The 57,671-nt window shown below is 68.1% G+C and carries 43 protein-coding genes and 2 pseudogenes (1 of these 45 running past the window's edge); 28 read left to right on the top strand and 17 right to left on the bottom strand.

Annotated elements, in window-relative coordinates; translation table 11 throughout:
- Positions 1-85: 85 nt before the first annotated feature.
- The 4 genes from ACNQS7_RS20710 (at position 86) to rraA (ending at position 1,972) form a co-directional block, all read left to right on the top strand.
- Entirely contained in the window at positions 86-739 is a 654-nt protein-coding gene (locus tag ACNQS7_RS20710) for a DUF6474 family protein (protein WP_418014033.1), read from the top strand.
- Complete coding sequence (locus ACNQS7_RS20705) at positions 736-939, top strand: hypothetical protein (RefSeq protein WP_156452351.1); 204 nt, start codon at positions 736-738, stop codon at positions 937-939. The genes ACNQS7_RS20710 and ACNQS7_RS20705 overlap by 4 nt, the downstream gene beginning before the upstream one ends.
- Before the next feature lie 79 nt (positions 940-1,018).
- On the top strand, positions 1,019-1,483 hold the full coding sequence (locus ACNQS7_RS20700) for a nucleoid-structuring protein H-NS (RefSeq protein WP_418014032.1): 465 nt from the start codon (positions 1,019-1,021) through the stop codon (positions 1,481-1,483).
- A 3-nt stretch (positions 1,484-1,486) separates the two neighbouring features.
- Entirely contained in the window at positions 1,487-1,972 is a 486-nt protein-coding gene (gene rraA, locus ACNQS7_RS20695) for a ribonuclease E activity regulator RraA (RefSeq protein WP_418014031.1), read from the top strand.
- Positions 1,973-1,979: 7 nt separating this feature from the next.
- Here rraA and ACNQS7_RS20690 read toward each other — a convergent pair whose 3' ends face one another.
- Entirely contained in the window at positions 1,980-3,449 is a 1,470-nt protein-coding gene (locus ACNQS7_RS20690; RefSeq protein ID WP_418014030.1) for a flavin-containing monooxygenase, read from the bottom strand.
- 144 nt (positions 3,450-3,593) lie between these two features.
- Here ACNQS7_RS20690 and ACNQS7_RS20685 point away from each other — a divergent pair, with 144 nt between their 5' ends.
- Genes ACNQS7_RS20685 through dinB form a run of 3 tightly spaced genes read left to right on the top strand, consistent with a single transcriptional unit; the run spans position 3,594 to position 8,728 of the window.
- Positions 3,594-6,806: a PE family protein gene (locus ACNQS7_RS20685; protein ID WP_418014029.1), complete on the top strand. Its 3,213-nt coding sequence runs from the start codon at positions 3,594-3,596 to the stop codon at positions 6,804-6,806.
- 49 nt (positions 6,807-6,855) lie between these two features.
- Positions 6,856-7,503 (top strand): TetR/AcrR family transcriptional regulator, encoded by a 648-nt coding sequence (locus ACNQS7_RS20680; RefSeq protein ID WP_418014028.1) that lies wholly within the window; start codon positions 6,856-6,858, stop codon positions 7,501-7,503.
- Between the two features lie 25 nt (positions 7,504-7,528).
- Entirely contained in the window at positions 7,529-8,728 is a 1,200-nt protein-coding gene (dinB, locus tag ACNQS7_RS20675; protein ID WP_418014027.1) for a DNA polymerase IV, read from the top strand.
- Here dinB and ACNQS7_RS20670 read toward each other — a convergent pair.
- A complete protein-coding gene (locus ACNQS7_RS20670; protein WP_418014026.1) occupies positions 8,717-9,721 on the bottom strand; it encodes a PHP domain-containing protein in 1,005 nt (334 codons plus the stop codon). The two genes, dinB and ACNQS7_RS20670, sit on opposite strands and share 12 nt — an antisense overlap.
- On the bottom strand, positions 9,721-10,146 hold the full coding sequence (locus ACNQS7_RS20665; protein WP_418014025.1) for a hypothetical protein: 426 nt from the start codon (positions 10,144-10,146) through the stop codon (positions 9,721-9,723). Before ACNQS7_RS20665 ends, ACNQS7_RS20670 begins: the two co-directional genes overlap by 1 nt.
- 27 nt (positions 10,147-10,173) lie before the next feature.
- On the opposite strand from ACNQS7_RS20665, the gene ACNQS7_RS20660 reads away from it, so the two are divergent.
- A complete protein-coding gene (locus tag ACNQS7_RS20660; protein ID WP_418014024.1) occupies positions 10,174-11,037 on the top strand; it encodes an LLM class F420-dependent oxidoreductase in 864 nt (287 codons plus the stop codon).
- A gap of 60 nt (positions 11,038-11,097) precedes the next feature.
- Positions 11,098-13,773: an ATP-binding protein gene (locus ACNQS7_RS20655; RefSeq protein WP_418014023.1), complete on the top strand. Its 2,676-nt coding sequence runs from the start codon at positions 11,098-11,100 to the stop codon at positions 13,771-13,773.
- 354 nt (positions 13,774-14,127) lie between these two features.
- Here the strand turns inward: ACNQS7_RS20655 and ACNQS7_RS20650 are convergent, their stop codons facing one another.
- Both ACNQS7_RS20650 and gltB read right to left on the bottom strand, forming a co-directional pair.
- Positions 14,128-15,594: a glutamate synthase subunit beta gene (locus ACNQS7_RS20650; RefSeq protein WP_418014022.1), complete on the bottom strand. Its 1,467-nt coding sequence runs from the start codon at positions 15,592-15,594 to the stop codon at positions 14,128-14,130.
- Entirely contained in the window at positions 15,587-20,170 is a 4,584-nt protein-coding gene (gltB, locus tag ACNQS7_RS20645) for a glutamate synthase large subunit (protein ID WP_418014021.1), read from the bottom strand. Before gltB ends, ACNQS7_RS20650 begins: the two co-directional genes overlap by 8 nt.
- Before the next feature lie 817 nt (positions 20,171-20,987).
- Here gltB and ACNQS7_RS20640 point away from each other — a divergent pair.
- On the top strand, positions 20,988-22,118 hold the full coding sequence (locus ACNQS7_RS20640; protein WP_418016075.1) for a MinD/ParA family ATP-binding protein: 1,131 nt from the start codon (positions 20,988-20,990) through the stop codon (positions 22,116-22,118).
- On the opposite strand, the gene sigI is transcribed toward ACNQS7_RS20640, so the two are convergent.
- A complete protein-coding gene (gene sigI, locus ACNQS7_RS20635) occupies positions 22,072-22,941 on the bottom strand; it encodes an RNA polymerase sigma factor SigI (protein WP_418014020.1) in 870 nt (289 codons plus the stop codon). The genes ACNQS7_RS20640 and sigI overlap by 47 nt on opposite strands.
- 119 nt (positions 22,942-23,060) lie before the next feature.
- Here sigI and ACNQS7_RS20630 point away from each other — a divergent pair, with 119 nt between their 5' ends.
- Together ACNQS7_RS20630 and ACNQS7_RS20625 are read left to right on the top strand one after the other, a co-directional pair.
- Positions 23,061-23,912, top strand: coding sequence for an NAD(P)H-binding protein (locus ACNQS7_RS20630; protein WP_418014019.1), 852 nt, complete (start codon positions 23,061-23,063; stop codon positions 23,910-23,912).
- The gene (locus tag ACNQS7_RS20625; protein ID WP_418014018.1) at positions 23,905-24,345 is read left to right on the top strand and encodes a nitroreductase family deazaflavin-dependent oxidoreductase; all 441 of its coding nucleotides are present in this window, start codon (positions 23,905-23,907) and stop codon (positions 24,343-24,345) included. The genes ACNQS7_RS20630 and ACNQS7_RS20625 overlap by 8 nt, the downstream gene beginning before the upstream one ends.
- A 59-nt stretch (positions 24,346-24,404) precedes the next feature.
- Here ACNQS7_RS20625 and ACNQS7_RS20620 read toward each other — a convergent pair whose 3' ends face one another.
- The gene (locus ACNQS7_RS20620; RefSeq protein ID WP_055581181.1) at positions 24,405-24,695 is read right to left on the bottom strand and encodes a WhiB family transcriptional regulator; all 291 of its coding nucleotides are present in this window, start codon (positions 24,693-24,695) and stop codon (positions 24,405-24,407) included.
- A gap of 447 nt (positions 24,696-25,142) precedes the next feature.
- On the opposite strand from ACNQS7_RS20620, the gene ACNQS7_RS20615 reads away from it, so the two are divergent.
- From ACNQS7_RS20615 to eccD (ACNQS7_RS20550), 14 genes and pseudogenes are all read left to right on the top strand, one after another.
- Complete coding sequence (locus tag ACNQS7_RS20615) at positions 25,143-26,240, top strand: helix-turn-helix domain-containing protein (RefSeq protein WP_418014017.1); 1,098 nt, start codon at positions 25,143-25,145, stop codon at positions 26,238-26,240.
- A 238-nt stretch (positions 26,241-26,478) separates the two neighbouring features.
- Positions 26,479-27,729, top strand: coding sequence for an EspA/EspE family type VII secretion system effector (locus tag ACNQS7_RS20610; RefSeq protein WP_418014016.1), 1,251 nt, complete (start codon positions 26,479-26,481; stop codon positions 27,727-27,729).
- Between the two features lie 88 nt (positions 27,730-27,817).
- Complete coding sequence (locus ACNQS7_RS20605; protein ID WP_055581183.1) at positions 27,818-28,129, top strand: ESX-1 secretion-associated protein; 312 nt, start codon at positions 27,818-27,820, stop codon at positions 28,127-28,129.
- A gap of 2 nt (positions 28,130-28,131) precedes the next feature.
- A complete protein-coding gene (locus tag ACNQS7_RS20600; RefSeq protein ID WP_418014015.1) occupies positions 28,132-28,986 on the top strand; it encodes an ESX secretion-associated protein EspG in 855 nt (284 codons plus the stop codon).
- Between the two features lie 36 nt (positions 28,987-29,022).
- Entirely contained in the window at positions 29,023-29,577 is a 555-nt protein-coding gene (locus ACNQS7_RS20595) for a DUF2694 domain-containing protein (RefSeq protein ID WP_418014014.1), read from the top strand.
- Positions 29,574-31,295 (top strand): type VII secretion AAA-ATPase EccA, encoded by a 1,722-nt coding sequence (gene eccA, locus ACNQS7_RS20590; protein WP_418014013.1) that lies wholly within the window; start codon positions 29,574-29,576, stop codon positions 31,293-31,295. The genes ACNQS7_RS20595 and eccA (ACNQS7_RS20590) overlap by 4 nt, the downstream gene beginning before the upstream one ends.
- A gap of 3 nt (positions 31,296-31,298) precedes the next feature.
- Positions 31,299-32,630: pseudogene (eccB, locus tag ACNQS7_RS20585) on the top strand (type VII secretion protein EccB); the annotation flags it as partial.
- A gap of 126 nt (positions 32,631-32,756) precedes the next feature.
- Positions 32,757-34,997 (top strand): type VII secretion protein EccCa, encoded by a 2,241-nt coding sequence (gene eccCa, locus ACNQS7_RS20580; RefSeq protein WP_055581193.1) that lies wholly within the window; start codon positions 32,757-32,759, stop codon positions 34,995-34,997.
- Positions 34,994-36,748 carry a type VII secretion protein EccCb gene (gene eccCb / locus ACNQS7_RS20575; protein WP_418014012.1) on the top strand — a complete coding sequence of 585 codons (1,755 nt, stop codon included), beginning with the start codon at positions 34,994-34,996 and terminating at the stop codon, positions 36,746-36,748. Before eccCa ends, eccCb begins: the two co-directional genes overlap by 4 nt.
- A 224-nt stretch (positions 36,749-36,972) precedes the next feature.
- Positions 36,973-38,067, top strand: a complete 1,095-nt coding sequence (locus ACNQS7_RS20570) for a PPE family protein (RefSeq protein ID WP_418014011.1) — start codon at positions 36,973-36,975, stop codon at positions 38,065-38,067.
- 91 nt (positions 38,068-38,158) lie between these two features.
- On the top strand, positions 38,159-38,461 hold the full coding sequence (locus tag ACNQS7_RS20565) for a WXG100 family type VII secretion target (protein ID WP_055581190.1): 303 nt from the start codon (positions 38,159-38,161) through the stop codon (positions 38,459-38,461).
- Between the two features lie 41 nt (positions 38,462-38,502).
- Positions 38,503-38,790 (top strand): WXG100 family type VII secretion target, encoded by a 288-nt coding sequence (locus ACNQS7_RS20560; RefSeq protein ID WP_055581191.1) that lies wholly within the window; start codon positions 38,503-38,505, stop codon positions 38,788-38,790.
- Between the two features lie 116 nt (positions 38,791-38,906).
- Complete coding sequence (locus ACNQS7_RS20555) at positions 38,907-41,033, top strand: MinD/ParA family ATP-binding protein (RefSeq protein WP_418014010.1); 2,127 nt, start codon at positions 38,907-38,909, stop codon at positions 41,031-41,033.
- Positions 41,030-42,577: a type VII secretion integral membrane protein EccD gene (gene eccD, locus ACNQS7_RS20550; protein ID WP_418014009.1), complete on the top strand. Its 1,548-nt coding sequence runs from the start codon at positions 41,030-41,032 to the stop codon at positions 42,575-42,577. Before ACNQS7_RS20555 ends, eccD (ACNQS7_RS20550) begins: the two co-directional genes overlap by 4 nt.
- Here eccD (ACNQS7_RS20550) and ACNQS7_RS20545 read toward each other — a convergent pair.
- From ACNQS7_RS20545 to mycP (ACNQS7_RS20520), 6 genes and pseudogenes are all read right to left on the bottom strand, one after another.
- Positions 42,574-43,377, bottom strand: coding sequence for a hypothetical protein (locus tag ACNQS7_RS20545; protein ID WP_418014008.1), 804 nt, complete (start codon positions 43,375-43,377; stop codon positions 42,574-42,576). The two genes, eccD (ACNQS7_RS20550) and ACNQS7_RS20545, sit on opposite strands and share 4 nt — an antisense overlap.
- Positions 43,378-43,485: 108 nt before the next feature.
- A complete protein-coding gene (locus ACNQS7_RS20540; RefSeq protein WP_418014006.1) occupies positions 43,486-45,786 on the bottom strand; it encodes a secretion protein EspK in 2,301 nt (766 codons plus the stop codon).
- A gap of 219 nt (positions 45,787-46,005) precedes the next feature.
- The gene (locus ACNQS7_RS20535) at positions 46,006-46,344 is read right to left on the bottom strand and encodes a YbaB/EbfC family nucleoid-associated protein (protein WP_055576821.1); all 339 of its coding nucleotides are present in this window, start codon (positions 46,342-46,344) and stop codon (positions 46,006-46,008) included.
- 5 nt (positions 46,345-46,349) lie between these two features.
- Positions 46,350-47,741 (bottom strand): PPE domain-containing protein, encoded by a 1,392-nt coding sequence (locus ACNQS7_RS20530; protein ID WP_418014005.1) that lies wholly within the window; start codon positions 47,739-47,741, stop codon positions 46,350-46,352.
- A gap of 79 nt (positions 47,742-47,820) precedes the next feature.
- Positions 47,821-49,218 carry a type VII secretion protein EccE gene (gene eccE, locus ACNQS7_RS20525; protein WP_418014004.1) on the bottom strand — a complete coding sequence of 466 codons (1,398 nt, stop codon included), beginning with the start codon at positions 49,216-49,218 and terminating at the stop codon, positions 47,821-47,823.
- Positions 49,215-50,557: pseudogene (gene mycP / locus ACNQS7_RS20520) on the bottom strand (type VII secretion-associated serine protease mycosin). The gene eccE (ACNQS7_RS20525) and the pseudogene mycP (ACNQS7_RS20520) overlap by 4 nt, the downstream one beginning before the upstream one ends.
- Before the next feature lie 281 nt (positions 50,558-50,838).
- On the opposite strand from mycP (ACNQS7_RS20520), the gene ACNQS7_RS20515 reads away from it, so the two are divergent.
- Together ACNQS7_RS20515 and ACNQS7_RS20510 are read left to right on the top strand one after the other, a co-directional pair.
- Positions 50,839-51,264: a hypothetical protein gene (locus ACNQS7_RS20515; RefSeq protein ID WP_418014003.1), complete on the top strand. Its 426-nt coding sequence runs from the start codon at positions 50,839-50,841 to the stop codon at positions 51,262-51,264.
- 106 nt (positions 51,265-51,370) lie between these two features.
- Positions 51,371-52,546 carry a thiolase family protein gene (locus ACNQS7_RS20510; RefSeq protein ID WP_418014002.1) on the top strand — a complete coding sequence of 392 codons (1,176 nt, stop codon included), beginning with the start codon at positions 51,371-51,373 and terminating at the stop codon, positions 52,544-52,546.
- Positions 52,547-52,548: 2 nt separating this feature from the next.
- On the opposite strand, the gene eccA (ACNQS7_RS20505) is transcribed toward ACNQS7_RS20510, so the two are convergent.
- The 4 genes in view from eccA (ACNQS7_RS20505) to eccD (ACNQS7_RS20490) are tightly spaced (each overlapping or abutting the next) and all read right to left on the bottom strand, a layout consistent with a single transcriptional unit that may run on beyond the window.
- Positions 52,549-54,390: a type VII secretion AAA-ATPase EccA gene (gene eccA, locus ACNQS7_RS20505; protein WP_418014001.1), complete on the bottom strand. Its 1,842-nt coding sequence runs from the start codon at positions 54,388-54,390 to the stop codon at positions 52,549-52,551.
- Positions 54,387-55,925 (bottom strand): type VII secretion protein EccE, encoded by a 1,539-nt coding sequence (gene eccE / locus ACNQS7_RS20500; protein ID WP_418014000.1) that lies wholly within the window; start codon positions 55,923-55,925, stop codon positions 54,387-54,389. Before eccE (ACNQS7_RS20500) ends, eccA (ACNQS7_RS20505) begins: the two co-directional genes overlap by 4 nt.
- Positions 55,922-57,565 carry a type VII secretion-associated serine protease mycosin gene (gene mycP, locus ACNQS7_RS20495; RefSeq protein ID WP_418013999.1) on the bottom strand — a complete coding sequence of 548 codons (1,644 nt, stop codon included), beginning with the start codon at positions 57,563-57,565 and terminating at the stop codon, positions 55,922-55,924. The genes eccE (ACNQS7_RS20500) and mycP (ACNQS7_RS20495) overlap by 4 nt, the downstream gene beginning before the upstream one ends.
- Positions 57,562-57,671: the final stretch of a type VII secretion integral membrane protein EccD gene (gene eccD / locus ACNQS7_RS20490; protein ID WP_418013998.1), read on the bottom strand. 1,381 nt of this gene lie beyond the right edge of the window; 110 of the gene's 1,491 nt are visible here — the last part of the coding sequence; the start codon falls outside the window, past its right edge — the gene reads right to left on this strand; its stop codon occupies positions 57,562-57,564. Before eccD (ACNQS7_RS20490) ends, mycP (ACNQS7_RS20495) begins: the two co-directional genes overlap by 4 nt.

The following is a 57,671-nucleotide window of genomic DNA, read 5'->3' as shown; positions in this document are numbered from 1 at the left end:
GCACTCGGCCTGCTCGGATTAGGGTTGGCCCAGCGCTCGCACACGCATCGCGTCAGTTCACGAGATACCGGGAGGGCGGCCGGGAATGGGCCTGTTCCGCAAGCGAAAGAGCCGTGCGACCCGTCGCGCCGAAGCCCGCGCGATCAAGGCCCGCGCGAAGCTGGAGGCCCGCCTGTCGGCGAAGAACGAGCGGCGCCGCATCAAGTCTGCTCAGAAGGCGGCCGACAAGGCGCTCGCCGCCCAGCTCAAGGCGCAGAAGGACAGCGACCGGGTGGCGCTGAAGGTTGCCGAGACCGAGCTCAAAGCGGCCCGCGAAGGCCGGCTGCTTTCGCCGACCCGGATCCGCCGGACCCTGACGGTGTCCCGCCTGCTGGCACCGGTGCTGGCGCCACTGATCTACCGGGCTGCCATCGCCGCCCGCGGGATGCTCGACCAGCGCCGGGCCGATCAACTCGGCATCCCGCTGGCTCAGATCGGCCAGTTCTCCGGGCACGGCGCGCGGTTGTCGGCCCGGGTCGCCGGGGCCGAGCAGTCGCTGCGGGCGGTGCAGGAGAAGAAGCCGAAGGATCCGGAAACCAAGCAGTTCGTCGCGGCTATCAGTGAGCGTCTCGCCGACCTGTCCGCCGCCATCACCGCCGCGGAGAACATGCCGACTCAACGGCGGCGGGCCGCGCACGCCGCCATCTCGACCCAACTCGACGGGATCGAAGGCGACCTGCTGGCCCGCCTCGGCCTGTGACGATGGTGAATCGGATGCTGCCGGTGGCGTCGCTGTGGGCCGGAATGGCGATCATCGCCGTCCTGACAGCAGGCACGGCCTCAGCGGACGCCGGTGCGGGCCGGGATCCGGACGGCGAGCTACCCGCCTGGCCCTTCGCGGTGGGAGCCATCGCCGCGGTCGCGGTCGTCGCGTTCTGGTCCGTACGGCGCAGGCCGTAGCCCCGCCTGTCCTGGCATGATGGGACCCGAGCCTCGAGCGACCTACTAGCAACGAACCAAGCTGCAAAGGAGCGGCCGCATGGCAGACCCGCAGGATCGACCCGAAGGCGAGCCGCAATCCGGCCCGCCGGCCAAGAAGGCACCCGCCAAGAAGGCCGCCGCCGGTAAATCGCCGGCCAAGAAGGCACCGGCGAAGAAGGCCGCCACCGGAGGTGGGCCGGCCAAAGTGCCGGCCAAGAAAGCGCCCGCGAAGAAGGCACCGGCCAAGAAGGTCCCCGCCAAGGAGGCGCAGCCGGCCCCCAACTTGGTGGAGCAGCCCGCCGAGGCGCCGGCCGACCTGCAGCAGCGCGCAGAAACGAACGGACAACTCGCCGCCGCCAAAGATGCCGCCGCACAAGCGAAGTCGACCGTGGAAAAGGCGGAGAATGCGCTGCCGCTGGAGCCCTCCGAGTCGTCGCCGCTGCAATCCCCCGGCCCGTGGTTGGTCGCGATCACACTGAGCCTGCTGGCCATGCTGTTGATCCGGCAACTGCGCCGCCGCTGATCGATGACGGTGACGTTCCGCCCGACGGCTGACCTCGTCGACGACATCGGACCGGACGTCCGCAGCTGCGATGTGCAATTCCGGCAGTTCGGCGCCCGTACCGAGTTCGCCGGGCCGATCAGCACCGTCCGCTGCTTCCAGGACAACGCGCTGCTGAAGTCGATACTTTCGGAGCCCGGTGACGGCGGCGTCCTGGTTATCGACGGCGGCGGCTCACTTCACACCGCACTGGTCGGCGATCTGATCGCCGAACTGGCCCGCTCCAACGGCTGGGCCGGCCTGATCGTCAACGGCGCGGTACGCGACGCCGCCGCGCTGCGCGGCATTGACCTGGGCATCAAGGCGCTGGGCACCAACCCCCGCAAGAGCACCAAGACCGGCGCCGGCGACCGTGACATCGAAATCGCTTTGGGCGGAGTAACTTTCGTGTCAGGCCAGGTGGCCTACAGCGACGACGACGGCATTGTCGTCGTCGCTGCAGGAGATTGAACCGCGCTCAGACCGTCACCGGTGCGGGTTTTCTGGCAAACCGCAGACCTTCGTCGGCGATCTTGCCCCGCCGGATCAGGTGGATGTCACGCAGATAGTTCTGGTTCAGCCGCCATGGCGTACGCGAGCCCTGCTTCGGCAACTCATCCAGCGAGCGCAGCACGTAACCCGGAGTGAACTCCATGAAAGGACGATCCTCGACGTCGGGGGCCGGCTCGTCGACGACCACGGTGTCATAACCCTTGTCGTCCATGTAATTGATGAGGCGGCAGGCGAATTCAGAAACCAGGTCCGCCTTGAGCGTCCACGACGCGTTGGTGTAGCCGACGGTGTAGACCATGTTCGGGATGCCGGAGAGCATCATGCCCTTGTAGGCCATCGTCTTTGTCAGATCCAGCGGCACGCCGTCGATGCTGGTAGTCGCGCCGCCGAATAGTTGCAGGTTCAAACCCGTTGCGGTGACGATGATGTCGGCCTGCAACTCGGTGCCGGAGTTGAGCCGCAGTCCGGTAGCGGTGAACCGCTCGATGGTGTCGGTCACCACGTCGGCCTTGCCATGCCGGATGGCGCGGAACAGGTCACCGTTGGGCACCAGACACAACCGCTGGTCCCACGGGCTGTAGTGCGGCCCGAAATGCTTTCGCACGTCGTAACCTTCGGGCAGTTGGCGCTGGGCGAGGCCCATCAAGGTCTTTCGCATCCGCCGGGGCCACTTCTTGCAGGCACCGTAGACGGCCGCCTGCCGCACCACGTTCTTCCACCGGATCGCGGTGTAGGCCGCCTTCTCGGGCAGGTAGCGGTTCAGCTTGTCGGCGATGCCGTCCGCCTCCGGCTGAGACACGATGTAGGTCGGCGATCGCTGCAGCATAGTGACGTGTTTGGCACCCGAATTGGCAAGTGCCGGAACCAGAGTCACGGCAGTCGCACCACTGCCGATCACCACGATGTTCTTGTCCTGGTAGTCGAGGTCCTCGGGCCAGTGCTGGGGGTGGATGATCGGACCGGTGAAGTCCTCGGCGCCGGTGAATGTGGGCGCGTAGCCCTTTTCGTAGTTGTAGTAGCCGCTGCACAGGAACAGGAACGAGCAGGTGAGTTCGCTTCGTGTGCCGTTGCTGTCGATCTGCAGGGTCCACCGGTTGGCGGCGGTGGACCAGTCAGCGGCGATCACCCGCTGCTGGAAGCGGATGTGCTTGTCGATGCCGTACATCGCGGCGGTGCTCTTGACGTAGTCCAGGATCGGCTTGCCGTCGGCGATGGCCTGGCGTTCGGTCCAGGGCCGGAAGCGGAAACCAAGCGTGTACATGTCCGAGTCGGAGCGGATGCCCGGGTAGCGGAACAAGTCCCAGGTGCCGCCCATGTCCGCCCGTTTTTCCAGGATCGCGTAGCTCTTCGTCGGGCACCGGTCCTGCAGATGCCAGGCCGCGCTGACCCCCGAAATGCCGGCGCCCACGATGACGACGTCAAGGTGCTCAGTCATGTCGGCCACGCTATCAACGCCGTGTCGAGTCGGTCAACGAGATGTCGACCAACTGCATGAAAACCGCAAGAGAGCTGCGAATATGCTTTTCCGAGCAGAGGGGCAGGGTTATGTTCCCAGCGTCATGCCAGGGGGGTCGGTCACGTGTCATTCGTTGTTGCGCTGCCAGAGGTGCTGCAGTCATCCGCCGAACGCCTGGTGCTTCTGGGGTCGAGCCTCGCGGAGGCCAATCTCGCCGCGGCCGGCGGCACGACGCAGCTCACGGCAGCCGCCGAAGACGACGTCTCGGCGGCTATCGCGGCGCTGTTCTCCGCGCACGGCCAGAGCTACCAGGAGCTCAGCAATCATGTATCGGCATTGCACGGCCGGTTCGTGCAGACCCTCAGCAGTGGCGCGGCGGCCTACTCGGCGGCGGAGGCGGTGAACGTGGCGGCAGCCGGCAATCCCATACAACAGCTGCTGACCGCGGTTAATAACCAGGTCCAGACCTTTACCGGGCGACCGTTGACGGGAAACGGCGTCAACGGCGCTCCCGGCAGCGGCGCGAACGGCGCACCGGGCGGTTGGCTCTGGGGGAACGGTGGTGCGGGCGGGTCCGGCGCCTCCGGTGTCAGCGGGCAGACAGGTGGCGCCGGCGGAGCGGCCGGACTGTTCGGCAACGGCGGAGCCGGCGGGGCCGGCGGTGAGTCCACCGGCACCGGGGGCGGTGGGGCAGGCGGTGCCGGTGGAGCCGGCGGATGGCTGTTTGGCACCGGCGGCGCCGGCGGAGTCGGTGGAACTGCGGGAGGTGCGTCGGCGTCGGCCGCAGGTGCCGGCGGTACCGGCGGCGCGGGCGGGTTGTTCGGCAGCGGGGGCAGCGGCGGCAACGGCGGATTCGCGCGCACCGCTGCGGTCAATGGCGGTGCCGGCGGCGCCGGCGGGGCATCCGGGTTGTTGGGCGGCCACGGCGGAACCGGCGGCAACGGAGGGTACGGCGCCAGTGGAGGCACCGGTGGGACCGGCGGGGCCGCCGGCATGTTCGGGATGGCCGGCGAGGGTGGTGTCGGCGGACTCGGAGCGGGTGGAACCGGGGGCGCGGGAGGCGCGGGCGGCGCCGGCGGACTCTTCCATGCGGGCGGCAGTGGTGGTGACGGCGGCACGGGCACCCTCGGCGGTGCCGGCGGCGCCGGCGGGACTGGCGGCCTACTCAGCGCCGGCGGCGTCGGCGGGGCAGGCGGCAGCGGCACCGCGACAGGTGGCACGGGGGGCGCCGGCGGCAACGGCGGCCTGATGACCTGGGGCGGCAGCGGCGGCACCGGCGGCTTCGGTAACGACGCCGGCGGCGCCGGTGGCGACGGCGGGGCCGCTGGGCTCTTCGGCATCACCGGGGGTGCCGGCGGCAACGGCGGCGCTGCCGGGGCGAACGGCAGCGGCGGTGCCGGCGGGAACGGCGGGAGCGGCACCTGGTTCGGCTCCGGCGGCTCCGGAGGCACGGGCGGATCCTCGCAGGCCCCCAACCCCCTCAATCCGCGATCGGGCGCCGGCGGCAACGGTGGCAACGGCGGCATCGTCTTCGGCGCGGGCGGAGCCGGCGGCGCGGGCGGTGCCAATCCCGTCGGCCCCGGCGGTGCCGGCGGCAACGGCGGTAGCGGGGGCCTGTTCGGCGGTGTGGGCGGCGCCGGCGGCATCGGCGGCTTCGGGCAAGGCGGCGGTAGCGGCGGTCACGGCGGCGCCTCCGGGTCCTTCGGCGATGCAGGCAGCGGCGGCGCCGGGGGCCAGGGCATCACGGTCGGCGGCGACGGTGGTGACGGTGGCGCGGCCGGACTGATCGGTGCCGGCGGCCTCGCCGGTAATCCCGGCACCGGCGCCACCAACGGCCTGATCGGCAAAGCCGGTTCCGGCGGTCCGCTGCAGGGCGTGTTCGACGCGGTCAACGGACCGGTCCAGCAGCTGACCGGGCGACCACTGATCGGCAACGGCGTCAGCGGCGCCGCGGGGTCCGGCACCGATGGCACCCCGGGCGGGTGGCTGTCCGGCAACGGCGGTGCCGGCGGTTCCGGTACTAGCGGGCTGGCGGGCGGCGCGGGCGGAGCCGCCGGTCTGTTCGGCACCGGCGGCGCCGGCGGGGCCGGGGGTGAATCGACCACCGGAGCCGCGGGCGCGGGCGGGGCCGGCGGTCGCGGAGGCTTGCTGCTCGGCACCGGGGGCGCCGGCGGTACCGGCGGTACGGGCGGCAACAGCCCCACGGCGACGAGCGGAACCGGCGGAACCGGCGGCGCCGGCGGCCTCTGGGGCGACGGCGGTGCCGGCGGGACCGGCGGGACCGCCCTCGACATGGCGACCGGTGTCGGCGGCGCCGGCGGAGGCGGCGGCGCGGCCGGGAGCCTCGGCTTCCACGGCGGCAGAGGCGGCAACGGCGGCCTCGGCTTAGTGGGCGGGAGTGGTGGAGCGGGCGGCACGGCCGGCGCGGTCGGTGCCGCCGGTGACGGCGGAACCGGTTCCTACGGTTCGAGCCAAGGGGGCCGTGGCGGTACCGGCGGCGCTGGCGGTTTGTTCACTCCTGCCGGCGCCGGCGGCGACGGCGGATTCGGCGTCGACGTCGGTGGTAACGGCGGCACCGGAGGCGCCGGCACACTGTTTGACGAAGGCGGATCCGGTGGCAGCGGCGGCGGTGGTGCCCAAGGCGGCGCGGGCGGGGCGGGCGGAACCGGCCAGTGGCTCGGCGCCGGCGGATCTGGAGGAGCCGGAGGCAACGGCGTCTCAGGAGCCGGGGCGGGAGGCGCGGGCGGAGCCGCCGGACTGTTTGGTCTGACCGGTGGTGCCGGTGGCTCCGCCGGCAGCGCGACCTCCGTCGTGGGCCCGCCGGTCGGCGGTACGGGCGGAGCCGGCGGGTCCGGCGGATTGTTCGGCACCGGCGGAAGTGGCGGAACGGGCGGGCTGTCGCTGTTCGGCGCGGGTGGCGTCGGCGGCAACGGCGGAAGCGGCGGCTCGTTGTCGGGTGCGGGCGGAGCCGGCGGCGCTGGCGGCACCAGTGGTGTCGCCACCGGGGGCGCCGGAGGTAGCGGCGGGAGCGCCGGCATGTCCTTCGGCGACGGCGGCGCGGGCGGGGCCGGCGGCTACGGCCTGGCCGGCGGCGGGGACGGCGGCATCGGCGGCAAGGCCGGACAATTCGGAAGCGGCGGCAACGGCGGCAACGGCGGCCCATCCGACCCGGGGACCGGCACCGGCGGCAACGGAGGAGACGGGGGCGACGCCGTCGTCGTCGGCGACGGCGGCAATGGGGGCAACGCCGGTACCGGCAATGCCCCGGGAACCCCCGGTCCGGGCGGCACGGGCGGCTCAGTGTTGGGCGAGAACGGCCGCAACGGCCTGCCGTGACATGCGTCGACATACTGTCGAGAGTCTCAACGCGGTGTAAGCTGCCTGCGTGACCACGTCCCCGGGGAACAGGACTTCGCTCCCACGGGGACGACGCACCGCACGGCCATCCGGGGATGAGCGCGAGCTGGCGATCCTCGCCACTGCCGAGAGACTGCTCGAAGATCGCCCGCTGGCCGACATCTCGGTGGACGACCTGGCCAAGGGCGCCGGAATCTCCCGGCCCACGTTCTACTTTTACTTCCCGTCCAAGGAAGCGGTGCTGCTAACTCTGCTGGACCGCGTGGTCAACCAGGCCGATTCGGCCCTGCAAGCCCTGGCCGACCGTCTGGAAACCAGGCGCGACGACATGTGGCGCACCGGGATCAACGTGTTCGTGCAGACATTTGGATCCCACCGGGCAGTTATCCGGGGCGGTCAAGGCGTCCGGGCGATCAACGCTGAGGCACGACAGTTGTGGTCCACCTTCATGCAGAAGTGGATCGCCCACACCGCATCGATCATCGAAGCCGAACGCGAGCGGGGAGCCGCACCCGAGACCTTGCCCGCCCTCGATCTGGCAACCGCGCTGAACCTGATGAACGAGCGCGCGCTGTCGGCGTCGTTCCTTGCGGAGGAGCCGTCGGTTCCGGAGGCCAATGTGCTGGACACCCTGGTGCACATCTGGGTCAGCGCCATCTACGGCGAACAACGCTGACCCTGTCAGACCCGCGTGCGAACATATGTTCGTGCGCTGTGAGGCGTCCATTCTGCACGCGGACCTGGATTCGTTCTATGCCTCCGTCGAACAGCGGGACGACCCCGGGTTACGGGGCCGCCCGGTCATCGTCGGTGGTGGCGTCGTGCTGGCCGCCAGCTACGAGGCCAAGGCCTACGGGGTGCGCACCGCGATGGGTGGAGCGCAGGCGCGCCGGCTGTGCCCGCACGCGGTGGTGGTGCCGCCGCGGATGAGCGCCTACTCCAAAGCCAGCGACGCCGTCTTCGAGGTTTTTCGCGACTGCACGCCTCAGGTGGAGCCACTGTCGGTGGACGAGGCGTTTCTCGACGTCGCTGGCTTGCGCCGGGTGTCGGGCACGCCGCTCGACATCGGCGCGCGACTCCGGGAAGACGTCCGCGCCCGAGTCGGTCTGCCGATCACCGTCGGCATCGCCCGGACCAAGTTCCTGGCTAAGGTCGCCAGCCAGGAAGCCAAGCCTGACGGCCTGCTGCTGGTGCCTCCGGAGAAAGAGCTGGAGTTTCTGCATCCGCTGCCGGTACGCCGCCTGTGGGGTGTGGGTGCGGTGACCGCGGACAAGCTGCACGCGCACGGCATCACCACGGTCGCCCAGGTCGCCGAGCTCGGTGAATCGATGCTGGCGTCCATGGTCGGCCCGGCGATGGGCCGTCAGCTCTATGCCCTGTCCCGCAACATCGACCGTCGGCGCGTCACCACCGGGGTGCGCCGTCGTTCGGTGGGCGCCCAGCGGGCGTTGGGCCGGGCAGGGACCACCATGTCAGCCACCGAGGTCGACGCGGTGGTGGTGAACCTGATCGACCGGATCACCGGCCGGATGCGCGCCGCGGGACGCACTGGACGCACCGTCGTGCTGCGACTGCGCTTCGAGGACTTCAGCCGGGCAACCAGGTCACAGACCATGCCCTGGGCGACGTCCTCGACCCAGCCGATCCTCGCCACGGCCCGTCGGCTGGTGGCGTCGGCGGCGCCGCTCATCGCCGAGCGGGGCCTGACGTTGGTCGGGTTCGCGGTGTCGGGCATCGACCGCACCGGCGCCCAGCAGTTGACGCTGCCGTTCGGCGGTGAGTCACCCGCGGTTGACGAGGCGATCGATGAAGTCCACCGCCGCTACGGCAAGTCCGCGCTGACGCGTGCCGTGTTGGTCGGACGCGACCCCGGGCTGGAGATGCCGCACCTACCGGACTGACCAGTCCAGCAGCTTCTCGACGGACCAGGTGTTGATAATGCGGTCGACGGGAACTTCCGCGTCCAGCGCACGCTGCGCGCCGTAGCCGAGGAAGTCCAGCTGGCCCGGCGCGTGCGCGTCGGTGTCGATGCTGAAGACGCAGCCGATGTCTTTCGCGAGGTTGAGCAATCGGGTCGGCGGGTCGCGGCGCTCGGGACGGGAGTTGATCTCGACCGCGGTGCCATGGTCGCGGCAGGCGGTGAACACCTTTTCGGCGTCGAACTTCGATTCGGCGCGGATTCCGCGGTTGCCCGCAACCAGGCGCCCGGTGCAGTGCCCCAGCACGTCTGCGTGGCCGTCGGAAACCGCCCGCACCATCCGCCGGGTCATCGCCGCCGGCTCCATGGCCAGCTTCGAATGCACGCTGGCCACCACGATGTCGAGGCGGTCCAGCAGCTCGGGCTCCTGGTCCAGGGTGCCGTCTTCGAGGATGTCGACCTCGATGCCGGTGAGGATGCGTAACGGGGCGAACTTCTCCCGCAGCTCGTCGATCACGTCGAGTTGCTTGCGCAGCCGATCCGGCGACAGGCCATTGGCGATCGTCAGCCGTGGTGAGTGATCGGTCAGCGCGCAGTACTCGTGGCCGAGCGCGGCCGCGGTGGCCATCATCTCCTCGATCGGCGCCGACCCGTCGGACCAGTTCGAATGCAGGTGCAGGTCCCCGCGCAGCGCCGTGCGAACCTCGGCCCCACCGAGATCCTTTGCGTTGGAACGCAATTCGACCAGTTGGTCGGGTTCCCGGCCGGCCCACGCCTGGGCGATGACCAGTGCGGTCCTGGGGCCGATACCCGGGATCGACTGCCAACTGTTGGCCTGACCGTGTCGCTCCAGCGCGGCTTCGTCGAGACCCTCGAGGATGTCGGCGGCCTTGCGGTACGCCATCACCCGCCGGGATTCCTGGCGGTCGCGGTCCTTGTAGTAGGCGATCTGGCGCAGTGCGAAGACCGGGTCCATCAGAGCAACTGTCCGACGATGAACCCGGCGAATACGACGCCGAAACCGCCCATCTCGCCGATGATGAGCAAGGCCATGAAGAACCCTGTTCCCCGCACCGGCGGGTCGAATTGGTTCTCGGTGTCGCGGCGCGCGCCGTGCACGATGTAACCGACGATCGCGCCGACGAAGAAGAACACCGCCACACCGGTCGCGGTGAGGTTCACCCACGCCGGCCACGCACTGAGTTCGACGAACGGCGCGAACAACAGCGTGGCGAAGGCATACAACAGTGCGGCCCGATGGGCGATATCGACGTAGACGTGCGCGCGGTGATCCTCGGCGACCATGATCTGCCGGTACTTCCAGACCCCGAGAGCCAGCGCCAGAAGAAAGATCAGCCCCGTCGCGAGCAGCGTGAGTTTGGTGTCGAGTCCGAGAGCCATCGTTCGGCCGAGTCTACTGTCGAGATCATGCGCTTTGCATTCAAGACCTCACCGCAGAACACCACGTGGCCCGATATGTTGGCCGTCTGGCAGGCCGCCGACGACATCGACGTCTTCGAATCCGGCTGGACCTTCGACCACTTCTACCCGATCTTCTCCGACTCCACCGGGCCCTGCCTGGAAGGGTGGACGACGCTCACCGCGCTGGCCCAAGCCACCAAACGGCTGCGGCTCGGCACCCTGGTCACCGGCATCCACTACCGCCACCCGGCGGTGCTGGCCAACATGGCGGCCACGCTCGACGTGATCTCCGGCGGCCGACTCGAACTCGGGATCGGCGCCGGTTGGAACGAGGAGGAATCCGGTGCCTACGGCATCGAACTCGGCAGCATCAAGGAACGCTTCGACCGGTTCGAAGAAGCCTGCCAGGTGCTGATCGGCCTCCTGAGCGAGGAGACCACCACCTTCGACGGTAGGTACTACCAGCTCAAAGACGCCCGCAACGAGCCGAAGGGTCCCCAGCGGCCGCACCCGCCGATCGCCATCGGCGGCAGCGGGGAGAAGCGGACGCTGCCCCTGACCGCGCGCTACGCACAGCACTGGAATTTCGCCGGTGGCACACCGGAGGAATTCGCGCGCAAGCGCGATGTGCTGGCTGCGCGCTGCGCCGACATCGGGCGGGACCCGAAAGAAATCACCTTGTCGGCCCACCTGGGCCTGGGGCCTGATCGCAATTACGGGCAGGTCATCGAGAACGCGGCGGCCCTCGGCGCCGAGGGCTTGGACCTCGGCATCGTCTACATCGCCCCGCCGCATGACCCGGCCGTCCTGGAGCCGCTGGCCGAGGCGATCCGGGACTCGGGTCTGTGGGGCGCCGCCGACGCTGGGTAACTGAATCGTCGATTCGCGGATCAAAGGGTGGGGCAAGGCCGCCTGTGAAATCCTGTGTGCGTGTCCACGGCGCCCACCCCCTCCGGGGTCGTGACGTTCCTGTTCACCGACATTGAGGGATCGACCCGCCGGTGGGAGGCTGACGCTGCGGCGATGCGGGCCGCACTGGCCGCGCACGACGAGGTGTTGCGCACGGCGATTGAGGGCCAGGGCGGCTGGTTGTTCAAGCACACCGGCGATGGTGTGTGTGCCGCGTTCGTATCGCCCATTGCTGCGGTCGAGGCCGCTGTCACCGCCCAACGAGCCCTCGACCTGCCGGTACGCATGGGCTTGGCGACCGGCGAAGCCGAGTTTCGCGACGGCGACTACTTCGGTACGGTTCTCAATCGGGCGGCCCGGGTGATGGCCGCAGGGCACGGCGGTCAGATATTGGTGGCCGCATCGACCGCTGGACTGCTGACAGGCATCGACCTCGTCGATCTGGGACCCCGGCGGTTACGGGATCTGCCGACCCCTATCACCGTTTTTCAAGTGGTGGCGCCCGGCCTGCGAGACGAATTCCCGCCGCTGCGGACAATGGTCGCCAATCTGGGAAACCTCCGGCGTCCGGACACCAGCCTGATCGGTCGCGAGGCCGAGACGGCCCGCATCGAAGCGGCGGTGCGAGCGCACCGCATCGTCACACTGACCGGTGTGGGGGGAGTCGGCAAGACCCGCCTCGCATTGGAGGTCGCGCACCGTCTCGTTGGTGAATTCCCGGACGGCATCTGGCTTTTCGAGCTTGGGATGGTGACCGACCCGGCCACGGTCCCCGAGGCGGTGGCCGCCGTCCTCGGCATAGTCCAACAACCAGGGAAGACCGTCACCGAGTCGGTGGCCACCGCCTTGGACGGCAGGGTTCAGCTGTTGGTGTTCGACAACTGCGAGCATCTGCTCGGGGCCGCCGCCGATTTTGTAGAGGCCGTGCTCGCCGAGGCGACGACGGTGCGGATCCTCGCGACCAGCCGCGAGGGCTTGAGTGTCCACGATGAACAGCTTTGGCCCGTTCCCTCACTCGACATGACCGGAGGGTTCGACTCCTCGGCGGCTGCTTTGTTCGTTGAACGCGCCGGCAGCGTGGTGCCCGACATCTCGATTTCACCGTCCGACGCAACGTCGGTCACCGAGATCTGCCGCCGGCTCGACGGCATTCCCCTGGCGATCGAACTCGCGGCCTCCCGCATGGCATCGATGACCGCCGGCGAGCTGCGCGATCGTTTGGATAACCGCTTCCGGCTGCTGGTCGGCTCACGGCGGGGACTGGAACGACACCAGACATTGCGCCACGCGGTGGCGTGGTCGTACGACCTTCTCGGTGCGGCCGAAAGATCTTTGCTGGCAAGATGTTCGGTGTTCACTGGTGGGTTCGACGTCCAAAGTGCCTGCGCGATAGCGGAATTCAATGACGCTCAGGACGTTGACGAGTACGCGATCCTCGATCTACTTGACGCCCTGGTTCGCAAGTCGCTGCTCATTGCCGATCGGTCGACCGGGCGCACCCGGTTCTCCATGTTGGAGACCATCCGTCAGTTCGCTGAGGAGCAGCTGGTTGCTTGTGGTGCAGCCGAAGCCACGCGTCGCGCACATGCCCGCTACTTTGCTGGGCGCGAACCCATGGTCCTCGCCCTGTGGGCCAGTCCCAAGGTCCGGGAGCTCCTCGACTGGTTCACCTCGGAGTTGCCCAACCTGCGTAGCGCTTTTCGCTGGGCTGTCGAGCAACACGACCTCGAAGCCGCCGCAGCCATCGCCATTTGCGCGGCGAACTTAGGGATACAGAGCGAAATCTACGAACCCGTCGCGTGGGCCGGAGATCTGATCGAACCGGCGCGGGCCGCCAACCATCCCCGGCTCGCGACCCTGTATACCCTGGCGGCGGTCTGCTACATGACCGGCTCCGTCGACGAGGCGATCCAGTACGCAGACGCCGGCCGGCTCGCGATCGACAGCGGCAAATTCGACGACGTGCAGAACGGCCAGGAGGGCGTTCTCACCGGTGTCTATTGCCTCATCGGCCAGCCCGAACGTGCCGTCGAGTGGTGCCGCGCCCAACTTGCCCGGAACCGCGACACTCATGGAATCACCGCAGTCAACCTGGTCCTGGCGTTGATCTGGGCCGGCCGCTACGACGAGGCGATGGCGGCCGCGGATGGCCTCGTCGCCGCCGTCGAACCCACGAATAATCTGTGGGCGCTTTCGTTTGCGCTGTTCGCCGAGGGATACGCCTTCACCCGCGCCGATCCCGACCGCGCACTTTCTGCGCTGCGCCGTGGCATGACAATCGCTCAGGACTCGGGCAGCCGATACAACATGACAATCATGGCAGCGGGGTTGTCCCGACTCGAGGCTGCGCACGGCGACCCGTTGGCCGCGTTCGAATACATCGCCACGGCCATTCGCACCTACCACGATTCAGGCAGCGCCCCGGGGATGTGTAACTCTCTTGCCATTCTCGCCGCCCACCTCGACCGAGTAGGGCGCTACGAGGCCGCGGCCACGATTGCCGGCTTCGCCAGCACCCCGCTGACACTGACGGGCCTCCCCGAATTCACTGCCGCCACCGCCCATCTCCGCCTAGCACTCGGCGATCAGGTGTACGAATCACTGTTTGGGATGGGCACGACGATGACCACCGCCGCCGTGGCGGCTTACGCCTTCGAGCAGATTGAGCAGGCGCTGGCCGAGCTGCGCATTGCCTAGCAAATCAGCGAGAGTCAGGAAGCGCGACTACGCCGTTGGGGCCTCGCCATTCAGATCGCGAAGCGCAGCATCTCTTCCGCCGTCACCAAGCGCTCGTTGCGCGCCGGGAACTCGCGGCTCTTCATCGGGTGGCGAACCAGAGACCAGGCGATTCGCCCCATTCGTGACCGGGGAACTGGGTTCATGTGCACGGTGATGACTCCTGCGATCGATCTAACGCAACCGTGGCTCCGGGCGGCCCGAGCGTGCCTCTATGTGATGGAGCCCACAGGAAATTATTAGACACCCGTGTTCTGGCAAACGTACGGCGGCGCGCCGAACTTTTATCAAATGTTTCAGGTGTGACTGTTGTGGTTAAGTCAGCGGCGCCGCGGTCGGCTTGATCGGAGCCGGCAGCGCGCTGGTTCCCATCAGGTGTCGGTCCACCGCCGCCGCAGCGGACCGACCCTCGGCAATCGCCCAGACGATCAGTGACTGACCCCGGCCCATGTCTCCGGCGACGAACACACCGGGGACCGATGTCTCGTAGTCATCGCCGCGTGCGACGTTCCCGCGCTCGGTGAACTTCACCCCGAGCTCGGTGAGCAGGCCCGGCTTCTCCGGACCGACGAACCCCATCGCCAGCAACACCAGATCGGCATCCAGCTCGAAGTCGGAGCCTTCGACCTTGACGAACTTGCCGTCCTGCATCTGCACTTCGTGCACCCGCAGCCCGGTCACATGCCCAGCGTCGCCGAGGAACTCCTCGGTGTTCACCGAGAACACCCGCTCGCCGCCCTCCTCGTGTGCCGAGGCGATGCGGTACATCAGCGGATAGGTCGGCCACGGCGTAGACGCGGCACGGGTCTCCGGCGGACGCGGCATGATCTCGAACTGGTGGATCCGGGCCGCGCCCTGTCGGTGCGCGGTGCCCAGGCAGTCCGCACCGGTGTCACCGCCACCGATGATCACCACCTTCTTGCCCCTGGCGGTGATCGGCGGCTCCCCGTCCGGCCCCAGCACGTCGTCGCCCTCCTGGACGCGGTTACCCCACGGGAGGTACTCCATCGCCTGGTGGATGCCGTCGAGGTCGCGGCCCGGGATCGGCAGGTCCCGCCATGCGGTGGCCCCACCGGCCAGCACGACCGCGTCGAAGTCGGCGAGCAGCTGCTCGGCGGTGATGTCGTGACCGACGTTGACGCCGGCCCGGAACTGGGTGCCCTCGGCGGCCATCTGCGCCAGGCGACGATCAAGTACGCGCTTTTCCATCTTGAACTCGGGGATGCCGTACCGCAGCAGTCCGCCGATCCGGTCCTCGCGCTCGAAGACGGTGACCTTATGCCCGGCGCGGGTGAGTTGTTGCGCCGCCGCCAATCCGGCAGGGCCGGAGCCCACCACGGCGACCGTCTTTCCGGTGTCGCAGTGCGGCAGTACCGGCTCCACCCAGCCCTCGTCGAAGGCCTTGTCGATGATCTCGAGCTCGATCTGCTTGATCGTCACCGGATCCTGGTTGATGCCCAGCACGCACGCCGGCTCACACGGCGCCGGACACAGCCGGCCGGTGAAGTCGGGGAAGTTGTTCGTCGCGTGCAGCCGCTCGATCGCGTCGCGGAAACGGCCGCGGCGCACCAGGTCGTTCCATTCCGGGATCAGGTTGCCCAGCGGGCAGCCGTTGTGGCAGAAGGGAATGCCGCAGTCCATGCAGCGGGTCGCCTGCTCACGCAGGGTCTCGACCTCGAATTCCTCGTAGACCTCTTTCCAGTCCTTCAGCCGCAACGGGACGGGCCGCCGCTGCGGCAACTCCCGGTGGGTGTACTTCAGAAAGCCAGTTGGATCAGCCATGAGCCGCCGCCATAATCGCCTTGTCAATGTCAGTGCCATCGCGTTCGGCATCAGCGATCGCTTGCAGCACCTTCTTGTAGTCTCGCGGCATCACCTTCACGAAGTGCCGCTGCTGGTTACGCCAATCGGCCAGAATGCGTTGGCCGACAGCAGAATCGGTGGCATCGACGTGCGCCGTGATGATGCCGTGCAGGAACTCCGCGTCGTCGGAGTCCAGCGTCTCGGAGTCGACCATCTCGATGTTGAGATTGTCGGGCAGTTTCTCGTCGGGGTCGTAGACGTAGGCCACACCACCGGACATGCCGGCGGCGAAGTTGCGCCCGGTGCTGCCGAGTATCACCACCCGGCCACCGGTCATGTATTCGCAACCGTGGTCACCGACGCCCTCGACCACCGCGTGTGCCCCGGAGTTGCGCACCGCGAACCGCTCGCCGACCACGCCGCGCAGGTACACCTCACCACTGGTGGCGCCGAACAGGATCACGTTCCCGCCGATGATGTTGTCCTCGGCGACATAGCCTTCCGGCGCGTTGTCGGACGGCCGCACTACGATCCGGCCGCCGGACAGTCCCTTGCCCACATAGTCGTTGGCGTCACCGTAGATACGCAGGGTGATCCCCTTGGGCACGAAGGCGCCGAAGCTGTTACCGGCCGACCCCTCGAACGTGATGTCGATCGTTCCGTCCGGCAGCCCTTGTCCGCCATAGGCTTTCGTCACCTCGTGGCCGAGCATGGTGCCGACGGTGCGGTTGACGTTGCTGATCGTGGTCGAGAACCGGACCGGCTTCTGCGAGTCCAGGGCTTCCCGGCTCATCACGATCAACTGCTGGTCGAGCGCCTTGTCCAAGCCGTGGTCCTGCCGTGAACTGCAGTACAGGTCCTGGTTCATGAACGCCGACTCGGGCTCTTGCAGCACCGGCGTCAGGTCCAGGCGGTGCGCCTTCCAGTGTGCGCGGGCCAACGTGGTGTCCAGCGCTCCGGCCTGACCGACCGCCTCGTTGACGGTCCGGAAGCCCAACTGCGCCATGTATTCCCGCATTTCTTCGGCGATGAACATGAAGAAGTTCTCGACGAATTCCGGCTTGCCGGTGAACCGCTCGCGCAGCAGCGGGTTCTGGGTGGCCACCCCCACGGGGCAGGTGTCCAGATGGCACACCCGCATCATGATGCAGCCGGCCACCACCAACGGCGCGGTGGCGAAACCGAATTCTTCGGCCCCGAGCAGTGTCGCGATCATCACGTCGCGGCCCGTCTTGAGCTGGCCGTCCACCTGGACCACGATCCGGTCACGTAAGCCGTTGAGCAACAGGGTTTGTTGCGTCTCGGCCAGCCCCAGCTCCCACGGCGCACCCGCGTGCTTCATCGACGTCAGCGGCGTCGCGCCGGTGCCGCCGTCGTGGCCGGAGATCAGCACCACGTCGGCGTGCGCCTTGGACACACCCGCTGCCACCGTCCCGACGCCGTTCTCGGACACCAGCTTTACGTGCACTCGTGCGGAGGGGTTGGCGTTCTTCAGGTCGTGGATCAGCTGCGCGAGATCCTCGATCGAGTAGATGTCGTGGTGCGGCGGCGGCGAGATCAGCCCGACGCCCGGGGTGGAGTGCCGCACCGAAGCCACCCACGGGTACACTTTGTGGCCCGGAAGCTGGCCGCCCTCACCAGGTTTGGCGCCCTGGGCCATCTTGATCTGGATGTCGGTGCAGTTGGTCAGGTAGTGCGAGGTGACGCCGAACCGGCCCGAAGCGACCTGCTTGATCGCGCTGCGCCGCCAGTCCCCGTTCGGGTCGGCGTCGAAACGCTTGACGTCCTCACCACCCTCGCCACTGTTGGATCGGGCGCCCAACCGGTTCATGGCGATGGCCAGCGTCTCGTGCGCTTCGGCGGAGATGGAGCCGTAGCTCATCGCCCCGGTAGAGAAGCGCTTGACGATTTCGCTGGCCGGCTCGACCTCCTCGATCGGCACCGGCGGGCGCAGGTCGGCCCGGAATTTGAGCAGGCCGCGCAGGGAGGCCATCCGCTCGCTCTGGTCGTCGACCAGCCGGGTGTACTCCTTGAAGATCTTGTACTGGCCGCTGCGGGTGGCGTGCTGCAACTTGAAGACGGTCTGCGGGTTGAACAGGTGGTACTCGCCCTCGCGGCGCCACTGGTACTCCCCGCCCACCTCCAATTCGCGGTGCGCCCGCTCGTCCGGCCGGTCCAGGTACGCCAGCGCATGCCGGGCAGCTACGTCGGCGGCGATGTCGTCCAGGGTGATACCGCCTGTGGGACAAGCCAATCCGGTGAAGTACTCATCAAGCACGTCCTCGGAGATGCCGACGGCCTGGAAAAGCTGCGCGCCGGTGTAGGAGGCCAACGTCGAAATGCCCATCTTGGACATCACCTTCAAGACGCCCTTGCCCGCGGCCTTGACGTAGTTGTTGAGCGCATGGCTGCGTTCGATGCCGTCGATGACGTTGCGGTCGAGCATGTCCTCGATCGACTCGAAGACCAGATACGGGTTGATCGCGGCCGCGCCGCACCCGATCAGCAAGGCCATGTGGTGCACTTCGCGGGCATCGCCGGATTCGACCACCAGGCCCACGTGGGTGCGCGTGCGATCGCGGACCAGGTGGTGGTGCACGCCCGCGACCGCCAGCAGGGACGGGATGGGCGCCATGGTGTGGTCGGAGTTGCGGTCGGACAGGATGATCAGCCGCGCCCCGTCTGCGATCGCCGCCGACGCCTGCGCCCGCACCTCATCGAGTGCGGCCGCCAGGCCGGCGCCGCCCTCGGCGACCGGGTACAGGCAGTGAATCACCTTGGACCGCATGCCATGTGGCCGTCCGTTGACCTCGTCCTCGGGGTTGAGGCTGATCAGCTTGGCCAGCTCGAAGTTGCGCAGGATCGGCTGCGGCAACGAGATCTGGTGACAGGAGTTCTCGTCCGGGTTGAGCAGGTCGCGCTCCCCGCCGGTGGTGCCCTGCAGGCTGGTCACCACCTCTTCGCGGATGGCGTCCAGCGGCGGGTTGGTCACCTGCGCAAAGAGTTGGTGGAAGTAGTCGAAAAGCATGCGCGGACGCTTCGACAGCACCGCGATCGGGGTGTCGGTGCCCATCGACCCGAGCGGCTCGGCGCCGGTGCGGGCCATCGGGGCCACCAGCAGGTTGAGTTCCTCGTAGGTGTAGCCGAAGGTCTGTTGCCGCACAACCAGGCGGTGATGCGGCATCCGGACGTACTTGTTGGCCGGCAGCTTGTCCAGCGGAACCAGTCCGTTGTCGAGCCACTCCTGATAGGGGTGCTCGGCGGCCAGCTCGGCTTTGATCTCCTCGTCGGCGACGATGCGGCCCTGAGTGGTGTCCACCAGGAACATCCGGCCCGGCTGCAGTCGCATGCGCTTGACCACGGTGGTCGGGTCCAGGTCCAGTACGCCGGCCTCTGAGGCCATCACGACCAGGCCGTCTTCGGTCACCCAGATCCGGGAGGGCCGTAATCCGTTGCGGTCCAGCACCGCTCCGACAATGGTGCCGTCGGTGAACGTGATCGACGCCGGCCCGTCCCAGGGCTCCATCAACGAGGCGTGGTACTCGTAGAACGCCCGCCGCGCCGGGTCCATCGACTCGTGCCGCTCCCACGCCTCGGGGATCATCATCAGCACCGCGTGGGCCAGGCTGCGTCCGCCCAGGTGCAACAACTCGACGACCTCGTCGAAGCGCGCGGTGTCCGACGCCCCGGGCGTACAGATCGGGAACAACTTCTCGACGTCGTCCTGCGAACCGAAGATGTCGGTCTTGATCAGCGCCTCGCGGGCGCGCATCCAGTTCTCGTTGCCGGTGACGGTGTTGATCTCACCGTTGTGCGCCACTCGCCGGAACGGGTGCGCCAACGGCCAGGACGGGAACGTGTTCGTCGAGAACCGCGAGTGCACGATGCCCAGCGCGCTGCTCACCCGGCTGTCCTGCAGGTCGAGGTAGAAGGCCTTGAGCTGCGGGGTGGTCAGCATGCCCTTGTAGACGAACGTCTGACCGGACAGGCTCGGGAAGTAGACGGTCTCGCGTCCGGGCCCGTCCTGTCCCGGGCCCTTGGTCCCGAGTTCGTGCTCGGCGCGCTTGCGGACGATGTATGCGCGACGTTCCAGCGTCATGCCGGAGGCGCCGGCCATGAACACCTGTCGGAAAGTGGGCATCGCGTCGCGCGACAGCGCGCCCAGCGAGGAGTCGTCGGTGGGCACGTTGCGCCAGCCGAGCACCTGCAGGCCCTCGGATTCCGCGATCTTCTCCACCGCGGCACACGCGGCTGCCGCATCTTTGGACGACTGCGGCAGGAACGCGATGCCGGTGGCGTAACTGCCCGCCTCGGGCAGCTCGAAATCCACGACCTCGCGCAAGAAGGCGTCGGGGACCTGAATCAGGATGCCCGCGCCGTCACCGCTGCGCGGCTCGGCACCGGCAGCACCGCGGTGCTCCAGGTTGAGCAACGCGGTGATCGCCTTGTCCACGATGTCGCGGCTACGCCGGCCGTGCATGTCGACGACCATGGCCACACCGCATGAATCGTGTTCGTATGCGGGGTTATAAAGCCCGACGCGCTTGGGCGTCATACCCACCTAACCCTTCAGCAGACTCTCTGCACGGCCGCTTTGCGTATCGACTTTCACCGATCGTGAGACCGCACCCGGAGGTTGCGGGGCTGAACCCCCTCGGTCTCATCGACAGGCTGTCCGCCAAGCGGAGATAATCCGGTCAGGGATTCGTCCGTGCAGCGTTGAACGGTAGCCCCATACCTAATTTCGACAAGTCGTAAAACGATATGACAAAACCCGCCTGACATGCCAACTTACCAATACTAACCTTTCTGCTGGCGGCTCCGTAAATTCGCTGTTACCAGCGATCGACAGCATCGTGGCCTGACCTGCGACCATGGAAGACGGTCGGGCACTGTGGCGAGGATCGCACCGAGAAGCCGCCGTTGCCCGACTGTTGGCGAAAGTTTGCTGCAGTGGTCACATGCGTAACACCGGGCGCGCGAGGGCGCGTTGGCGATGCGCAGGCAATCGACGTCAGGACCGCCGAGCGGCGTGATTCCAACCCCGAACCCGTACCCGGATCGAGTTTGCGCGGTTTCGGCGCGGCTGGCGCGCACCAGTCGGTGACCGATACTGGACGACAGCATCCCGCGTTGGCCGACTGGCCTGTGCACCCGAGGAGCCCATGAACGCGCCCCAGGAATTTCTGCGGAACCGAATGCTGCCCGAGCAGCCGGTCTCGCCTCCCCGACCACCCTCTCCGCCCGCCGAGCGGGCGGGGCAACCGTCGCAGTCTCGGCCCGCTCCGGCGCCGGTCAAGGCACCGCCGGCACCGGTCAAGGCACCCCCGGCGCCGGCTGACGCCCCCGCACCCACCACGCCCCCGCCACCGATCGGCGCGCCCGTCAACGCGCCGCCGCCGACGGCTCCCCCGCGTCCCCCGTCCGCGCCGCCTCCGCATCCGGTGCGGCCTCCCGCGCCGCAGCAGCCGCACCCGCAGCAGGTGGCCCCGCCGCCCCGTGGCCCGTGGCCTGGCGCTGCGGCCGGCGCAGCCCCACGCACCCCCGACAAACCCGTCGAACGGGGTTGGCGGCGCATGGTCCGCTCGGCGACGTTCGGCCTGGTCAAGCCCGGCCCGTCGGCGGCACAGCGCGACGCCGCCCAGTTCGAGGCGACCATACGAACGGCCCTGCGCGGCAACCACAAGGTCGGTGTCCTTGGCAAGGGCGGCGTCGGCAAGACGTCGGTGGCCGCCAGCGTCGGTTCGATCCTGGCCGAACTGCGCCAGCAGGACCGCGTCGTCGCCATCGACGCCGACACCGCCTTCGGCCGGCTCAGCAGCAGGATCGACCCGCGGACCACGGGTTCGTTCTGGGAGTTGACCGCCGACAAGAACCTGCAGTCGTTCGCCGACGTGACATCGCGGGTCGGGCGCAATGCCACCGGGCTGTACGTGCTGGGCGGCGAACCGGTGACCGGCCCGCGCCGGGTGCTCGACCCGGCCATTTACCGGGAAGCCGCGTTGCGCCTTGATCGGCACTTCGCGATCTCGGTCATCGATTGCGGATCGACGATGGACGCTGCCGTCACCCGCGAGGTGCTGCGGGATCTGGACGCGTTGATCGTGGTCTCCTCGCCGTGGGCGGACGGCGCCGCGGCCGCAGCCAAGACGGTCGAATGGCTATCCGATCACGACCTCGGCAACCTGCTGCAACGCAGCGTCGTCGTACTCAATGACTCCGACGGCCACGCCGACAAGCGCACCCGCTCGCTGCTGGCCCGCGAGTTCATCGACCACGGGCAGCCGGTGGTCGAGGTGCCCTTCGACCCCCACTTGCGGCCCGGCGGCGTCATCGACGTCACCCAGGAGATGGGTCCCGCGACGCGGTTGAAGTTCCTGCAGGTCGCGGCCACCATCACCGGATACTTCGCCTCCCGGACCCAGGACAGCGCCGGCGCGAACCCGCCTGACCCGGTCAGGCCCGGCGCGCCGACGGGTCCGCCGTCGCCTCGATCTTGGTGATCAGGTTGCCGCGGACGGTCAACACCACCACGGCGAACAATCGGCGATCGGCAAAGGCGAGTAACACCGGCCAGCCGGCCGGACCGCCGACCAGCGTCGCTCCCGGACCCAGGTAACGCAGCAGGTTGGTGGCGACCGCGACGGGACCGTGGTTGACCTGTGGCGGCGGCATCGGGTCGGCGAGTACGGTCCCCACTCCCCAGACTGTGGGGTCCAGCACGGCCGTCAGTGCCGCGATGTCGCCGTTGGCGCAGGCGGTGATGAATTTCTGGGTCACGAGTTGATGCTCGGCCGGAGCGACTTCTGTGTTCGGGACCGGATGCAACCGGACACCGGTGAACTTGGCCCGGGCCCGCCTGGCCAGTTGCCGACAGGTGCCGGCCGGGCGGCCGACGGTTTCCGCGATGGCGTCGAAGGGGACGCCGAAGACGTCGTGCAAGACGAAAGCGACCCGCTCGCCGGGGCTGAGCCTGCGCAAAACTTCCAATAGCGCGGCGCTGATCTCGTCGTCGAGGGTGATCCGGTCGGCGGGATCGGCCACCCGCGCGTCGGCCAGCGGGCGCTCGTCACCGTCAGTGTGGGGGCGCTCGTATCGCGCCCGGGCCGAGCGAAGCTGGTCGAGGCACAGCCGGCTGGTCACCACGGTGAGCCACCCGCGGGCATCGTCGATGCTGCCGGGATCAGCGCGCGACAACCGCAGAAACGCCTCCTGGACAACGTCTTCGGCCTCACCGACGTCACCGAGGATCTGGTAGCCGAGGTTCACCAGATACGGACGGTGGGTGCGCCAGGCCTCGTCGAACTGGTCAGAAGCTGCGTTCACAGGACTTCGACGATTTTGCGCTCAGAAAAGTTACGCGTGCCGGCCGTAACTTTCGCACCTGCCATCCCGTCCTTGGTTGAACACACTGTGTTTTCCAGAGTTCCCCAGAGGAGTCCCCCATGACAATCGTCGTCACCGGAGCAACCGGCAATGTCGGTCGCCCGCTGCTCGCGCACCTGGTCGCCGCGGGCGCGCACGTGCGAGCGGTCACCCGCTCACCTGCCACCAGGGATCTTCCCGGCGATGTTGAAATGGTCTCCTCGGTCACGGACGCACTGCGGGGCGCCTCCGCGGTGTTCCTCAACTCCCGCGCACTCGGCCCCGGTATGGCCGCCGTCGTCGCGCGCTGTGCGTCGGCAGGAGTCACCAAACTGGTTGCGCTGTCGGCAATCAACGTCGACGACGACCCGGCGCTGCAACCGTCGCGATTCCGCGGCGACCGCAATAGGGAGGTTGAACAGCTCGCGGTAAATTCCGGCCTCGCATGGACGAGCCTGCGTCCCTCGGTTTTCGCGTCGAATTTCGCCGGCATGTGGTCGGCGCAACTTCGCGCCGGGGATGTTGTCGTCGGGCCCTACGCGGCGGCATCCACCGCACCAATCGTCGACGATGACGTCGCCGCGGTCGCCGCGCGCGCACTTCTCACCGACGACCTCACCGGCCAGAAGATCTCGATGACCGGGCCACAAGCCCTGACCAACGCTGAGCTGGTGGGGGTTATGGCCGCCGTCCTGCAACGGCCGCTGCGGTACCGCGAGATCCCGCCGGATGTGGTTCGGGCCAGATTCCGCGGCCTGGGCTTCGCCGCCGAGTTCGCGGACGCCTACATCGGGATGCTCGCTCAGACACTGGGCCGGCCCGCCCTGGTCACCAACGAGGTGGAGAAGATTCTGGGCCGACCGCCGCTGACGTTCGCGCAGTGGGTGTCCCGGCAGAGCGAAACCTTCGCCAGCGGAGGTCGCAATGTCTGAGATACGCCCGCCCCGATTCCTCAAACCGATGAACACGCTGATGAAGGCGGTGCAGAAGCTCGGCATACCGACCGGCCCCGCCATGGTGTTGACGGTGCCGGGACGCAGGTCCGGGCAGCCGCGGAGCACCCCGATGACACCGTTCGACTTCCGCGGCGGCCTCTATGTCGTGGCTGGGTATCCGGGCGCGGACTGGGCGGCGAATGCCCGCGCCGCGGGAACCGGCACGCTGTCCCGCGGCCGCCGGCGCCGGCAGGTCCGAATCGTGGAGCTGTCCGTCGACGACGCGCGTCCGGTCCTGCGTCAGTTCCCCACCAAAGTCCCGGTCGGTGTGGCCTTCGCGAAGCGGTCGGGGCTGGTGAGCGACGGTAGCCCCGACGAGTTCGAGGCATTGGCCGGCCGGCTGGCGGTGTTCCGGTTCGATCCGGCCTAGCCCGCCAGACGCAAACGGCGCGGGGAGTCCAGTGGATTCCTCGCGCCGTTTACTGGCGGTTACGCCGACTGGGCGGTCACCCGCTCCCGCACGGCGAAACCGTTGCGCTCGGCCAGCGACCGCAGCTGCGCCAACGCGAAGGCACGCGGACGGCCGGAGTCGGGGATCACCACACCGGCCCAAAGCCCTTCAGCGCCAGGCGATTCCACAGCCTCCTTGGCGCACTGCCAACGGCGCGGGCAGGCCCGGCACAACGTCTTGGCTTCGTCGTCGGGGGTCGTCGTCCAACGGTCGGGGTCTTGGGTGCACACGCCCAGCTGCGGGACCTCGTAAAGAGTTGTTGCGGTCATGGTTCTGCGTTCCTCCGTAAAGCGTTGCGCGTTCTGCCCCTCTGCCTCAGAAGGCTAGCGCACGAACCGTCGCAGTGCAACAGTTCATTCCGCAGCAGTTCCGCATAGTGCTACGGCTTCGCAGCGCAACCGGCGAGCTTACCTATCCAACCTGCGATTACCAGGGGTTATACCCTGTCAATCGGCTGTGCGTAACCTGCTGATCAGCTAGTTCCGTTCACAGCTTTTAGACAATGTGTTCCCAGCAGCAGCCACTGGCGCTATGGTTAACCGTAGCGGTAAGCCGGTTTTGCGAGTCAAGACGCCGATCGTCGGGTGGCCGCGAAAGCGTAGCGAAGGTATAGCCAATGGAAGGGTGCAACGGTTACGATGTTGGTCAGCGAACGGTGTGCCCCGCGGCCCGCCGCGCTGCCCGCCCTGACAACCGCGAGCAAGGATTCCTGCCAGATGCCCAACGCCGAATCGACCGTGGGGCCGGCTGCGCTGGCCGCATTCAGCGGCGTCGCGGCCGGTGCGGTCGCACCCGGTTACAACATCGTGGGCACGGGTCACTGGTACCGGTCACCTCGGCGGGTCGATGACCAGCAGGCCACCGGGGTAGACCTGCGAGCGGTGCCCAATGACGGACAGTGGCGATTGGCCGATCAGTCCGTCGACGGCCGCGAGAGCGGTATGTTCGTCGACGGACTGCGCGAGAGCCCGTCCCTCAGCGACAAGAAAAACGTCCCGTTCGGCGATCCCCCTGGAGGCAAGGCGTTGACGTTCGAAGTCGTCAGGCCCACGAATCCGCCTGAAGAGCCCCATCAGGACGACCAGCCCGCTGACGCCGATCCCGGAGTGATCCGCGCCGGCGCGGCTGCCGCGGCACGCCGGCGGGAGCTCGACATCAGCCAGCGCAGCCTCGCCGCCGACGGCATCATCAACGCGGGTGCGCTCATCTCCTTCGAAAAGGGTCGCAGTTGGCCCCGCGAACGCACCCGCGCCAAGCTCGAGGAAGTCCTGCAGTGGCCCGCGGGGACCATCGCCCGCATCCGTGAGGGCGATGCCGTAGTGACCCAGCCGGCTGCGTCACCCGCCGTCGATGCGGTGGCCGAGGCACCCCCGGCCACCGACGGCCCGGCGTCGCTGATCGCACAGGCCGTGGCCGCCGCGGTGGACACCTGCAGTCTGGCCATCGCCGCGCTGCCCTCCCCCGCGGATCCGGACTTCACCGAACGGGCGGCGCCGATTCTGGCCGACCTGCGCCAGCTCGAGGCGATCGCCGTTCAGGCGACGCGGATCAGCCGGATCACCCCCGAACTGATCAAGGCAATGAGTTCGGTGCGCAACTACCACGACAAATTGATGACACTGGGCGCGACGGCGCCCGGTGCGACGCTGGCACAACGTTTATATGCCGCGCGACGCCGTGCCAATCTCTCCACGCTGGAAACTGCACAAGCGGCCGGTGTCACCGAAGAAATGATCGTCAAGGCGGAGGCCGAAGAAGTCCTGCCGACCCAAATCGCCGAGGCGATCGAAGCGCTGATTAGTCAGATCAATTGATATGGAACCGGGGCGCGATCACACGCTGACGCGCTCGGGTCTGGTTGTACGGGGAAGGCTTGTGCCGCCCCGCAATTCCGCCGTGAAATCAGGGGTGCCATGCGCCCGAAAAGGCCAGGCACACCCGAAAATTCGTGCATCTAGCCCCGCCGGAGCGCTGTTAAGCTCAACCTACGGTGCGAAGGTGCATAAAGAAATGACCGTGCACACCAACAAGCCAACGTAAGGAATCACTCAAATGTCGGGTAGCGCGATGTGCAAGACCACGAGCAACTTCATCTACGCACAGCTGTTTCTGCTGGGTGAAGGAATTCCCGACCCGGGCGACATTTTCAATGCCGGCTCGTCCTTGTTCAAAGGCGTCGCCGACAAGATCGGCCTGGCAATTCCGGGCACTAACTGGATCGGCCAGGCCGCGGATGCCTATTTGAACCAGAACGCCGCGCAGCAACTCCGCGCCAAGTTGATGGGTGACATCGACGATCTGACCGGCAACCTGATCTCCAACCAGGCCGAGCACGTGGAGGACACCCGCAGCGTGCTGCGCGCCATGAAGAACATGGTCGACGGCTGCTATAAGGCCTGCAAGAAGCTGGAAAAGGTGTGGTTGATCGGCGATGCCCTGTCGATCGCCATCGCGATTCCGGCCTGCGCGCTCGCCATGGCCGTCACTGGCGGCGCGCTGCTCTACCTGACGATCATGACCGCGATGAACGCGGCCAGCATGATCGGGCTGGGCGGGCGACTGCTCGACATCCTGACCAACCTGCCGGCCCTCGCGGGCCTAATCCCCGGGATCATCGACGGGATCATCGACACCATCTGGCCGCCGAAGCTGCCGGACATCCCGATCCCCGGCTTCCCCAGCATCCCGGGCCTGCCCGAGTTCACGTGGCCCCCCACCCCGGGCATTCCGGACTTCAACCTGCCGATCCCGGGTCTGCCCGACTTCCAGTGGCCGTCCATCCCCGGGCTGCCGGACTTCGGCGGCCTCATCCCCGGGTTCCCGGACTTCGGTGGCGGCGGCGGACTCATCCCCGGTTTCCCCGCGCTTCCTGGAATGCCCAGTGTTCCCAACCTGTTCCCCGGCCTTCCCGCGCTGGGCGACCTGTTCCCCGGCGTCGGCAATCTGGGCAAGCTGCCCACTTGGACCGAATTGGCCGCTCTGCCCGACTTTTTGGGAGGCTTCGCCGGTATGCCGGCACTGAGCTTCAGCAACCTGCTCAGCTTCGCCCAACTGCCGGGCGTCGGTCAGATCACGTCGACGATGGGCCAGTTGCAGCAGCTGATGGCTGCCGGTGGCGGTCCGGGCCAGATGGGCAACATGGTCGGCCAACAGGCGCAGATGGTGTCCTCGCAGGTACAGCAGGCGGGTCAGAAAGACGATCAGTCGGACCAACAGGGCGCGGCGGCGGGCGCCGACGGCGAGCGCGCGCCTGTCCAGGCCGGAGCCGGTGGCCAACAGGGCCAGCAGGGCACCGTCCTGTAATTGCAAACAGTCGGCCACTAAACGGTCAAACCCATAGCAAGCCAAAGCCGTAGCGAGTAAAAGTTAAACGTAGAGGAGGGTCTACCCCATGTCCGGAGTTCTGGAAGTCGTACCTTCGTTCCTGAAGGTGCTGTCAGGCATGCAGACCGAAATAGCCGGCCAATTCGGAACCGCGACCAACACGGTCAACGGGATCAGCGGCAAAGTCTCGATGACCCACGGTTCGTTCACATCGAAGTTCAACAATGCGCTTCGCGAAGTGGAGACCAACCGCAGCAACACGGGCAAAGGTGTACAGGGCGTGAGCAATGGCCTGGCCACCAACCTGGTCCAGGCCGCGACCGCATACCTCAATTCCGACCAGGGGCTCGGCGGCATCATCGACAAGATCTTCGGCTGATCATGACGGGTCCGCTCGCTTCCGGTCGCGCCGGCTTCGCGGGCCCGGTCGACGATGTGGTCGGCGTCGAGGTCACCATCGACGGCATGCTGGTCATCGCCGATCGGCTGCACCTGGTGGATTTCCCGGTAGCCCTTGGGATCCGGCCCAATATTCCTCAAGAGGACCTGCGGGACATCGTTTGGGAGCAGGTCCAGCGCGACCTCACCGCGCAGGGCGTGCTGGACCACAACGGCCAGCCGCACCCCGGGGTCGCCAAGATGGTCGAGACGATCAGCCGGGCGGACCGGACCCTGGAATGCCGGTGGTGGCGCCGCGACCGGGGTGGCGAGGCCGGCGGCCTGATGGTGCGATTTGTGGTGTGCCGCAAGGGCGATACCCATGTGGTCGCGGCCCGCGACGAGGACATGCTGGTGCTGCAACTGGTGGCGCCGCAGATCGGGCTCGCCGCAATGGTGACCACCGTGCTGGGATCGGCCGACCCGGCCGGTGTCGAACCGCTGACCGGCGTCGCCAGCGAACTGGCCGAATGCACCACGGCAGCGCAACTGATGCGGCACGGCGTTTCGGCCACCCAGGCGCGCATCTACACCGAGATCGTCAGCGACCCGACCGGATGGGTGGAGATCATCGCGACCCAGCGCCACCCCGGCGGCACCACCACCCACACCTCGGCTGCCGCAGGCGTCCTCGACTCCAAGCACGGCCGGCTGGTCTCGCTGCCCCGCCGCGTCGGCGGCGAGTTGTACGGCAGCTTCCTTCCCGGCACCCAGCAGAATCTGCAGCGTGCCCTGGACAGCTTGCTGGAGCTGCTACCTGCCGGCTCCTGGTTGGATCACGCCCAAGCCTCCGCCTGAGGCTGCCTACTTCCGATACGAGAAAGGGACCCGACAGTGGAACTGCCCGGGAACGATTACGACAGCGACGATCTCAGCGCGCTGGACTTCTCCGGCGGCGGCACCGACGTCGAGGAGTCGTCTCTGGACGCGCTGGGAGACTATGCGCCGCCGACCCAGGTCGAGGACGCCGCGACAGAGCTCGACGCCCTGCAGGGACTGACCGAGCAGGACGACGACGAAGAGTTGGCGCTGTTCACGGTGACCAACCCGCAGGGGTCGGTCTCGGTGACGGCGCTGATGGACGGCAGGGTCCAGAACATCACCGTCACCGACAAGGCCTCCAGCATGTCCGAGCCGGCACTCGCGGAGGAGATCTTCGTCATCGCCGATCTGGCCCGGCAGAAGGCGCGGGCCGCTCAGCACACCTTCATGGTCGAGAGCATGAGCGAAATCGCCGGCGACAACCCCCAGCAGAGCGCGCTGCTGCACGAGTTCGTCGAGAGCACCCTGCACCTGCCCACACCGGAAGAGGCGGCCGCCCGCGAGGCCGAGGTGTTCGCAACCCGGTACGAGGTGGACTACACGGCGCGCTACAACGGTGATAAATGACTGATCGCCTGGCCGGTCTGTTCGACAGTGCCGTCGGCATGCTGCCGTTGTCGGAGGCACGGTCGCTCGACCTGTTCACCGAGATCACCAATTACGACGAAGCGGCATGCGACGCCTGGGTCGGGCGGATCCGCTGCGGCGACACCGACCGGGTGACGCTCTTTCGAGCCTGGTACTCGCGCCGTAACTTCGGACAACTCTCCGGCGCCGCCCAGATCTCGATGAGCACCCTGAACGCCCGGGTCCCCATCGGGGGAATCTACGGCGACATCACCTATCCGATCACCTCCCCGCTCGCGGTGACCATGGGCTTCGCATCCTCGGAAGCGGCCCAAGGCAATTACGCCGATGCACTGGAAGCGATGGACGCCAGCGCGGTGTCGGGCTCCGAGCATCTGGTGTCCTGGCTCAAGGCGGTCATCTACGGCGCCGCCGAACGGTGGACCGACGTGATCGACGAGGTCAAGGGCGCCGGGAAGTGGCCGGACAAATTCCTCACCGGCGCGGCCGGTGTCGCACACGGCGTCGCCGCCGCCAACCTCGGACTGTTCACCGAAGCCGAGCGCCGGCTCACCGAAGCCAATGACTCACCGGCCGGGGAAGCATGCGCGCGGGCCATCGCCTGGTTCCTGGCGATGGCCCGGCGCAGCCAGGGCAACGAAGAAGCCGCCGTCGCGCTGCTGGAGTGGCTGCAGACCACCCACCCGGAGCCGAAAGTGTCTGCCGCACTGAAGGATCCGTCGTACCGGCTGAAGACGACGACGGCCGAGCAGATCGCCTCCCGGTCGGACCCGTGGGATCCGGGCAGCGTGGTGACCGACAACTCCGCGCGCGACCGGCTCTTGGAGGAGGCCCAGGCCGAGCTGGAGCGCCAGATCGGGCTCAGCCGGGTCAAGACGCAGATCGAGCGCTACCGGGCCGCCACCCTGATGGCACGCGTGCGCGCCGCCAAGGGCATGAAGGTGGCCCAGCCCAGCAAGCACATGATCTTCACCGGGCCGCCCGGCACCGGTAAGACGACGATCGCTCGCGTGGTGGCCAACATCCTGGCCGGGTTGGGCGTCATCGCCGAGCCGAAGCTGGTCGAGACCTCCCGCAAGGACTTCGTCGCCGAGTACGAGGGCCAGTCGGCGGTCAAGACCGCCAAGACCATCGACCACGCCCTGGGCGGGGTGCTGTTCATCGACGAGGCGTACGCGCTGGTGCAGGAACGGGATGGGCGTACCGACCCGTTCGGGCAGGAGGCGATGGACACGCTGCTGGCCCGGATGGAGAACGACCGCGACCGGCTGGTGGTGATCATCGCCGGCTACAGCAACGACATCGACCGCCTGCTGGAGACCAACGAAGGTCTGCGCTCGCGCTTCGCCACCCGTATCGAGTTCGACACCTACAGTCCCGAGGAAATCCTCGAAATCGCCAGAGTGATTGCCGCGGCCAATGATTCGACGCTTAGCCCGGAGGCCGCCGACGAGCTGCTCGGTGCGGCCAAGATGCTGCACGAGCGCACGCTGCGCGGCCGCCCGGCCCTCGACATCGCCGGGAACGGCCGCTACGCGCGGCAATTGGTCGAAGCCGGCGAGCAGAGCAGAGATATGCGATTGGCTCAGGGTCTCGACATCGAGGCTCTCGACGTGGACCGTCTACAGGAGATCAACGGCACGGACATGGCCGAGGCGATCGCCTCGGTTCATGCACACCTCAACATGAGAGAGTGACACATGGGGCTTCGCCTGACCACCAAGGTTCAGGTCAGCGGCTGGCGCTTCCTGCTTCGCCGAGTCGAGCATGCCATCGTGCGGCGCGACACCCGCATGTTCGACGATCCCCTGCAGTTCTACAGTCGCTCGGTGTGGCTCGGCGTGGTCATCGCCGTCATCATCCTGGCGGGTGCGGGACTGCTCGCCTTCTTCAAGCCCCAGGGCAAACTCGGCGGCACCACCCTGCTCACCGATCGGGCGACCAACGAGTTGTACGTGATCATCTCGAATCAACTGCATCCCGTCTACAACCTGACCTCCGCACGGCTGGTGCTGGGCGCCCCGTCGAACCCGGCGACGGTGAAGTCCTCGGAGTTGAGCAAGCTGCCGCTGGGTCAGACGCTCGGAATACCCGGGGCGCCGTACGCCACTCCGGTATCCGGTGGCAGCACCTCGGTCTGGACGTTGTGCGACACCGTCGCCCGCGCGGACACCGCATCGCCGGCGATACAGACCTCGGTGATAGCGATGCCGCTGCAGATCGATTCATCGATCGACCCGGTCGATTCCAACGAGGCCATGCTGGCCAGCTATCAGGGCCAGGAGTGGATTGTCACCGAAAAAGGCCGCCACTCAATCGATCTCACTGACCGCGCGCTGACCTCGGCGATGGGCATACCGGTCACGGCCAAGGCGGTTCCCATCTCCGAGGGGCTGTTCAATGCACTGCCCAGCCAAGGGAACTGGGAGCTGCCGCCGATACCCTTCGCGGGCGCACCGAACAGCCTCGGTCTGCCGGACGACCTGGTGATCGGCTCGGTCTTCCAGATCCACACCGAGAAGGGTCCGCAGTATTACGTGGTGCTGCCGGACGGCATCGCCATGGTGAACTCGACCACCGCAGCGGCCCTGCGCGCCACCCAATCTCACGGTCTGGTCGCGCCTCCCGCGGTGGTGCCGAGCGTCGTCGTGCGCATACCGGAACGGGTGTACCCCTCTCCGCTTCCCAACGAGCAGCTGAAAATTCTGACCCGGCCGGACGAACCGACGCTGTGCTGGAGCTGGGACCGGGCGGCCGGCGACCAGGCGCCCAAGACCACCGTGCTGTCCGGGCGGCACCTCCCTATCCCGGCGGCCCAGATGGGCAACGGGATCAAACAGATTCAGGGCACCGCGACGATCTACATCGACGGCGGCAAGTTCGTGCAGCTTCAGTCCCCGGATCCGCGGTACGGCGAGTCGATGTACTACATCGACCCCGAGGGCGTGCGCTACGGGGTGCCCAACGCCGACTCGGCGAAGGCGCTGGGTCTGAGCGCGCCGAAAACCGCGCCGTGGGAGATCATTCGGCTGCTCGTCGACGGGCCGGTGCTTTCCAAAGAGGCGGCGATGCTCGAGCACGAGACGCTGCCCGCCGACCCGACCCCCGAAAAGTTCCGGGTGGCACCCCCGGAGCACCCCAGTGATGGCGGAAAGATCATGACGACCAAGAAATTCACCCCGACGATCACCCGCGGCCCCCGGCTGACCCCGGGCGAGATAAGCCTCACCCCGCCCGACGATCTCGGCATCGACATTCCGGCGTCCGGCGTCCAGAAGGCGCTTCCGTACGTGATGGGCGGGGCGATGGTCGGCATGATCGCGATCATGTTCGCCGGCGGCACCAAACAGCTGTCGCCCTACATGCTGATGATGCCGCTGATGATGGTCGTCATGATGGTCGGCGGCATGGCCGGCGGCACCGGCGGCGGCGGCAAGAAGGTGCCGGAGATCAACGCCGACCGCAAGGAATACCTGCGGTACCTGGCCGGGTTGCGGAGCCGGGTGACCTCCTCGGCGACCTCGCAGGTGGCCTTCTTCAGTTACCACGCACCGCATCCCGACGATCTGCTGTCGATCGTCGGCACCCAGCGGCAGTGGTCCCGTCCGGCGAACAGCGACTTCTACGCGGCCACCCGTATCGGCATCGGTGACCAACCGGCGGTGGACCGACTGTTGAAGCCCGCCGTCGGCGGCGAGCTGGCCGCCTCGACCGCGGCGCCCCAGCCGTATCTGGAGCCGGTCAGCCACATGTGGGTGGTCAAGTTCCTGCGCACCCACGGCCTCATCCACGACTGCCCGAAACTGCTTCAGCTGCGCACCTTCCCGACGATCGCCCTCGGGGGCCACCGGCCGAACGCGGACCGGATGCTAGCCGCGATGATCTGTCACCTGGCGGTGTTCCATCCGCCGGACCTGCTGCAGATCCGGGTGCTCACCGAAGACCCCGATGACCCCGAATGGTCCTGGCTGAAATGGCTTCCGCACGTGCAGCACCAGACCGAGACCGACGCCGCCGGCCCGGTCCGGATGATCTACACCCGGCCGGACGGACTGGCCGATCTTGCCGCCCGCGGGCCGCACGCACCGGACACCCTGCCCACCGGCCCCTACGTGGTCGTCGTCGACCTGACCGGGGGCAAGGCGGGGTTCCCGCCGGACGGACGGGCCGGCGTCACGGTGCTCACCCTGGGCAACCACCGCGGTTCGGCCTACCGCATCCGTGCCAACGAGGACGGGTCCGCCGAAGACCGGTTGCCCGGCCAGCAGTTCCGGTTGGTGACCTCGACCGCCGACAGCATGTCGCCGCTGGAAGCCACCCGGGTGGCCCGCAAACTGGCCGGCTGGTCGATCACCGGAACCATTCTCGACAAGACGCAGCGGGTGCAGAAGAAGGTCGCCACCGAGTGGCATCAAATGGTCGGCGCCAAGAGCGTCGAGGAGATCGTCCCGAGCCGCTGGCGGATGTACACCGACACCGACCGGGACCGGCTCAAGATCCCGTTCGGTCATGAACTCAAGACCGGCAACATCATGTACCTCGACATCAAGGAGGGTGCCGAGTTCGGCGCCGGACCGCACGGCATGCTGATCGGCACGACGGGTTCGGGTAAGTCGGAGTTCCTGCGCACCCTGATCCTGTCGCTGGTCGCGATGACCCACCCGGATCAGGTCAACCTGCTGCTCACCGACTTCAAGGGTGGCTCGACCTTCCTGGGCATGGAGAAGCTTCCGCACACCGCGGCCGTCGTCACCAACATGGCCGAGGAGGCCGAGTTGGTCAGCCGGATGGGCGAAGTGCTGACCGGTGAGCTCGACCGGCGCCAGAACATCCTGCGGCAGGCGGGCATGCAGGTCGGCGCGGCCGGCGCCCTGTCCGGTGTCGCCGAATACGAGAAGTACCGCGAGCGCGGCGCCGACTTGGCGCCACTGCCAACGCTTTTCGTGGTTGTCGACGAGTTCGCCGAGCTGTTGCAGAGCCACCCGGACTTCATCGGGCTGTTCGACCGGATCTGCCGCGTGGGCCGGTCGTTGCGGGTGCACCTGCTGCTGGCCACCCAGTCGCTGCAAACCGGCGGGGCCCGCATCGACAAGCTCGAACCCAACCTCACCTACCGGATCGCGTTGCGTACCACCAGTTCTCACGAATCCAAAGCCGTCATCGGCACTCCGGAGGCGCAGTACATCACCAACAAGGAGAGCGGCGTCGGGTTCCTGCGGGTCGGCATGGAGGACCCGGTGAAATTCAGCACCTTCTACATCGGCGGTCCGTACATCCCGCCGGTGAGCGTCGAGACCAACGGTGACGGCAGCAAGCGCAGCGTTCAGGCCCTCAAGCAGTCCGTCAAAATCCACCAGTTCACCGCGGCTCCGGTGATCGAGGAGGTGCTCACACCATGACCGACACCGAGGTACGCGCCCTGCGCGAAGTGGTGCTCGATCAGCTCGGCACCGGCGAATCGCGGGCATACAAGATGTGGCTGCCGCCGCTGTCGGACCCCACGCCGCTCAACGAGCTGGTAGCCCGGGACCGGCGACAACCGCTGCGGTTCCCGCTCGGGATCATGGACGAACCGCGCCGGCACCTGCAGGACGTGTGGGGCGTCGACGTTTCCGGAGCCGGCGGCAACATCGCCATCGGTGGCGCCCCTCAGACCGGCAAGTCGACGCTGCTGCAGACGCTCGTCATGTCGGCGGCGGCCACTCACTCGCCGCGCAACGTGCAGTTCTACTGCATCGACCTGGGCGGCGGTGGCCTGATCTACCTGGAGAACCTGCCGCACGTCGGCGGCATCGCCAACCGCTCCGAACCCGACAAAGTACAACGGGTCATCGCCGAGATGCAGACCGTGATGCGCCAGCGCGAGCAGATGTTCAAAGAGCACCGGGTGGGCTCGATGGCGATGTACCGGCAGTTGCGCGATGACCCGAACCAACCCGTCGCGGCGGATCCCTACGGCGACGTGTTCCTGATCATCGACGGGTGGCCCGGTTTCGTCAGTGAGTTCAGCGAACTCGAGGGCGCGGTGCAGGACCTGGCCGCGCAGGGTCTGGCCTTCGGGGTGCACGTCATCATCTCGACGCCGCGCTGGACGGAGCTGAAGTCACGCATCCGCGACTACCTGGGCACCAAGATCGAGTTCCGGCTCGGCGACGTCAACGAAACCCAGATCGACCGGATCACCCGGGAGATCCCCGCAAACCGTCCCGGCCGGGCGGTCTCGATGGAGAAGCACCACCTGATGATCGGCGTGCCCCGCTTCGACGGCGTGCACAGCACCGAAAACCTGGTGGAGGCGATCACCGCGGGGGTCAACACCATCGCGTCTCAGACCACCGAGAAAGCCCCGCCGGTGCGGGTGCTGCCCGAGCGCATCCATCTCTACGAACTCGACCCGAACCCGCCGGGGCCCGACTCGGACTACCGCACGCGCTGGGAGATCCCGATCGGGTTGCGCGAGACGGACCTGACGCCGGCCTACAGTCACATGCACTCCAACCCGCACCTGCTGATCTTCGGGGCGGCCAAGTCCGGCAAGACCACCATCGCGCACGCCGTCGCGCGCGCCATCTGCGCCCGCAACAGTCCCCAACAGGTCCGGTTCATGCTCGCCGACTACCGCTCGGGCCTGCTGGACGCCGTGCCGCAGAGCCACCTGCTGCAGGCGGGCGCGATCAACCGCAACAGCCAGAGCCTGGACGAGGCCGTTCAGGCGCTGGCCGTCAACCTGAAAAAGCGGCTTCCTCCGCCCGATCTGACGACCGCGCAATTGCGCTCGCGTTCGTGGTGGAGCGGTTTTGACATCGTGTTATTGGTGGACGACTGGCACATGATCGTCGGTGCGGCCAGCGGCATGCCCCCGATGGCACCACTGGCGCCCTTATTGCCGGCCGCCGCGGATATCGGATTGCACATCATTGTCACCTGTCAGATGAGCCAGGCGTACAAGGCCACGATGGACAAGTTCGTCGGTGCGGCGTTTGGGTCCGGGGCGCCGACGATGTTCCTCTCCGGGGAGAAGCAGGAGTTCCCCTCCAGCGAGTTCAAGGTCAAGCGGCGGCCTCCTGGCCAGGCATTTCTCGTGTCTCCCGACGGGAAGGAGGTCATCCAGGCACCCTACATCGAGCCGCCTGACGAGCTCCAAGAATAAGTGCACGGACCACCCCCAACCCCCGGTTAGGATTATTACAACGCAAGTTCGGCGAGCCAGTACGGGAGCTGAGTAATCAAGCCCCAGGGGGACGCTGAGCACCGGCTATAAACGGCGAAGTTTGGGTCCGGAAGACAAATGCATCGGGCATAACTGAACAAATGCAATTTGCGTTTCCCGCACCGGTGTAAACGCCGAACAGGAACCAGAGGGGAGTTGATCATATGTTTTGGCACGCCATGCCACCGGAGCTGAATACCGCACGGCTGATGGCCGGAGCAGGTCCGGCTCCCATGCTGGCCGCCGCCATGGGATGGCAGGCGCTGTCCGCGGCCCTGGACGCTCAGGCCGTCGAGTTGACCGCGCGCCTGAACTCCCTCGGCGAGGCCTGGACCGGAGGCAGCAGCGACAAGGCGATCTCCAATGCACAGCAGATGATCCCGTGGCTGCAGATGGCGTCGACGCAGGCGAAGACCCGGGGTATGCAGGCGACCGCGCAAGCCGCCTCCTACACCCAGGCGATGGCGACCACGCCCTCACTGCCGGAGATCGCGATGAACCACGTGACCACCGCGGTGCTGACGGCCACCAACTTCTTCGGCATCAACACGATTCCGATCGCATTGAACGAGATCGACTACTTCGTCCGCATGTGGATGCAGGCCGCCCTCGCGATGGACATCTACCAGGCCGAGACGCTGGCCAACACGATGTTCGACAAGCTCGAGCCGATGGCGTCCATCCTCGACCCGGGCATGAGCCAGGGCATGACCTCGACGCAGGTGCTGGCGATGCCGAGCAGCCTCACCTCGAGCCAGCTGCAGGCGACAGCGGGACAGGTCGCGGAGCTGAGCGGCCCCATGCAGCAACTCGCCCAGCCCGCGCAGCAGATGACCTCGATGTTCAGCCAGATGGGCAGCAGTTCAGGCGGCACCGGACCGGGACTCGGCGACGACGGGGCTCAGATGGGCCTGCTGGGCGCCAGCCCGCTGTCCAACCACCCGCTCGCGGGCGGTTCGGGTGCCAGCGTGGGAGCGGGACTGCTACGCGGCGACGCGCTGCCGGGGGCCGGCGGCACGCTGGCCCGCACGCCGCTGATGACCGGCCTGATCGACAAGCCCGTCGGTCCCGCGATGATGCCGGCGGCAGCCGCCGGCGAGACGGCAACCGGCGGCGCCGCCCCGGTGGGCGCCGGCGCCATGGGACAGGGCGCTGGCAGCGGCGGCAGTTCCCGACCGGGCCTGGCGGCGCCGGCACCGGTCGCCCAGGACCGCGACGAGCAAGAAGAAGACCTGTGGGACGACGAGGACGACTGGTGACAAGCCCACGGCCACAACAGACTTCCCGGCCAACCGGGCCGGAAGACTTGCCAACCACGGCGAGGAATGGAAAGAGAGAAAGTAGTCCAGCATGGCAGAGATGAAGACTGATGCCGCTGCCCTCGCGCAAGAGGCAGGTAACTTCGAGCGAATCTCCAGCGACCTGAAGACTCAGATCGACCAGATCGAGTCCACCGCCGGTTCGCTGCAGGGTCAGTGGCGCGGCGTCGCCGGCCAGGCCGCCCAGGCCGCCGTCGTGCGCTTCCAGGAAGCCGCCAACAAGCAGAAGGCTGAACTCGACGAGATCTCGACCAACATCCGTCAGGCCGGCGTTCAGTACCAGCGTGCCGACGAGGAGCAGCAGCAGGCGCTGTCCTCGCAAATGGGCTTCTGAAATAAATCCCCCCAAATACCACTAGAAAACGGAGCAAAGACATGACAGAACAGCAGTGGAATTTCGCGGGCATTGAGGCCGCGGCCAGCACCATCCAGGGAAACGTCTCCAGCATTCACTCCCTGCTCGACGAGGGTAAGCAGTCGCTGACCAAGCTCGCCGCGGCGTGGGGCGGTAGCGGTTCGGAGTCCTACCAGGCCGTTCAGCAGAAGTGGGACGGCACCGCCCAGGAGCTCAACAACTCCCTGCAGAACCTGGCCCGGACGATCAGCGAGGCCAGCCAGGCCATGCAGTCGACCGAGGGCAGCGTGACCGGATTGTTCGCATAAGAAACGTCTCTATACGCGTAGAATCTCGAAGCACGAGATTGGGCGAGTTCAACCCATCTGGGGGATCTCGCCCCTTCTCGTGCTTCCCTCATTTGGCGAGCTTCTGAGAGGTTCTCATGCCGGCCGACTATGACAAGCTCTTTCGGCCGGCCGAGAATTCCGATTCGCCGGACGACGACGCCGGCCAGACTTTCTTCGACCCGAATGCGTCGTTCGCCTCTCCACCTATCGGCAACGGCGAACCGGCCGGCAACGGCGACGCCGCCCCTCCGATCGACTGGTCGCAGCCGATTTCGCCGCCGCCGCCACCCGTTGCGCCGCCGCCTGCCCCTCCCCCGCCTCCGATGCCGATCGGAGGGCCACCTCCGGCGCCGCCGGAGCCGCCGCGGGTCGAGTCCGAACCTCCGCAGGCAGCGGCCGCTGCCGCGGGCGGGCCCGCCGGGGCGGGCCCGAAGTCTCCGCTGCCACCGATGCCGATCGGCGGTCCACCGCCGCCACCGCCGCCGGCACTTCCGGAGTTCACCCCGGAGCCGCCGCCGGTCGCGCCCGAGATAGCGGCCGAGCCCGAAGCGGTTGCTGAACCTGCAGCACCGGCCGAGCCCGACGTAATGGCCGAGCCCGACGTGGTGGCCGAGCCCGAGGTAGCGGCCGAGCCCGAACCCGCTACCCCCGAACCGGCGCCCCACCCGCCCCGGCCACCCATGCCCATCGGCGGCCCACCCCCGGCCCCGCCGCGACCACCCGAAGCTCCACCCGGTCCGCCCGAACCCGAGCAGGCCGCACCCCGGCCGCCCCGGCCACCCATGCCCATCGGCGGCCCACCGCCGGCCCCGCCCAAACCCCAGCCTCCGTCCGCGCCGCCCGAACCGCCGGTTGCACGCGACCGCTCGTCGGGCCCGATGCCCGTCACCGGACCGCCGCGGGAAGCGCCGCCCGATGCCGGCCGCCGAGTGCGGCTGGGTGGACCCCCGCCGCAACCGCCGGCGGCGCCACCAGCCCAGCCGGCCCAGCCGCAGTCCGAGACCGCATCCGAGTCCCCGCCCCCGCGTCGTCGCCACCGCTATCTGCCCGACCCGGATTCCGGCGAAGCCGATCCGCAGGCGGGCACGTACTTCCGGGTCCCGATGCCGCCGCCGCCCGCTCCATCGCAGGGGCCTACCGCGACGACACCGCCGCCACGACCCCAGGGCGGCAAGCGACGCGCCCCGTCGGGTCCGATTCCGGCGCGGCCCCGGCCGGCGCCCCCGTCGATGGAACCGCCGCCGACCCTGGCCCCGGTTCGGCACCCGGCCCCGACTCCCGAGCAGATGGCGCCGCCCCCGGCGCCCGAGCCCCGGCCGGCCCCGCCGCCCAGGCCCACCAAACACATCCCACAGCGGGGGTGGCGCGGCGCCCTGTACAAGCTCACCCGCATCAACGCGGGCCTGTCCCGCGACGAGAAGTACGACCTCGAGCTACGCGCCCGGGTCCGCCGTAAGCCTCGCGGCTCCTATCAGATCGGCATGCTCGGTCTCAAAGGCGGCGTCGGCAAGACCACGACGACGGTGACGCTGGGCACCATGCTGGCGCAGGTTCGCGGCGACCGGATCCTGGTGCTCGACGCCGATCCCGGCTGCGGCAACCTCGCCGAGCGCGCGGGCCGCACATCGCCGTCGTCCATCGCCGACCTGGTCGCCGACCGGAATCTCTCGCACTACAACGACGTCCGGGCACACACCAGCGTCAACGCCGACAATCTCGAGATCCTGCCGACCGCCGAGTACACCACCGCCCAGCGCGGACTCAGCGGAGACGACCTGCGGTTTGCGGTCGACACGGTTTCGAAGTTCTACAACCTGGTGCTGGCCGATTGCGGGCCCGGCTTGTTCGACCCGGTGACGCGCGGCGTTCTGGAGACGGCATCGGCGATCGTCATCGTGACCAACGTGTCCCTCGACAGCGCTCGGCAAGCCGAGAGCGCGCTGGAATGGCTGCGTCACAACGGCTACCAGGATCTGCTGAGCCGGGTCGCGGTGGTCATCAATCATGTCGCGGTTGGGGAAACCAACGTCGCGGAGAAGCAGTTGGTGAGACAGTTCCAGCAGCTGATCCAACCGAACCGGGTTGTGCTGCTGCCGTGGGACAAGCACATCGCGGAGGGTACTGAGATTCAGCTCGACCGGCTCGACCCCGTCTACAAGCGGCGGGTGCTCGAACTGGCCGCGGCTCTGTCCGATGATTTCGAAAGGGCTGGACGACGTTGAGCGCACCTGCTGTAGCTGCCGGCTCCACCGCCGCGGGGGCCGCCCCCGCCCGACCCGCCACCACGCGGGTGACGATCCTGACCGGCAAGCGGATGACCGACCTGGTGCTGCCGGCGGCCACACCGATGGGCATCTATATCGACGAAACCGTCTCGGTGCTCGCCGATCTGCTGGAGGACACCCCGGCCGACGTGCTGGCCGGATTCGACTTCAACGCGCAGGGGGTGTGGACGTTCGCCCGCCCCGGCTCGCCGCCGCTGAAACTCGACCAGTCGCTGGATGAAGCCGGTGTGGTCGACGGCTCGCTGTTGACGCTGGTATCGGCCAGCCGGACGGAGCGATACCGGCCGCTGGTCGAAGACGTCATCGACGCGATCGCGGTGCTCGACGAATCCCCGGAATTCGACCGCTCGGCGGTCGATCGCTTCATCGCGGTCGCGATCCCCATCCTGGCGCTGCCCATCACCGTCATCGCGATGCGGGCCTGGTGGGTTACCGGACGTCACTGGTACTGGCCGGTGGCCATGGCGGTGCTGGGGGTCGCGGTACTCGTTGCGTCGTTCGTGGCGAAGCGGTTCTACCAGCGAGCCGAACTCTCCGAATGCCTGCTGATCGCGGCGTATCCGTTGCTGGCGGCCGCCGCGGCGATCGCCGTTCCGCTGCCGCGGGGGACCACCTCACTCGGCGCCCCCCAACTCGCGGCGGCGGCGACAGTGGTGCTGTTCCTGACGCTGGCCATCCGCGGCGGTCCGCGGCACCGGCACGAGGTGGCTTCGTTCGTCGTCATCGCGATGATCGCGGTGATCGGCGCCGCGGTGGCCACCGGCTACGGCTACCAGCACTGGGTGCCGGCGGGGGCCATCGCGTTCGGGTTGTTCGTCATCACCACGGCCGCCAAGTTGACGGTCGCTGTGGCCCGCATCGCCCTGCCGCCGATCCCGGTTCCGGGCGAGACCGTCGACAACGAGGAATTGCTCGATCCGGTGACCGCCGACGCCGCGAACAACACCGACACCAACGACGAGACGCCGACCTGGCAGGCCATCATCGCCTCGGTGCCGGCCTCTGCCGCACGGCTGACCGAGCGCAGCAAGCTGGCCAAGCAACTGCTGGTCGGCTACGTGACCGCGGGGGCGGTGATCCTGGCCGTCGGAGCGATCGCCGTGGTGGTCCACGGCCACTTCTTCGTCCACAGCCTGGTCGTCGCCGGATTGCTGACCGCGCTGTGCGGGTTCCGGTCGCGGCTCTACGTCGACCGCTGGTGCGCCTGGGCGTTGCTGGCGGCGACGGTCGCGATTCCGACAGGTCTGACCGCCCGGCTCAGCCTCTGGTATCCGGACTGGGCGTGGCTGATCCTGACCGGCTACCTGGTGCTGGTGCTGCTGGCGCTGACCATCGTCAGCGCGATGGCCCCGATCCGCCGGCTGTCACCGGTGATGAAGCGAATCTCGGAGCTGATCGACGGTGCGGTGGTCGCCTCGATCATCCCGTTGTTGCTGTGGATCACCGGTGTCTACGACATGGTCCGCAACCTGCGGTTCTAGACCGGCGCCGCGACCGAACCCGCCGCCGGGGTGCCGCCGCCCGCGCTCGCAACCGGAGCGCTGACCAGCGTGGCGCTGCCCGCTGCGGCGCCGTCCGCCGACTCAGCGTCGGCCCCGTCCTTGCCGTCATCATCCTTGTTCTCGTCGTCTGCGGGCTTGGTGTCACTGGCGAGCTGAGCCGAGCTGCCGCCTTGACCCGCCTGCGATGCGGCCTGCTGGATGCTCTGACCGACCTGCTGACCCATCGGAGCCATCTGCTGCGCCATCGGCGCCAGTTGGACCAGCTGCGGAATGGTGGCGGCGACCTGCGGGGACAGCGCTGCGGCTTGCGCGCCGATCTGCGACGCCGCACCGCCGGCAGCCGCGCCCACCGCTTGCTGCGCCGCAGCGGCCGGGCCACCGAGCATCGCGGCGGCCGCACCCGCGCCCGCGCCGGTGCCGGCGCCGAGCAGTCCGTTGGACTGAGCCGTCATGGCTCCCATCACGTTGTCGCTCAGCGATTGACCGGCGGCGCCGAACCCGTATTGCGTCAGGGCCTGGCCCAGGGACTGATCGGCCCGGGTGTAGATGTCGGCCGCGGTGCTCATGCTGGTTGCGGTGCGCTTCAGCGAGGCGGTGACGCCGGGCAGGCCGTCGCTGACGAGTGACTCGATGCCCGGCATGGTCTGGCTGATCGCGGCCGACATCGAGTCCGATCCCGGCACGGCCATCGGCGCCGGTGGCGCCGGGAAGACAAGTTCGCCGAGTTTGCTCGCTGCGGCGATCAGGCGGGCGGGATCAACGGCAAGCGGTTCAGCCATCACGGCGTCCCTTCTGTACGTTTCCCATCAGGCAAATTTTACCCGACCTGCCGGAACCCCCCGTGCGGCAATTTGTTTGGGTTTGCCAGGCTCGATGCCCCAGCAGCCTCAGGGCGTCTCGGTCAGGGCACTGTCCAGCAGCCCCGCCACGTAGCGCCAGTACAGGAAGTCGACGACGGCGGGGCGTTGCGCCTCCGGGTCCGCCGCTGCGTAGGCCTGGTGCAGCGCCAGATCCCGGCTGTGGGTGGCGTAGGCGTGGAAGGCCCGCAGGTGCGCGACCTCGCGGCCGGTGGCCGTGCTGGTCATCGGCTTCATCAGGTCGAACCACAGCATGTGCCGCTCGTCATCGGGCACCTTGGCATCCGCGGGCGCGGGCGGCAGCAGGTCCACCAGGTGCAGATCGTCGGTCTCCTGCAGCTGGGCCTGGGCAGACGGGTCGACCACCTCCAGTCGCGGCCGGCCGACCATCTTGCCGCTCTCCGGGATGTCGTCCTCTTCGAGGATGACCTTGGGTGCACCGACGTCGGTGTTCGCCAACTGCTCCGCGGTGCCGATCACGGCGCGCAGCTTGAGGTCGTGGAAGGCGGCCCAGCCCTGAATCGCCATCGCCGGATACGTTGCGCTGCGGGCCTTTTCGTCGACGGGGACATTGCGGTCGGCGCTGGCCAGGTGCACCTTCGCGGGCAGCTCGACCCCTTCGGGTATGTAGGCCAGCCCGTAGCTGTTGGCCACCACGATCTCGCCGTCGGTGGTGACGGCGGTGACCCAGAAGAAGCCGTAGTCGTCGTCACCGCCGCTGTCGCGCGCATTCAGCGCCGCGGCGACGCGGCGGGCGTACCGCAGCGGGTCCTTTTTGTCACCGCGGGCCGACGCCGCGGCGACGGCGTCGCGAGCGGCACGGGCCGCCGAGACCGGGACCGACGGCAGGGCCGTCACGTCATCACCCGGCGGGGTCTTGTCCTTCTGGTCGTCGTCGCGGCGCTCGGGCGGGGCCGGCCGCGCGGGCGCGGCGGTGCGGGCCGAGGCCGCGCGGGTGGTCGCGGTGGCCGGTGCCCGGCCGGCGGCGCCCAACGGCGCCCGTCCGCCCGCCGCGCGCGACCCGGCGCTGGGAGCGGCCGCCGCGCCGGCGGAGGGGCCGGCACCCGATGACGCGGCGCCCATTCCCAATCCGGTCGAGGAGCCGCGCGCGGCCGCCGCGGGGATGCCGGTCGCCGCTGCCGGCGCCATGGCCGGCGAGGAATCGTCACCGCGATGCGACGGGCCCGAACCGGCCGCCTGACCGGGTTGCGCAGGTGCGTCGACCGCTGCCGCCGGCTTGACGTGCGGGGTGTCGGTACCCGGAGTGGACGGGGTCGACGGCGTACCCGGGTCGGTGGGCAGCGACGGCTGGTCGGGTGAGGGAGGACCGCCCGGGGTGGGCGCCGGTGAAGGCGCGGGCGCCGGGGTCACACCCGGGGTCGGGTTGGCCGGGCTGGGGGCGGGAGCCGGGGCCGGGGCCGGTTGCGGCGTCACGGGCTTGGCCGGCTTGTCGTCGGGCTTCGGCTTGACCGGCGTGACCGGGCTGACGGGGGTTCCCGGGGTCCCTGGATTGACCGGTGTCACCGGTATGGACGGGTTGAGCGGCGGGACGGGCGTGATGGGGTTCGTCGGGTTGACCGGCGTGCCCGGGGTCACCGGGTTCAGCGGGTCGTACGGGTTGGCCGGCACCGGCTCGAACGGCCTGGGGGTCACCGGGGTGACCGGTGTGCCGGGGTCGAGCGGGTTGTACGGGTTGGCCGGCACTGGCTCGAACGGCGTCGGCGCCGGGCCGACGGGCGTCGGCGTGCCCGGGGTCGGCACCACCAGCGTGGGTACCTCGGGGGTCGGCGGGGTCACCCGGTTCAGCAGATCCTGCAGCGCATTGTGCGGCGGTTTCCAATTCTTGGATTCCAGCACCTGTTCGGCGGCTTCGGCGATCAGGCTGGCATTGGCCTGTTGGGCCGAGCGGACCAGCGAATTGATCGCGTTTTGCCGCTCCTCGGGCTCCAGTTCGGTGTCGTTTTCCAGGATGGTGATTTCCCGGTGCGCGCCGTCGACGTTATTTCCGATTTCCGATTTCGCTTGCGCAATCAAATTGGCGATGTGCTCGTGCCAGGTGATGACGGTGGCCAGATAGTCCTGCAGCGTGCTCATTTCGGTGAGATTCGTGCCGAGTGCGCCATTGGCCGCACTCGCGGCGCCGCCGGACCAGACACCGCCGTGGAAGACCTCGACCTGCTGGTGGCGGGCGGCGTCGATGACGTCGGTGACCTTCTGCAGCATTCCGTTGAAGGCTTGGGCACGGTCGTAGAAGGCGTCCTCATCGGCCTCGGGCCAGCCGCCCTCCAGCATCTGACCGGCATATTCGCCGGTCGGTCGTGGAATGCCCATTGCCTTCTCTCCTCCAACGGCAGCGGGGTCTAACAGCTGCCGGTCAAGTATCTGAATACCAAGCCTAACCGAGGTTAAAGCGTGCTGGCTGCGGCAATTTCGGCCTCGCAGTGTCAGTAAACGGCAGCGCGAATTGACCAATTGCTCCGGCGCGAACGTGCGCGAAAGGTCACTCCCGGCGGCGTGGTGCTGTACCGACACGCACGTTCGACGAGCTTTTCAGCCGTGGTTGTTTCCGGCGGCCTTGGTCATAGCCTCCAGGGCCGCGGTGAGTTGCTCGCCGGCGGCCGAGTTGTACTGCATCGCCGCCTGCTGCGCGTTCTGCAGGGCCTCGTTGATCCGCGCACCCACGACCTCGGCGCCCAGCTCCTTGATCAGGCCCTCGTTGATGCGCACGCCGGTCAGCCACTGGTGCCCGTTGATGGTCACCTCGACGGTCTCGGCTTCGTCCTCGCCGCGGAAGTTGCCGTTGTTCATCTGGTTGAGCGTGCCTTCGAGGGCCTGCTGGAACCGTGCTGCCAGGGCCAGTGCCGCGGCGACATGCGGTTCCATGTCCATGTTTGTCACTTCGACTCCTTCATGTCCTGCCGGCGGCGCTGACCGATAACGGCTTCGGTCCACGCCCTGTCCTCGGTGTAGAGCGCCTCGTCATCCTGTTGTGCGCCTTTGGATTTCGATCCGCCGCCGCCCTGGCCATGGCCACCCATCGGCATGCCCATGCCGCCGCCGCCGGCACTGCCGCGACCGGCGGCAGCACCCTGACCGACGCCGCCGAGGTCACCCGCGCCGGCGGGTCGCACCGATTCGCCGGCCTCCATGCCGGCACCGGCCGCCGGGGCCAGCGGCATCGCGGGCATACCGCCGCCACCTCCGCCACCGCCGAGCGACATCGGTTTCATGCCAGGCTCTTTCCCCAGACTGGCGGCAGCCTCGCGAACGGAGGCCAGGTCGGCGCTCGCACCGGACGGCATGCCTCCCCCGGCACCGCCGCCGGTGGGCGGAATCATCGGGGCCTGCATACCGGAGCCCGAGCCACCGCCGGCCATGGACGCCGCCTGCATCACCTGGGTCGGAATCAGGCCCGGTGTCTGCGCCGGAGGCGGCGGGTCGATCTTGATGGCGGCCGGCGGTTTGGGCGGGTTCACCGCTTCCAGTTGCGCCTTGGTGTTGTACTCGTTGAGCACCTCTTCGGACTTGGACTGGTACTCCGCGTACAGCTTGATGGCCTGGTCCTTATAGGCCGGATCCTTGGACAGCTCTTCGAGTTTCGTGATGTCGGCCAGAGTCGGATGCGAACGCCGGGCCCACACCTGCAGCTGCGCGATGTACTGCCCCTGCTTGGCCAGCGATGTCGCGAGCTTGGCCATGTGGGTGATCCACTCGCGCTGCTGATCCAGGGATGCCTCACACGCCGTGGCCGCCTCACCGGTCCAGTTCTCGAAGATGCGGAATCGCTTGGTGTCGCCCTGCAGAGCGAAGCTGAGCTGGTTCCAGCCGTCGGCGAAGGCGGCCAGCGACGCGCCCTGATCGCCCGACTCGAGTTTCGTTGCCGCGGCTTTGAGATCGGTGAAGCCGCCGTCCCCGGCGCCCGCCACCTGAGCCGTGTCCTGCAGACCCGCCGAGCTGTCGCCGCTTTCGGCACCGGCGGTTTCGCCGGCCACCTCGCCGCCGTCGCTGTTCAGCGCCTGCCCGCCCTCTTCGTCGACGTCGCCGTACGCCTTGGCGGCGTTGCGCAGCGAGGTGGCCAGGCGCGCCCGCTCCCGGTGTCCGGCGGTCAGAAAGTCACGCATGTTCTCGGCCGACAGCGCGAGTTGCTGGGCGGCGTTCTTGGCGGCGGTGAGTCCGCACGGAGCCGTGGCCGCATCGTTGGGCGGGGTGGCCATCGGTGCCTCGACCTCGTCGGCCCGCGACAAAATCTCTTGCTGGTCCACCGTGACGGTCTGCGGCTGAGTCATATCGGATCTTCCTCCTTAATGCTCTAACCATTATCGTCGCTAAATTTCGGGGTCCCTGCACCAAAATTGGCGAGACCGGCTACTTCGGCAAGGCCAGTTGGTAACGGCTTTCCTCCGGTGGGGAGACGCGACGGATCGGCAACTTGTGGTGGCGCGGGGTGCTGACCATGTTGTGCCGCAGCACGACCTTCTCCACCCCGGTGTGCGGGCCGAGGTATGTCGTCGCGCTCGGCCATGTCACCTTGGCCACCTGACCGACCTGCGCGCCGATCAGCCGGGCGAACTCTTCGAAATGCGTGCCCATCGTGACGTGGGCGCCCGCGGCGGCCGCGCGCACCACGAACTGGGTGAACGTCTGGGCGTCGCCGAGGTTGAGGCTGGCGTCGACGTCGTCGAAGGGCAGGTACACCGGACAGCGGTTGACGGTCTCGCCGATCAGCACGCCGGCCGATCCGATCGGAATCTGGCAGTGCCGGTCGGCGATCAGGTTCTGTCCGGTCAGGGCGGGCCGCTGGCCGCCGTACAGGCGAGTGAAACCGCGCGGCGTCTTCGGCTTGCCGACGGTGGTCAGCAACACCGTGGCCTGAGGCGGCATCCCGGGCCGCACGCGCACCCGGATGACGGTGCGGTCGGCGCGCGCCGACCACCACAGGTCGGGGCCGCCCGGGGCGGTGTAGGCCGCGGTGTAGGAGTCGCGTCCCTTGATCATCGACCACTTCTCCCGCACGAAGCCCTCGAAGCCGATGTCGATGGCGTGGTCGTAGTCGTCGAAGCTGCGCCCGCACACCGCGTCCACACCGTGACTGGCCAGGTTGTCCGCGATGCGGGTGGCCGAGGCGACCAGGTAGCGGGCCAGCCCGGCGACGCCCTCGTCGCGGCGCTGCGCGGACTTGCGGGTCAGTTCCGGATCGGCGCGCAGCATGATCCAGGTCCGGCGGTGAGCCGGTGCCGGGTCGGCGCCGATCACCTGCTGGTAGAGGTTCACCACGTCCGGGCTCGCGGATCGGCCGACCCGGAAGCCGGCCGAGACGATGTCGGCCTCCAGGTCGGGGCAGTGCACTTCCAGCAGATGTTCCAGCAGCCGGGTGTCCAGCACGTCGTCGGTGTGGGCCTTGCCGTCGACGATCACCGTCGGGGTGAACGGTCGCGGCTTGAGTTCGATGACGGCGATCAGGTGGCCGCGTCGCCAGCGCACCGCGACGTGATCACCGGGCTTGACGGTGGCCCCGACCACGGGTTCGGACGGAATGTCCGGCGGTTTGCGGCGGCGGCGCAGCCACGCGAAAACCGTTGCCACCCAGCCGGTCAGCCGCCGTCCGAAGAAGGTGACGAACGCGACGACAGCTCCCGCCGCCACCAGCGCGATGCCGGCCCACCAGTACCGCGTGGGCAGGAACCACAGGATGGCCGCCGGGGCCAGCACCGCGAGCACCAGGGTGTGCCCGGTGCTGAATTTCAGCCGGATCGGGTTGGTCATCGACGGCGCCTCAACGCCCGCGCCGCCAGCGAGCCGAAGCCGAGTGCCAGCAGCAGGCCACCGATCGCGAGAGTGACCACCGTGATCGGCACCCGGTCGGGGGCGGGCGCCATCACCGGCGGGGGCATCCGCCGCACGTCGTAGGGGATGGTGGCCCGCCCGGGAGCGATGTCCCACGTCAATGCGGCGAGGGCGTTGACGGCCCCCGAGCCCACCAGGTCGTCGACGCCGCCGCCCGGATGGCGTGCGGTGGCCTCGATGCGCTGCACGACCTGGGGGGCCGTCAGTTCGGGAAACCGCTGGCGAACCAGGGCTGCCACTCCCGAGACGTAGGCCGCGGCGAACGACGTGCCGGCGATAGGCACCGGCCCTTCCTTGCCCTGCAAGGCGTTCACCGGGTCCCCGCGGTCACCGAGCGATTCGATGTTCTCGGCGGGAGCCGCCACATCCACCCACGGCCCGTGCATGGAGAAGCTGCTGGGGACGCCCGTCTGGCCGATGCCGCCGACGGTGATCACCGCCCCGCCATACCAGGCGGGTGTGACCACGGTCTGCACCTTGTTCCAGCCTCGGGGATCGCCGGGGTTGGCCGCGTCGGGCAGCGGATTCTGGGCACAGTCACCGCCGGTGTTGCCGGCCGCGGCGACGACCACCGCGTTCTTGACGTTGACGGCGTAGTCGATGGCGGCGCCCAGGCTCGCCTCGTCGATGGGTTTGGTCACCTTGTAGCAGGCGGCCTCGCTGATGTTGATGACGTTGGCGCCGAGGTTGGCGGCGTGCACCACCGCCCGGGCCAGGCTGCGGATCGAACCGGCGGCCGGGGTGGCGTTCGGGTCGTTCGGGTTCGGTTGGGTGCCAACGGGTTCGAAGGCTTCGGAGGTCTGGCGCAGCGAGATCAGGCGGACGTCGGGTGCGACGCCGACGTAGCCGTCGGTGGGGGCGGGGCGGCCCCCGATGATGGCCGCGGTGAGGGTGCCGTGGGCATCGCAGTCGGACAGGCCGTTGCCGGCCTGATCGACGAAATCGCCGCCGGGCTCGGCCGGAATGCGGGGGAGGCGTTGACGCCGGTGTCGATGACCGCGACCGTCACGCCGGCGCCGGTGGCGAACTTGTGGGCCTCGGCGACGCCGATGTAGGAGTTGCTCCACGGCGGGTCATGGAAGGTCGAATCCGGCAGGATGGTCGGGGCCGAACATTGGACGCGTTGTTCGGTGGGTTGGTCGGGGCCGGTGACATCCGGCGGCAGGGCTCCGGGGTCGATCGGCGGTGGAGTGATTGCCAGTGCCGGCGGCGCCGTTGCGACGGCCAGCGCCACCGCCATCAGCAAGATCCGGTGCACCCCCGAATCACTCCGTTCATTGAGTTCGTGCGGCGTGTCAAACCTTGGCAGCAGTTTAGACGTAACGGGTGCGTAAACGGCACTATTCCGGCCGGGTTGTTATGTGTGGGTAATGCACTCGACGCATCTCGCGGGCGTCGCCTCCGTGATCGATACCCTTCCGGTGTCAACGTTGTTGTGGCGCAGAGTTTTTGTGAACACGACCCAACGGAATGGCGCGGCGCAGTATGGTCAATTCACCGACCGCGACGCGGGCTCGTCCATTCTGCGGAGAGGGGCCCATGAGTAACAGGCTTGTGGGACCACTGCTTGTCCTTCTCTTCGGCCTGGCGATGCTGGCGATCGGCGCCTGGTTCGCCAGCGGGATCGTCGTGAATTGCGACCAAAAGATCATGCATCCCGGGGACACCTGCAGTCAGCCCAAACGACCCACGCAAACCTACGAAGAGCGCCGCGACCTCGAACAGACAATGGGTTATTTCGGGCTCGGGATCGGGTCCGTGGTGACGATCGGTGGCGTTGCGGTGGCAATCCGGGCCTACCGGCGTCCGGCCCAGGCGCCCCGGAATTCCATGCCGCCGCCCGGCGCGACGCCGCCCGGCGCGCCACCGCCCTATCCGCCGCAATACCCGCCGCCACCCGGTGGCCAGCCGTACTACCCTCCCCCGCGCTATCCCCCACCACGACCACCGTGGCCGCAGCAATGAGGCGCCACCTGGGGCCGATGACGTTACACCTCTCATTACTATTGTAAATACGGTACTTGCTACGATAGGGCCTGGTTTCCCCCGGTAGAGAGTACGAGGTTCGAAGATGGCCACACCCGTAATCGTCGGCGCCGTCCGGACGGCCATCGGCCGCTCCTTCAAGGGCACCCTCGTCAACACCCCGCCCGAGACCCTGATCACCGCGGTGCTGCCCGAGGTGGTGCGCCGCTCGGGGGTGGACCCGTCGGCCATCGACGACATCATCTTCGCCGAATCTCATTATGGCGGTGGCGATCTAGCCCGCTACGCCGCCACCGCCACCGGTCTCGAGCACGTGCCCGGACAGTCGGTGAACCGGCACTGCGCCGGCAGCCTGACCGCCATCGGCAACGCCGCCGCGCAGATCGGCTCCGGGATGGAGCGGGTGCTCATCGCCGGGGGCGTGCAGTCGCTGTCGATGACGCCGCTGACCAATTGGCGCATTCCCGGTCCCGAGCTGAAGTTCGAGGAGCGGTGGATGCCGCCCACGCACGTCGAGACGCCGGACGCCCCCGCCAAGGACATGTCCATCACCGTCGGATGGAACACCGCGCAGTCGGTCGGAATCACCCGCGAGGAGATGGACGCCTGGGCGGCTCGCTCGCACCAGCGCGCCGTCGCGGCCCAGGACGCCGGCAAGTTCGCCGACGAGATCCTGCCGCTGAAGGTCACCCAGTTCGACGGCTCGGTCACCGAGTTTGCCGTCGACGAGCACCCGCGCCGGGACACCACGGTGGAGAAACTGGCCGGCCTGAAGGTGCTGCACCCGGAGATCGAGGGCTTCTCGATCACCGCGGGCAATAGCAGCGGCACCAACGACGCCGCCGCGGCGGTGGCGTTGGTGGACGCCGACTACGCGGCCGCCGAGGGGTTGAACGTGATGGGCAAGGTCCGGGCCTGGGCCGCCGCCGGCGTGGCGCCGCGCGACTGCGGACTGGGCGCGGTCAAGGTGATCGGCAAGGTGCTGCAGCGCGCCGGTCTCTCGGTCGAGGACGTGGCGCTGTGGGAGATCAACGAGGCGTTCGCTTCGGTGCCGATCGCCGCGTGCCGGGAGTACGGCATCGACGAGGAGAGGGTGAATTTCTTCGGCAGCGGATGCAGCCTCGGGCACCCGATCGCGGCCTCCGGCGCGCGGATGGTGACCACCTTGACCTACGAGCTGATGCGCCGCGGCGGCGGCATCGGGGTTGCGGCGATGTGTGCGGGCGGCGGTCAGGGCGGGGCGGTCGTCGTCGAGGTATAGCCCTACAGCTCGATCGGTACGTGCTTCTCCGCGCAGGCCTCACGCACGGCCTTGATCACATCCTGGGTGCGCAGGGTCTGCAGGTCCTCGACCGTGACCGACCCCTTGGCGCTCCGGTGTTGGGCAGCCAGGCGTGAATCCCGCAACCGCTCAGCGCGTTCCACGACGTTGCGGGAGAACCGTCCGTTCTGCATGAGGTCGACCCCGTGCGTGCCGTCCGGCGCACGATAGGAACGCAGGTTTGCGCACGCCGCGTTCAGCACCTCGGCCGCGCCCGGTTCGATCACGGTTGCTCTCGGATTGCCGTAGCGCACCGCGATTTCCACCAGCTCGTCGGGCGTGTACGACTCGAATCGCAGCTTGCGGTTGAATCGTCCGGCCAAACCCGGGTTCACCGTGAGGAATTCGTCGACTTCCTTCTCGTACCCGGCGCCGATGAAGCAGAAGTCGAACCGGTGCACCTCCAGTGCCACCAGCAACTGGTTGACCGCCTCCATGCCGATCATGTCCGGCCGCCCATCCTGGTGTCGCTCCACCAGTGAGTAGAACTCGTCCATGAACAGCACCCGGCCCAGCGAACGGTCAATCAGCTCATTGGTTTTCGGGCCGGACGCGCCGATGTGCTCGCCGCAGAAGTCGGCCCGCTTCACTTCCACGATTTCGGGATGACGGACGATACCCAGGCCCGCGTAGATCTTGCCCAGCGCTTCGGCGGTCGTGGTCTTTCCGGTGCCCGGTGGGCCGACCAACAACATGTGATTGGTTTGGTTGGCCACCGGCAGTCCGGCAGCCAGCCGTAGCGCCCGAACCTCGATCTGGTCCTCCAGTTCGGCGACCGCACGCTTGACCTCGGCCAACCCGACCTGGTGGTCGAGCAGAGCGCGGCCTTCCTGCAACAGTTGGTTGCGCCGCTCCTCGTGTTCGGCGTCGGTGCGCTGCTGCACAGACCGCTGGGTTTTCACATCCCATCTGTCCGTGCGGGTGCCGATGGTCTCCTCATCGGTGATCAGGAGTTGCAGGCTGGTGTCGGCCAGCGCCTGCTGGGCGGAGACCATCAGCGCGCCGTTGATGGTCGCCCTGGACAGCCACTCGTGCGCGTGCGATTCCTCGCCGAGTTGGCGGTGCGCCATCCCCCGCACGTACGCCAGGTCAGCCGCGATCAAGGGGTAGTCGCCGGAATCGATTGCGGTGATCGCGTTCTCGTTTCGGGTTCGGCGCGACGCGGTGGCCGGCGTATGCACCTCGACCCGATCGGTCCAACCGATCGCGACACGCGCCTGCCCCAGGTGGGCCGCGGCATGCGCCGCCAGCGCGCAAGTTGCCGCCGTGACCGCCGACATGATGATGGCCTGCGGCGGTAGAACCCTTGCCGCTACGGCGACGGCGTCCGGCCACCGTTGGGTCGCGAACATCAGGTAGGCGTCGATGTACTGCTGCCACTGGTGGTTTTCCCAGGTGTCCAACAGCGCGGGATCGCGCAGCAACATATCGGCTTCGGCATACCGGCCCGCATCGATCAGCGCGCTCGCCAGCGCGAGCCCGGCATGCGATGCCTCCGTCACCGAAATCGACAGGTAGGGGCCTGCTTTGATGGGGGCCGCCAGGCGCAGTCCGAGCCGGTTGGTCTCCCGGTGCAGTCGGGTGCCGTATTTGTACAGTTGCTGGACGGTCGGCAACGATTCGTCACCCGCGGCGATGCGGCCGAGCCAGGCATCCGCCATCGACGGATCGATCTCGGTTGCCTCACGGAATCGCGTCCCGGCCGCCACGGGATCCCGGTCCAGCAACGTCATGCCCTGGTCGAACCGCTTCCGCGCGGCGGCGGTCATGGTGGCGCCCGTCATGGTGAGTCCGCCGCGGTCAGCTCGCCGCTGCGAAGGCTTACGGGTTCGGCTGACACGTAACGATTCTCGGCACGGAACAGTTCGACGTCGACGGTGTACACCCTGCCCGCCGCTGCCACCGAGACCGTGGCGGGACCGGTCTGGGTGACCACCACATTCGCCGAGCCGTGGTACGCGACATCCGGCTTCCCAACGGACACAACCGTATTGGGGCGGGGCGCGGGAGTTACGGTACCGTCGACGACACTGATCGTGGTCCCCGCCATCGGCTTGGGCAGATCGGTGACGGCGATGTCCGGCATTCGAACGCTGGCCCACCGCTCGGTGTCTCGAGTGTGCACGGTGACCCGCTCGCCCGCTCCGGCCAGCCTTACCACGATGCGCTTGGCCAGCGCATCATCAGCGGCGATGTGTACCCGGCTGAATTCGCCGGGATCGTCGAAGGGCAGCATCATCCTGTTCCCGCCGTCCACCTTGCCCAGCAGGACTCCGGACGGCCCGATCGGGATGACAAGGGGATCGGTCAACCGGCTGTGCCGGATTCCGCGCAGCCGCGGCAACGGGCCGCACAGGTTGGCCGCCAGTGCCGCCGACTGCTCGCCCGGCAGCGTCTGCAACAGCATGGCCGGCGGGGCCGTCGGCGGTTGCGCACTGCGGACGGTGACCGTAGCGGTGATGCTTCCGTCGCCGAACAGCGTGATGTTCTGGGTGATTCCGTCGGCGCGGGTCGCCCAGGCCTGCGCCAGGTTCTCGGTGGTGATATCCGCCGGCCGGTACCAGTAGGTGGTCAGCCAGCCGCCTTCCCCCCGCACCGAAGCCCAGCGACGATTCAACACATCCAGCGCCGACGCACCCAGCCGACGCTCCAGCTCGACGATGTCGGTGGCGGTTGCGACCTTGGCGCGGATTCCGCGCTGGCGCATCGCTGCGCTGATCCGTTGCGCCGCCGCCAGCGTTGCCGTGCCCACCGAGGCTCTCGGCTGCAGCGCCCCGGCGTTGGCGAGCGCCGATATGCGGACGACGACCCATGTTTCGCGTTGACCGGCGTAGGGCGGGGTCCCGATCAGCGTGTCGTACACCCGCGGATAGTCACCGGTGGCTCGCCGCCGGGCGCCGGTGCTGAGGACGCTCAGCGATGCCACCTGCAACCCCAGGACCTGCCGTAGCAGCGGCACCAAATCGCGGACGTCGAAGGCGTTCTCGGTGTGGGTCGAGGTCGAGCCGGTGAACAGCGTCGGCCTGTGCGCCCTACCCAGCAGCTGCACGACGGCAACCGAGAAGCCGTCTTGAAAGCGCACTCCCCCGCCGGCCCGGTCGTTGGCCACGGTGTGCGGTTCGGTCAACCCGATCGGACGGCTGCGTCGCAGCCACAGGGTTAGCCACGACCAGGCCGTCTGGCCCCGCCACGGCACGACGGCAAAGGCCAGACCCATCACCAAACCCATTGCGGCGCCAGCGTATCCGCCGGCGAACCACCCGACCATGGCGATCAGGAAGATGCCGACGATGACGGTCAGCCGCACGCCGTGCGTCATCGTTGCCGCCGCGCCCGCGCGATCAGGGCGGCTGCACCCACACCGGCCATGACAACTGCCGCGAACATCAACGCGACGTTGCGGGCGCGGTGATCCGGCGGGGGCGGCGGTGCCGCCGGTGTGATGATCCGGCTGTGCGCGGTGGGCGGGAGCCGGTCCCCCGGCGGGACATCGAAAGTCAACGCCGCCACCGGATCGACCACCCCGTAGCCGACCTGGTTGTCGACTCCGCGAGGCGGATTGTGTGCTGTCTGGACGATGCGATTGATGATCTGGTGGGCGGACAACCCCGGATACTTCGCCCGCACCAGAGCCGCGACGCCGCTGACGTAGGCCGCGGAGAAGCTGGTGCCCCAGATCGGCATGTTCTTCTCACCGGGCCGGATCGGAGGGTAGGCGTTGATCGGACCGCCGGTTTGCGGCGACAACCCCATGATGCCGACACCGGGCGCGGCCGTTGCCACCCAGGGGCCGGCCAGGCTCTTGGAGATCACGGCGCCGGTGTTGTCGACCGCACCCACCGACAGCACGTAGTCAGCGAACCACGACGGCGACGAAACGGTCTTGACCTGATGCCAGTCCCGGGGGTCGGCGGTGTTCAGCGGATCGAAGGAAGGGTTCTGGGCGCAGCCGTCTTCACTGTCGTTGCCGGCGGCCGCGACGATCACCGCGTCCTTGACCGTGGCCGCGTACCACACCGCCGCGCCGATGGCGGCCTGGTCCAACGGGTCAGCGGCCGGCACGCACGACGTCACGCTGATGTTGATGACTTTGGCGCCCATATTGGCGGCATGCACGATGCCGCTGGCCAGTGTTGCGATGGAACCCGCCTTCTTGCGGACCTCCATGTCACCCGGTCCGGGATTGACCGGCTCGTAGGCGCGCGACGACTGGCGGATGGAGATGATCACCGCGTGCGGCGCGACGCCCATGACGCCATCGGGTGACCCCGGCGGTGGGCCGGGCACCTCGGGGATGTCGGCGCTTCCGGCGCCGGGTTCCCCTGGCCCATTGGACGGTTCATCACCAGGCGGCGGCGGAGGTGCCGGTCTGGTTTCGGTGACGGTGACGGGGGTGGGTGGCGGCGGTGGCGCGGGTGGGGGCGGCGCGCCGCCGGGCGGTGGTGGTGCCGCGTCGACCGGGGGCGGTCCGGATGGTGGCGGAAAGGCAGGAGTGGCGGGCATCGGTGCCGGCATGGGGCTGCCCTGTGGAGCGGCGCCGATCACCGAGGCCACGATGGTGCCGTGCGCGTCGCAGTCCATCAGTCCGTCGCCGCCCATGATGTAGTCCCCGCCGGCGACCACCCGCAGCCGCGGGCCCGGATTGATACCGGTGTCGATGATCGCTACCGGCACCCCGTTGCCGGTCGAGTACTGCCACGCCTTGCTGATGTTGAGCATGGTGAAACCCGGCGCGGTGACCGCCACATTGGGATCGGCGACGGTGATGGTCCGGGCGCACATGTTGCTCTGCCGCATCGGTTGGTCGGCGGCCGGCCTGCCGTCCGCGGGCACCCGGGACGGGTCGATCGTCGGTGGCGGAATAGCCTGTGCGATCTCATAATTGGTCGATATGCCGGTGACCAAGACGACCATGAGAATGGCGCTCAGTCGTCGGGCGGCTGCGGTTGTCCGCCTCATCGCATCCGCACCCAGGTGAACAGTCCGCCGATCCAGGCGGCCATCGGCAGCGCGGCGATGATGGCCACGATCTCGAGCCACTCCGCGGCCATGCGTACCAGCGGCG

It is taken from the genome of Mycobacterium sp. 23 (assembly GCF_048287075.1).
Taxonomy (GTDB): Bacteria; Actinomycetota; Actinomycetes; order Mycobacteriales; family Mycobacteriaceae; genus Mycobacterium; species Mycobacterium gordonae_B.
Note: the sequence above shows the minus strand (reverse complement) of the source record. Positions and strands in the feature narration are given on the sequence as shown.

Bases quoted from the DNA above. Each gene is read 5' to 3' on its own strand.
- ACNQS7_RS20710 (WP_418014033.1), top strand. From the start codon at position 86: ATGGGCCTGTTCCGCAAGCGAAAGAGCCGTGCGACCCGTCGCGCCGAA.
- ACNQS7_RS20700 (WP_418014032.1), top strand. From the start codon at position 1,019: ATGGCAGACCCGCAGGATCGACCCGAAGGCGAGCCGCAATCCGGCCCG.
- rraA (WP_418014031.1), top strand. From the start codon at position 1,487: ATGACGGTGACGTTCCGCCCGACGGCTGACCTCGTCGACGACATCGGA.
- ACNQS7_RS20690 (WP_418014030.1), bottom strand. From the start codon at position 3,449: ATGACTGAGCACCTTGACGTCGTCATCGTGGGCGCCGGCATTTCGGGG.
- dinB (WP_418014027.1), top strand. From the start codon at position 7,529: ATGTTCGTGCGCTGTGAGGCGTCCATTCTGCACGCGGACCTGGATTCG.
- ACNQS7_RS20670 (WP_418014026.1), bottom strand. From the start codon at position 9,721: ATGGACCCGGTCTTCGCACTGCGCCAGATCGCCTACTACAAGGACCGC.
- ACNQS7_RS20665 (WP_418014025.1), bottom strand. From the start codon at position 10,146: ATGGCTCTCGGACTCGACACCAAACTCACGCTGCTCGCGACGGGGCTG.
- ACNQS7_RS20660 (WP_418014024.1), top strand. From the start codon at position 10,174: ATGCGCTTTGCATTCAAGACCTCACCGCAGAACACCACGTGGCCCGAT.
- ACNQS7_RS20650 (WP_418014022.1), bottom strand. From the start codon at position 15,594: ATGGCTGATCCAACTGGCTTTCTGAAGTACACCCACCGGGAGTTGCCG.
- gltB (WP_418014021.1), bottom strand. From the start codon at position 20,170: ATGACGCCCAAGCGCGTCGGGCTTTATAACCCCGCATACGAACACGAT.
- ACNQS7_RS20630 (WP_418014019.1), top strand. From the start codon at position 23,061: ATGACAATCGTCGTCACCGGAGCAACCGGCAATGTCGGTCGCCCGCTG.
- ACNQS7_RS20625 (WP_418014018.1), top strand. From the start codon at position 23,905: ATGTCTGAGATACGCCCGCCCCGATTCCTCAAACCGATGAACACGCTG.
- ACNQS7_RS20620 (WP_055581181.1), bottom strand. From the start codon at position 24,695: ATGACCGCAACAACTCTTTACGAGGTCCCGCAGCTGGGCGTGTGCACC.
- ACNQS7_RS20615 (WP_418014017.1), top strand. From the start codon at position 25,143: ATGCCCAACGCCGAATCGACCGTGGGGCCGGCTGCGCTGGCCGCATTC.
- ACNQS7_RS20610 (WP_418014016.1), top strand. From the start codon at position 26,479: ATGTCGGGTAGCGCGATGTGCAAGACCACGAGCAACTTCATCTACGCA.
- ACNQS7_RS20605 (WP_055581183.1), top strand. From the start codon at position 27,818: ATGTCCGGAGTTCTGGAAGTCGTACCTTCGTTCCTGAAGGTGCTGTCA.
- ACNQS7_RS20600 (WP_418014015.1), top strand. From the start codon at position 28,132: ATGACGGGTCCGCTCGCTTCCGGTCGCGCCGGCTTCGCGGGCCCGGTC.
- eccA (WP_418014013.1), top strand. From the start codon at position 29,574: ATGACTGATCGCCTGGCCGGTCTGTTCGACAGTGCCGTCGGCATGCTG.
- eccCa (WP_055581193.1), top strand. From the start codon at position 32,757: ATGACGACCAAGAAATTCACCCCGACGATCACCCGCGGCCCCCGGCTG.
- eccCb (WP_418014012.1), top strand. From the start codon at position 34,994: ATGACCGACACCGAGGTACGCGCCCTGCGCGAAGTGGTGCTCGATCAG.
- ACNQS7_RS20570 (WP_418014011.1), top strand. From the start codon at position 36,973: ATGTTTTGGCACGCCATGCCACCGGAGCTGAATACCGCACGGCTGATG.
- ACNQS7_RS20565 (WP_055581190.1), top strand. From the start codon at position 38,159: ATGGCAGAGATGAAGACTGATGCCGCTGCCCTCGCGCAAGAGGCAGGT.
- ACNQS7_RS20560 (WP_055581191.1), top strand. From the start codon at position 38,503: ATGACAGAACAGCAGTGGAATTTCGCGGGCATTGAGGCCGCGGCCAGC.
- ACNQS7_RS20555 (WP_418014010.1), top strand. From the start codon at position 38,907: ATGCCGGCCGACTATGACAAGCTCTTTCGGCCGGCCGAGAATTCCGAT.
- ACNQS7_RS20545 (WP_418014008.1), bottom strand. From the start codon at position 43,377: ATGGCTGAACCGCTTGCCGTTGATCCCGCCCGCCTGATCGCCGCAGCG.
- ACNQS7_RS20540 (WP_418014006.1), bottom strand. From the start codon at position 45,786: ATGGGCATTCCACGACCGACCGGCGAATATGCCGGTCAGATGCTGGAG.
- ACNQS7_RS20535 (WP_055576821.1), bottom strand. From the start codon at position 46,344: ATGGACATGGAACCGCATGTCGCCGCGGCACTGGCCCTGGCAGCACGG.
- ACNQS7_RS20530 (WP_418014005.1), bottom strand. From the start codon at position 47,741: ATGACTCAGCCGCAGACCGTCACGGTGGACCAGCAAGAGATTTTGTCG.
- eccE (WP_418014004.1), bottom strand. From the start codon at position 49,218: ATGACCAACCCGATCCGGCTGAAATTCAGCACCGGGCACACCCTGGTG.
- ACNQS7_RS20515 (WP_418014003.1), top strand. From the start codon at position 50,839: ATGAGTAACAGGCTTGTGGGACCACTGCTTGTCCTTCTCTTCGGCCTG.
- ACNQS7_RS20510 (WP_418014002.1), top strand. From the start codon at position 51,371: ATGGCCACACCCGTAATCGTCGGCGCCGTCCGGACGGCCATCGGCCGC.
- eccA (WP_418014001.1), bottom strand. From the start codon at position 54,390: ATGACGGGCGCCACCATGACCGCCGCCGCGCGGAAGCGGTTCGACCAG.
- eccE (WP_418014000.1), bottom strand. From the start codon at position 55,925: ATGACGCACGGCGTGCGGCTGACCGTCATCGTCGGCATCTTCCTGATC.
- mycP (WP_418013999.1), bottom strand. From the start codon at position 57,565: ATGAGGCGGACAACCGCAGCCGCCCGACGACTGAGCGCCATTCTCATG.